At 57.6% G+C, this 55621-nt stretch carries 59 protein-coding genes, 1 tRNA gene and 3 pseudogenes (1 of these 63 cut by a window edge); 32 read left to right on the plus strand and 31 right to left on the minus strand.

Annotated features, from left to right (window positions below; all coding sequences use genetic code 11):
* Positions 1–167: 167 nt before the first annotated feature.
* The 5 genes and pseudogenes from IB250_RS28085 to IB250_RS28100 all read right to left on the minus strand — a co-directional run.
* Positions 168–593, minus strand: coding sequence for a glycine zipper domain-containing protein (locus IB250_RS28085; protein WP_123496365.1), 426 nt, complete (start codon positions 591–593; stop codon positions 168–170).
* Between the two features lie 187 nt (positions 594–780).
* A complete protein-coding gene (locus IB250_RS28090) occupies positions 781–1146 on the minus strand; it encodes a bacteriocin (RefSeq protein WP_192346936.1) in 366 nt (121 codons plus the stop codon).
* 348 nt (positions 1147–1494) lie between these two features.
* Entirely contained in the window at positions 1495–1689 is a 195-nt protein-coding gene (locus IB250_RS28780) for a hypothetical protein (protein WP_008072999.1), read from the minus strand.
* A 144-nt stretch (positions 1690–1833) separates the two neighbouring features.
* On the minus strand, positions 1834–2154 hold the full coding sequence (locus tag IB250_RS28095; protein WP_007902143.1) for a YbjQ family protein: 321 nt from the start codon (positions 2152–2154) through the stop codon (positions 1834–1836).
* A 150-nt stretch (positions 2155–2304) separates the two neighbouring features.
* Positions 2305–2714: pseudogene (locus IB250_RS28100) on the minus strand (serine hydrolase); the annotation flags it as partial.
* A gap of 51 nt (positions 2715–2765) precedes the next feature.
* Here IB250_RS28100 and IB250_RS28105 point away from each other — a divergent pair.
* Positions 2766–3021 (plus strand): annotated as a pseudogene (locus tag IB250_RS28105) (Fis family transcriptional regulator).
* On the opposite strand, the gene IB250_RS28110 reads toward IB250_RS28105, so the two are convergent.
* From IB250_RS28110 to IB250_RS28120, 4 genes are all read right to left on the minus strand, one after another.
* On the minus strand, positions 3018–3200 hold the full coding sequence (locus IB250_RS28110; RefSeq protein WP_192346939.1) for a hypothetical protein: 183 nt from the start codon (positions 3198–3200) through the stop codon (positions 3018–3020). The pseudogene IB250_RS28105 and the gene IB250_RS28110 sit on opposite strands and share 4 nt — an antisense overlap.
* A gap of 538 nt (positions 3201–3738) precedes the next feature.
* Complete coding sequence (locus IB250_RS28115; RefSeq protein WP_192346941.1) at positions 3739–5712, minus strand: NACHT domain-containing protein; 1974 nt, start codon at positions 5710–5712, stop codon at positions 3739–3741.
* A gap of 212 nt (positions 5713–5924) precedes the next feature.
* Positions 5925–6140 carry a hypothetical protein gene (locus tag IB250_RS29180; protein WP_412548360.1) on the minus strand — a complete coding sequence of 72 codons (216 nt, stop codon included), beginning with the start codon at positions 6138–6140 and terminating at the stop codon, positions 5925–5927.
* A 175-nt stretch (positions 6141–6315) separates the two neighbouring features.
* A tRNA-Ser gene (locus IB250_RS28120) sits at positions 6316–6405 on the minus strand.
* A gap of 308 nt (positions 6406–6713) precedes the next feature.
* Here IB250_RS28120 and IB250_RS28125 point away from each other — a divergent pair.
* The 3 genes from IB250_RS28125 (at position 6714) to IB250_RS28135 (ending at position 9458) form a co-directional block, all read left to right on the plus strand.
* A complete protein-coding gene (locus IB250_RS28125; RefSeq protein WP_123496361.1) occupies positions 6714–7403 on the plus strand; it encodes a crotonase/enoyl-CoA hydratase family protein in 690 nt (229 codons plus the stop codon).
* Between the two features lie 214 nt (positions 7404–7617).
* A complete protein-coding gene (locus IB250_RS28130) occupies positions 7618–8340 on the plus strand; it encodes a lysophospholipid acyltransferase family protein (RefSeq protein ID WP_192346943.1) in 723 nt (240 codons plus the stop codon).
* Between the two features lie 146 nt (positions 8341–8486).
* A complete protein-coding gene (locus IB250_RS28135) occupies positions 8487–9458 on the plus strand; it encodes a magnesium and cobalt transport protein CorA (protein WP_192346945.1) in 972 nt (323 codons plus the stop codon).
* Between the two features lie 94 nt (positions 9459–9552).
* On the opposite strand, the gene IB250_RS28140 is transcribed toward IB250_RS28135, so the two are convergent.
* The 3 genes from IB250_RS28140 to IB250_RS28150 form a co-directional block, all read right to left on the minus strand.
* On the minus strand, positions 9553–10293 hold the full coding sequence (locus IB250_RS28140) for an amidotransferase (protein ID WP_192346947.1): 741 nt from the start codon (positions 10291–10293) through the stop codon (positions 9553–9555).
* Between the two features lie 107 nt (positions 10294–10400).
* Entirely contained in the window at positions 10401–12542 is a 2142-nt protein-coding gene (locus tag IB250_RS28145; protein WP_192346949.1) for a 3-hydroxyacyl-CoA dehydrogenase NAD-binding domain-containing protein, read from the minus strand.
* 24 nt (positions 12543–12566) lie between these two features.
* Positions 12567–13772, minus strand: coding sequence for an acetyl-CoA C-acetyltransferase (locus IB250_RS28150; RefSeq protein WP_192346951.1), 1206 nt, complete (start codon positions 13770–13772; stop codon positions 12567–12569).
* A gap of 637 nt (positions 13773–14409) precedes the next feature.
* Between IB250_RS28150 and IB250_RS28155 the strand changes: the two genes are divergently transcribed.
* Positions 14410–15231 (plus strand): c-type cytochrome, encoded by an 822-nt coding sequence (locus tag IB250_RS28155; protein ID WP_192347012.1) that lies wholly within the window; start codon positions 14410–14412, stop codon positions 15229–15231.
* A 139-nt stretch (positions 15232–15370) separates the two neighbouring features.
* Here IB250_RS28155 and IB250_RS28160 read toward each other — a convergent pair whose 3' ends face one another.
* The 9 genes from IB250_RS28160 to IB250_RS28200 form a co-directional block, all read right to left on the minus strand.
* A complete protein-coding gene (locus IB250_RS28160; RefSeq protein WP_048394414.1) occupies positions 15371–16180 on the minus strand; it encodes a transglutaminase family protein in 810 nt (269 codons plus the stop codon).
* Positions 16177–17127 (minus strand): alpha-E domain-containing protein, encoded by a 951-nt coding sequence (locus IB250_RS28165; protein ID WP_010456611.1) that lies wholly within the window; start codon positions 17125–17127, stop codon positions 16177–16179. Before IB250_RS28165 ends, IB250_RS28160 begins: the two co-directional genes overlap by 4 nt.
* 12 nt (positions 17128–17139) lie before the next feature.
* A complete protein-coding gene (locus tag IB250_RS28170; RefSeq protein ID WP_007902187.1) occupies positions 17140–18549 on the minus strand; it encodes a circularly permuted type 2 ATP-grasp protein in 1410 nt (469 codons plus the stop codon).
* 475 nt (positions 18550–19024) lie between these two features.
* Complete coding sequence (locus tag IB250_RS28175; protein ID WP_007902188.1) at positions 19025–19366, minus strand: ribonuclease E inhibitor RraB; 342 nt, start codon at positions 19364–19366, stop codon at positions 19025–19027.
* 215 nt (positions 19367–19581) lie between these two features.
* The gene (locus IB250_RS28180) at positions 19582–19815 is read right to left on the minus strand and encodes a hypothetical protein (protein WP_008073014.1); all 234 of its coding nucleotides are present in this window, start codon (positions 19813–19815) and stop codon (positions 19582–19584) included.
* A gap of 226 nt (positions 19816–20041) precedes the next feature.
* Positions 20042–20233: a PLDc N-terminal domain-containing protein gene (locus tag IB250_RS28185; protein ID WP_007902193.1), complete on the minus strand. Its 192-nt coding sequence runs from the start codon at positions 20231–20233 to the stop codon at positions 20042–20044.
* 83 nt (positions 20234–20316) lie between these two features.
* The gene (locus IB250_RS28190) at positions 20317–20847 is read right to left on the minus strand and encodes a hypothetical protein (RefSeq protein WP_008076371.1); all 531 of its coding nucleotides are present in this window, start codon (positions 20845–20847) and stop codon (positions 20317–20319) included.
* Positions 20848–21000: 153 nt separating this feature from the next.
* Positions 21001–21519: an ankyrin repeat domain-containing protein gene (locus IB250_RS28195; RefSeq protein ID WP_192346953.1), complete on the minus strand. Its 519-nt coding sequence runs from the start codon at positions 21517–21519 to the stop codon at positions 21001–21003.
* A gap of 113 nt (positions 21520–21632) precedes the next feature.
* Entirely contained in the window at positions 21633–23471 is a 1839-nt protein-coding gene (locus IB250_RS28200; protein WP_192346955.1) for a long-chain-acyl-CoA synthetase, read from the minus strand.
* Positions 23472–23793: 322 nt separating this feature from the next.
* Between IB250_RS28200 and IB250_RS28205 the strand changes: the two genes are divergently transcribed.
* Complete coding sequence (locus IB250_RS28205) at positions 23794–24072, plus strand: DUF3509 domain-containing protein (RefSeq protein ID WP_007898807.1); 279 nt, start codon at positions 23794–23796, stop codon at positions 24070–24072.
* A 128-nt stretch (positions 24073–24200) separates the two neighbouring features.
* Here the strand turns inward: IB250_RS28205 and IB250_RS28210 are convergent, their stop codons facing one another.
* The 4 genes and pseudogenes from IB250_RS28210 to aroC all read right to left on the minus strand — a co-directional run bounded on the left by IB250_RS28210 (position 24201) and on the right by aroC (position 27227).
* Positions 24201–24746, minus strand: a complete 546-nt coding sequence (locus IB250_RS28210) for a 1,2-dihydroxy-3-keto-5-methylthiopentene dioxygenase (protein WP_192346957.1) — start codon at positions 24744–24746, stop codon at positions 24201–24203.
* Between the two features lie 21 nt (positions 24747–24767).
* Positions 24768–24872: pseudogene (locus tag IB250_RS28785) on the minus strand (hypothetical protein); the annotation flags it as partial.
* Positions 24873–24908: 36 nt separating this feature from the next.
* Entirely contained in the window at positions 24909–26054 is a 1146-nt protein-coding gene (locus IB250_RS28215; RefSeq protein WP_192346959.1) for an MFS transporter, read from the minus strand.
* A gap of 81 nt (positions 26055–26135) precedes the next feature.
* Entirely contained in the window at positions 26136–27227 is a 1092-nt protein-coding gene (aroC, locus tag IB250_RS28220; protein ID WP_192346961.1) for a chorismate synthase, read from the minus strand.
* A gap of 85 nt (positions 27228–27312) precedes the next feature.
* Between aroC and IB250_RS28225 the strand changes: the two genes are divergently transcribed.
* Positions 27313–28311, plus strand: coding sequence for an alpha/beta hydrolase (locus IB250_RS28225; protein ID WP_192346963.1), 999 nt, complete (start codon positions 27313–27315; stop codon positions 28309–28311).
* Between the two features lie 186 nt (positions 28312–28497).
* Complete coding sequence (locus IB250_RS28230; protein ID WP_192346965.1) at positions 28498–29289, plus strand: hypothetical protein; 792 nt, start codon at positions 28498–28500, stop codon at positions 29287–29289.
* Positions 29290–29415: 126 nt separating this feature from the next.
* Here IB250_RS28230 and prmB read toward each other — a convergent pair whose 3' ends face one another.
* Positions 29416–30324 carry a 50S ribosomal protein L3 N(5)-glutamine methyltransferase gene (gene prmB / locus IB250_RS28235; RefSeq protein ID WP_008005645.1) on the minus strand — a complete coding sequence of 303 codons (909 nt, stop codon included), beginning with the start codon at positions 30322–30324 and terminating at the stop codon, positions 29416–29418.
* Between the two features lie 238 nt (positions 30325–30562).
* Here prmB and IB250_RS28240 point away from each other — a divergent pair, with 238 nt between their 5' ends.
* The 5 genes from IB250_RS28240 (at position 30563) to IB250_RS28260 (ending at position 33337) form a co-directional block, all read left to right on the plus strand.
* Positions 30563–31153, plus strand: coding sequence for a cysteine hydrolase family protein (locus IB250_RS28240; protein WP_008005646.1), 591 nt, complete (start codon positions 30563–30565; stop codon positions 31151–31153).
* A 131-nt stretch (positions 31154–31284) separates the two neighbouring features.
* A complete protein-coding gene (locus IB250_RS28245) occupies positions 31285–31605 on the plus strand; it encodes a hypothetical protein (RefSeq protein WP_192346967.1) in 321 nt (106 codons plus the stop codon).
* Between the two features lie 75 nt (positions 31606–31680).
* Complete coding sequence (locus IB250_RS28250; RefSeq protein WP_007898817.1) at positions 31681–32238, plus strand: Smr/MutS family protein; 558 nt, start codon at positions 31681–31683, stop codon at positions 32236–32238.
* Positions 32239–32315: 77 nt separating this feature from the next.
* Positions 32316–32861: a GTP cyclohydrolase I FolE gene (folE, locus tag IB250_RS28255; RefSeq protein WP_007898818.1), complete on the plus strand. Its 546-nt coding sequence runs from the start codon at positions 32316–32318 to the stop codon at positions 32859–32861.
* A 104-nt stretch (positions 32862–32965) separates the two neighbouring features.
* Positions 32966–33337: a glutathione S-transferase N-terminal domain-containing protein gene (locus IB250_RS28260; RefSeq protein WP_123496262.1), complete on the plus strand. Its 372-nt coding sequence runs from the start codon at positions 32966–32968 to the stop codon at positions 33335–33337.
* Between the two features lie 195 nt (positions 33338–33532).
* Here IB250_RS28260 and IB250_RS28265 read toward each other — a convergent pair whose 3' ends face one another.
* On the minus strand, positions 33533–34699 hold the full coding sequence (locus tag IB250_RS28265) for a PLP-dependent aminotransferase family protein (RefSeq protein ID WP_192346969.1): 1167 nt from the start codon (positions 34697–34699) through the stop codon (positions 33533–33535).
* A gap of 81 nt (positions 34700–34780) precedes the next feature.
* On the opposite strand from IB250_RS28265, the gene IB250_RS28270 reads away from it, so the two are divergent.
* The 3 genes from IB250_RS28270 to IB250_RS28280 all read left to right on the plus strand — a co-directional run bounded on the left by IB250_RS28270 (position 34781) and on the right by IB250_RS28280 (position 37598).
* Positions 34781–35227, plus strand: a complete 447-nt coding sequence (locus IB250_RS28270; RefSeq protein WP_007898821.1) for a MarR family winged helix-turn-helix transcriptional regulator — start codon at positions 34781–34783, stop codon at positions 35225–35227.
* Between the two features lie 315 nt (positions 35228–35542).
* Positions 35543–36892 (plus strand): NCS2 family permease, encoded by a 1350-nt coding sequence (locus tag IB250_RS28275; protein WP_192346971.1) that lies wholly within the window; start codon positions 35543–35545, stop codon positions 36890–36892.
* A gap of 79 nt (positions 36893–36971) precedes the next feature.
* A complete protein-coding gene (locus tag IB250_RS28280) occupies positions 36972–37598 on the plus strand; it encodes a LysE family translocator (protein ID WP_007898823.1) in 627 nt (208 codons plus the stop codon).
* Between the two features lie 244 nt (positions 37599–37842).
* Here IB250_RS28280 and uraH read toward each other — a convergent pair whose 3' ends face one another.
* Positions 37843–38196, minus strand: coding sequence for a hydroxyisourate hydrolase (gene uraH / locus IB250_RS28285; RefSeq protein ID WP_123496254.1), 354 nt, complete (start codon positions 38194–38196; stop codon positions 37843–37845).
* Between the two features lie 435 nt (positions 38197–38631).
* Here uraH and puuE point away from each other — a divergent pair, with 435 nt between their 5' ends.
* The 7 genes from puuE to IB250_RS28320 all read left to right on the plus strand — a co-directional run bounded on the left by puuE (position 38632) and on the right by IB250_RS28320 (position 45305).
* The gene (gene puuE / locus IB250_RS28290) at positions 38632–39558 is read left to right on the plus strand and encodes an allantoinase PuuE (protein WP_192346973.1); all 927 of its coding nucleotides are present in this window, start codon (positions 38632–38634) and stop codon (positions 39556–39558) included.
* Positions 39555–40070, plus strand: a complete 516-nt coding sequence (uraD, locus tag IB250_RS28295; RefSeq protein WP_192346975.1) for a 2-oxo-4-hydroxy-4-carboxy-5-ureidoimidazoline decarboxylase — start codon at positions 39555–39557, stop codon at positions 40068–40070. Before puuE ends, uraD begins: the two co-directional genes overlap by 4 nt.
* 77 nt (positions 40071–40147) lie before the next feature.
* Complete coding sequence (gene alc, locus IB250_RS28300) at positions 40148–41143, plus strand: allantoicase (RefSeq protein ID WP_007898829.1); 996 nt, start codon at positions 40148–40150, stop codon at positions 41141–41143.
* Between the two features lie 122 nt (positions 41144–41265).
* A complete protein-coding gene (locus IB250_RS28305; RefSeq protein WP_192346977.1) occupies positions 41266–41769 on the plus strand; it encodes an ureidoglycolate lyase in 504 nt (167 codons plus the stop codon).
* Positions 41770–41819: 50 nt separating this feature from the next.
* Positions 41820–43124: a urate hydroxylase PuuD gene (locus IB250_RS28310; protein WP_192346979.1), complete on the plus strand. Its 1305-nt coding sequence runs from the start codon at positions 41820–41822 to the stop codon at positions 43122–43124.
* Between the two features lie 234 nt (positions 43125–43358).
* Positions 43359–44144 carry an outer membrane protein OmpK gene (locus IB250_RS28315; RefSeq protein WP_192346981.1) on the plus strand — a complete coding sequence of 262 codons (786 nt, stop codon included), beginning with the start codon at positions 43359–43361 and terminating at the stop codon, positions 44142–44144.
* Between the two features lie 375 nt (positions 44145–44519).
* Positions 44520–45305, plus strand: a complete 786-nt coding sequence (locus IB250_RS28320; protein WP_192346983.1) for an outer membrane protein OmpK — start codon at positions 44520–44522, stop codon at positions 45303–45305.
* Positions 45306–45446: 141 nt separating this feature from the next.
* Here IB250_RS28320 and IB250_RS28325 read toward each other — a convergent pair whose 3' ends face one another.
* Both IB250_RS28325 and IB250_RS28330 read right to left on the minus strand, forming a co-directional pair.
* On the minus strand, positions 45447–46619 hold the full coding sequence (locus IB250_RS28325; protein ID WP_192346985.1) for a patatin-like phospholipase family protein: 1173 nt from the start codon (positions 46617–46619) through the stop codon (positions 45447–45449).
* A 35-nt stretch (positions 46620–46654) separates the two neighbouring features.
* Positions 46655–47587: a lipid A biosynthesis lauroyl acyltransferase gene (locus IB250_RS28330; RefSeq protein ID WP_192346987.1), complete on the minus strand. Its 933-nt coding sequence runs from the start codon at positions 47585–47587 to the stop codon at positions 46655–46657.
* A gap of 118 nt (positions 47588–47705) precedes the next feature.
* Between IB250_RS28330 and minC the strand changes: the two genes are divergently transcribed.
* The 6 genes from minC to IB250_RS28360 all read left to right on the plus strand — a co-directional run bounded on the left by minC (position 47706) and on the right by IB250_RS28360 (position 52349).
* The gene (gene minC / locus IB250_RS28335; protein WP_032830770.1) at positions 47706–48443 is read left to right on the plus strand and encodes a septum site-determining protein MinC; all 738 of its coding nucleotides are present in this window, start codon (positions 47706–47708) and stop codon (positions 48441–48443) included.
* Between the two features lie 201 nt (positions 48444–48644).
* Entirely contained in the window at positions 48645–49457 is an 813-nt protein-coding gene (gene minD / locus IB250_RS28340; RefSeq protein ID WP_007898841.1) for a septum site-determining protein MinD, read from the plus strand.
* Positions 49457–49711 carry a cell division topological specificity factor MinE gene (gene minE, locus IB250_RS28345; RefSeq protein ID WP_007898843.1) on the plus strand — a complete coding sequence of 85 codons (255 nt, stop codon included), beginning with the start codon at positions 49457–49459 and terminating at the stop codon, positions 49709–49711. Before minD ends, minE begins: the two co-directional genes overlap by 1 nt.
* A gap of 182 nt (positions 49712–49893) precedes the next feature.
* The gene (locus IB250_RS28350; protein ID WP_030131660.1) at positions 49894–50529 is read left to right on the plus strand and encodes an RluA family pseudouridine synthase; all 636 of its coding nucleotides are present in this window, start codon (positions 49894–49896) and stop codon (positions 50527–50529) included.
* A 208-nt stretch (positions 50530–50737) separates the two neighbouring features.
* Entirely contained in the window at positions 50738–52027 is a 1290-nt protein-coding gene (locus tag IB250_RS28355; RefSeq protein WP_123496236.1) for a M18 family aminopeptidase, read from the plus strand.
* Between the two features lie 145 nt (positions 52028–52172).
* Positions 52173–52349: a hypothetical protein gene (locus IB250_RS28360; protein WP_192346989.1), complete on the plus strand. Its 177-nt coding sequence runs from the start codon at positions 52173–52175 to the stop codon at positions 52347–52349.
* A 65-nt stretch (positions 52350–52414) separates the two neighbouring features.
* On the opposite strand, the gene IB250_RS28365 is transcribed toward IB250_RS28360, so the two are convergent.
* Complete coding sequence (locus IB250_RS28365) at positions 52415–53128, minus strand: UTRA domain-containing protein (protein WP_123360108.1); 714 nt, start codon at positions 53126–53128, stop codon at positions 52415–52417.
* A 350-nt stretch (positions 53129–53478) separates the two neighbouring features.
* Here IB250_RS28365 and IB250_RS28370 point away from each other — a divergent pair, with 350 nt between their 5' ends.
* The 3 genes from IB250_RS28370 to IB250_RS28380 form a co-directional block, all read left to right on the plus strand.
* A complete protein-coding gene (locus IB250_RS28370) occupies positions 53479–54543 on the plus strand; it encodes an ABC transporter substrate-binding protein (RefSeq protein WP_192346991.1) in 1065 nt (354 codons plus the stop codon).
* Between the two features lie 180 nt (positions 54544–54723).
* On the plus strand, positions 54724–55530 hold the full coding sequence (locus tag IB250_RS28375) for an alkaline phosphatase family protein (RefSeq protein WP_192346993.1): 807 nt from the start codon (positions 54724–54726) through the stop codon (positions 55528–55530).
* A gap of 5 nt (positions 55531–55535) precedes the next feature.
* Positions 55536–55621 carry the 5' portion of an ABC transporter permease gene (locus IB250_RS28380; RefSeq protein ID WP_192347014.1) on the plus strand. The gene runs 751 nt beyond the window's last position, so the window shows 86 of its 837 coding nt (coding positions 1–86); its start codon is at positions 55536–55538; its stop codon lies off the right edge, out of view.

Here is a 55621-nt window from a genome sequence, read left to right on the forward strand (position 1 = left end):
TCTGGCTAACACTTCCCCTTGCCGGGTGTGTAGAGGACTTTCACCTCCAAGTCACCAGCGTGACCACCACAGCCAAGCTGGTTGCGCTTACGCGCAACGCGCCATGCCTGGCGCACAAACGAAAAACCCGGCACTGGGCCGGGTTTCTACTGTCACTCGATATCGAGTTAGCGATGCTTGTACTTATTTTTATGCTTGTGTTTGTGGTTGCCGCCACCGGAATGCGAGCTGCCGCTGTCATTACCCAGGTTGCTGCCCACCGCGCCACCGGCTGCACCGCCCACGCCAGCGCCAATGGTCGAACCGGTGGAGCCGCCCAGACTATTGCCGATCACCGAGCCGCCTGCCGCGCCGATACCGCCGCCAACAGCCGCTTCTGTTCGACTGCCCTTGCGCGCACCGACCGCGCTGCCCGCCGCACCACCGACGCCAGCGCCAACCGCTGCTCCTGTGCTGCCGCCTAGTTGACCGCCGACCACGTTACCCAACGCGCCGCCAAGACCACCGCCCACTGCAGCGGTGCCGTCGCCGGCAGCCATCGCACCCTGAGCAATCAAAAGTCCTAAAACCACCGTGGACAATGTCAAACGCATGATATGAACCTCTAATTTCCGCATCGGGGGAAGATCGTGCCGCGGATAGGCATCAGTCTGGCATCTGCGTCTGTTGAACAGCAAATCAGATGCCGGCTGTAAGAGATTTGAGCCACATACTGCAGAAACGTTCCAAAACGAAGAAGCCCGGCATTGAGCCGGGCTTCTTCAGCGGATCATCTTGGGATCAGTGGCCTTTTTTGGACAGATTGCTGCCCACGCCGCCGCCCAATGCACCACCCAGGCCGGCACCTATGGTGGAGCCAGTCTTGCCGCCCAGGCTGTTGCCAATCACCGAACCGCCCGCCGCGCCGACACCGCCGCCGATGGCCGCTTTGGTGCGGCTGCCTTTGCGTGCTGCAACAGCACTGCCAGCTGCGCCCGCTACGCCGGCACCAATCGCTGCACCTGTGCTGCCGCCCATTTTCTGACCGACCACATTACCCAGCGCGCCACCCAGACCACCACCGAGCGCAGCGGTGCCATCACCGGCAGCCATCGCACCTTGAGCAAACAAAAGGCCCAGAACCAGAGCAGGCAGTGTCAAACGCATAACGAGAACCTCAAAAAAGGGGGAAACCGAAAGGCCGGAGATTGAATGCTTTAGAGGAGGCAAAGTCCAGACACAAACACGGAACAACCTCGTCATTGGCGACGGTTGGACAGCATTTATGGAAAAGGTTTTATGACAGGCAAAAAAAAGCCCGCTGGGGAGACGGGCCAGGGTACTGCTTTCTAACGGATGAGCTGAGACTACGTAGGCAGGTGTGAAAAGTTTGTGAAAAAAACCACTAGTGCGCGCAATGTTGTAGGACATTTCCCCGCATTGCCTCCAAGCATGCTTTTTTCCCTTCAAAAACAAGAAACCCCGCTCAATGGCGGGGCTCGTACGAGTCACTGTTTACTTCCTGGAAGGCGCACCCAGCTTGGGCATGAATTTCGACTTCGGCCCTCGAGTTCGAGGTACCGTAGATTTGATTTTGTTGATTTTGATACGGTCTTCACCGAAGCTCGGCACATAGTCCGTCTGACCACACTGCACGCAATTATTGATTGGAAACTCCGCCCCGTCGTCTTCGATATACGGCTCAGTCATATCTTCGCTCCTCTCAACGGGTCGATACCGGCAAGCCCTATTTGCCTGAAAAATATCGACCACCCAGGATTTTGAGACTAGTCGGTCATTCCCGGACTTGTGATTCAGATTGTTACGTGCCCGACGAATGGCCAGCGCGGCGTCCTACCTCAGCTTGACCGCCGTCCCGGTCACAAACACCACCACCATTCCACCCTTGCCGGCCGGCATGCTGATCTCATAATCGAGCCCTACCACCGCATCCGCCTGAAGCGCCCGCGCCCGTTCCTTGATCTCGTCGGTCGCCTGAATCCGCGCATCTTTCAATGCTCGCTCCAACGTTTGAGAGCGCCCACCGAAAAAATCCCGCATGCCAGCGAACAGATCGCGAATCACGTTGACGCCCTGCACCGACTCGGCGCTGACGATGTCCAGGTATGCGGTAATTTGCCGGCCTTCGATGGTGTGGGTTGTGGTGGTGATCATGAGATTTCCTTTTTCATAGAGGCATGCATTATTCCCAAGTGTGGAGATGATGAAAACAAAAAGCCCAGCATCAGTCGGGGTGGGGATAACAACTCAAGGCGACCTAGACAAATACTGCGCCAACGACTCAAACGCCGGCAATGTCACTGGATCGCCAAACGCGGAAGCCGATAGTTCGGGGACGTAATCGGCGACACGATTGTTCGCATCGATCCTCCCTTCAGCCACCAACATCGCCCCCAGCGTGCCGACCACGGATTTAGTCACCGACATCGCCGCGTGCTGGCGTTTCAGCACGCCCAAGTAACGTTCGCAACCTTTCCGCGGTGCAGCACCACAATCCCATCGGTGTAAGTGGCCACGAGGGATTGGTCCCAGGTCATCGACGCCTTCGCGCCGAGCTGCACGAAATTGATCGCGTCGATGTCCTTGCGCAACGCAGACTCCAATGGAATCAGTGCGCCAAGGCCTCGTGAGACGTTGATCGTTGGCATCAATCGACGGAAGTTCGAGACACTCCAGCGCATCGCCAGAAACTGAAAATAGCAGCCATCCCGAAATAAACTCGGTAACCGCTAAGCAGCGCAAAGCAAGACTATGAGGAACAAAGGTTGAACAAGCATATTGGATCTGACTTCGATGATTTCCTTGCTGAGCAAGGTCTTACCAAAGAGGTTTCTGCCACAGATCTCCAGCGCGTCATTTCCTGGCAAACTACTGAGGCCATGAAGCTGAACCCTTGCCTAGCGGATGCATACAAGCCGCACCGCAGTGGATCGGGCATTCAATCAAAATGACTCAGGCATGACATTGGCCACTGCCCCCTCGGAAAACCAAGCCCCTAATCTCGAGTCCTGTAGGAACTAGAGAAGCTTGATCAACACCGCAGTAATAGTTGCCACCGTCACAATCAGGCCAGTCGCAACGCCTACCGGATACCAAAAAATTTCACAGGTCATCTTGTCAGCTTCGGCGTTCAGCTTGCGCTGTTCAGCCATCAGCTTGACGATTTCCACGTGAACTTTTTTCAGTTCGACCTGTTTCATGGGGAATTCCTGCATAACGTGCAAGCATCCGTTACGGATAATGGGGCGCTTCTTGTCTGCTGCCCTTTGAGTCATTTTGCACCCTGAAGCCGCAAAACCAATACTCCTCACAGTGCGACTCATATGAGTGCCAAAACCGATGAAAGCCCCCAACCATCTGGCTTTCCAGCATTGCTTCCCACACGCCTAACAATCGTCCTACATCAATTTCGGAAAGCGCCTTCGCTGATACCGCCACGCATGAAATCCAGACGCCAGAAACCACAAAACCCCTCACCTCTCTCGAAATCAGGGGTTTTGGTTACATCGAATTTGACGGTGAAGGAGAGATTCGAATGCTTTCTGAATGATGGTGCAATAAGGCCCCCGCACCTAGCTTGATGGGGGGCCTTTTTTACATAAGTGGCGTTCTATTCATTGATCGGCAAAAGCCGCATCGGCCATAAGCGGTGCCCGCACATCCGCCATACATAAACCGACAGGCGGTTATTCCAGTCGCAAAACTCCTCTTGTCGGGTTGCAACACAGCGGTAGTTTATTATAGGAAATCTTTCATTTCGATATCCAAGCTAGCTCTTGACTTTATCTTTGCGAGAAGATCATCAATTTTTTCAACATCTAACATGCGAGCCCCGGCTGTTTCGCTAATAGATTCATCATCTAGAGCCGATAAAAACAGCTCTTTTATAGCGATGTTTTCAGAGTATAGATCTTTGATTATTTTGGTTGTTGGATTAATCCACTTTCCCATTGGTATTATTTTTTCTAATCCATCAAAAATATGGTCTTCCCTATAAGACTTGAGTTGAGTGGGGAATTCTGAAGTTATAGCTTCCCAAGCCAATTGATGTAAGTTTTCATGCTTGTTAGAGTATGCAAAAGCAAGAAAACATCGAACACCATTAATCGTACCGTTTCTCCAGAGAGTAGAACCCAGCTTACCGCTATCATGTATATCGCTTGAAAGGATATCAACATAGGTTCCGTCTTCCTGCTCTAACGGTTCTGAGTTTCCTTGGGCAGCCCAAAGTCCGATTTTGAAATTATAAACAAATCGGCAAGTATTGATGGCATTGATTTGCTCGTTCTCACTGGGGCGAAAATTTTTCGCCTCCAGTGCAAATTTTTGAGTTATTACGGACTCAAAAAGTACCGGATTCATATCGTTTAAAAATTCGAATACTTTAACGAAAGATTGAGATAGTGGGCTTTCAAATATTTTTTTCAGCAAAGATAGGCTGGATTCGTTAAATATTATGTATTCCGCAGCAAAGTATTCCAATAGTGTTTTGTGGAAGAATTTATACTCAGTACCATCTCGTTGCATAAGAGGAACGGCGACAAACAAATCATCCAAGAAGTTTGATGTGGAACTAGGTTTAGCTAGGCTTATCTTGGCCGCATTATTGATGAAGCTGTCAGCCTCGCTGAGGCTTTTAAATGAGGTCTTCATCCTGAGCATCATGTAGTGACAAAGAGCTCGAAGCAGCTTTCTAAAATCCTCGAATCCAAGGCCTGATTTTTTTTGCCTGGCGTATCCGTTTTTATTAATTAAGTCATGCCCTTTATAAAGAGCGTGATATATTTCGTCGTAAAATGTCGATATTTTATCCGCGATTGAATTGTTTATTCCGTAGGTCCTATATAGTAACGATACTAAAAGTGGGCTTTCGATAAATTTGGAAGGAACGTTAGATATTTCTTTGCTGAGTTTCTCTCCGACATCTAATCCGGAGATTTTATCGTATCTGTTTAGTAAGGATAATGCTTGCTCTAGAGTAAATGGTGCAAACTTCAAGGAGGTTGCATTGATTAGGTCTGGGGTTACTTCTTGAGGGCGAGTTGTGATAAGTATTGCGTTTTCCCCACCTTTTACTGATATTTCGTGCAGTTGATTTGCCAGCAAGTGCTGGTGATCAATTGGTGTCTCGTCAAAACCGTCGAGTATTACGAAAAATTTACCTAATTTCAAAAGCCGATAAAAAAGCTTCCTGTCAAATTTTTCGTCAGGAAAGTCAAGCTCAGTCGCAACGTTATCTGTAATGTCTAGCTTCGGATCTAATTTTCTAAGATCGAATAGAATTGGGATTCGGTCGGACTTAAATAATAGTCTTGCAACGATAAATTTTGAAAATGTACTCTTTCCCATTCCAGCGCCGTCGACGATGATAATAGGTTTTGACGGGGAAGAAATGAGTTCGTCAGCGGTGATTAAATTCTTGGGTGTGTCGAAGTGGGTACTTCGTACCATGTAAAGTGGTTCGTACGCTTCATATATATTTAGTTTTAGCTGAGGAAACGTAATGGACGTTATCTCTTTTACACGTTCTGAAAGTTTTATTAGGTAGCGCTCGATTATTAGAGAAAGCGCATCGCTATCAAGTTTTCCTTTTAATTCTTTTTCTATAGCCCATTTCCTGACTTTCTCGATAGTCGGAGATAATGCTGCATTTATAAGTTCCAGCCCCGGCCTTACTGCTTCACTAACTATCTTTTGATCTATTGATGACATCGTGATCTCCTTATGCTCGATTTAAGTATTCTTTTAATTCGTATTCGCTTCGCCGGTTAAATGATGAAATCGTTGTCTACCTAGTGGTTGTCGAGCTTCTGTTTACTGCGCACGATGCATTTGTCCTTTTAACATGATTGGTATTGTGACGGAGGATTCATTTCCCAAGCTCATGTCTGCTTCTGGCCGTTTGATGCCAGTCACAGCGATTCCTAGCACAGCCGTAATCGCATGATCGCCTCTGTAATCGCTTTTGCGTTTGTATCCAGTGTTCCCAAAGCCGCAACGGCGTTATCGGCAACAATGTCTGCGCCATCCCCTGAAATCCAATGGGTGATCTCTTCGATCGCCGCACCCAGCGCATGCTGGTTGTGCAGCAGCAGCGATATTGGAATCCGAGTTACTTGGCATTTGGATCGTCCTTGAATAAAAGGTCAGGAAGGCTAATTCGTGCCTGCCAGATCAGATTAGCCCAGACATCTTTCCTTGGCGTTTTTTCGCACCAAAAAAGCGCATCTGTCCCATATGGCCATTTTTTGGACGCCAAAAACCACAAACCCCCGACTTTCTCTAGGAAAATCAGGGGTTTGTGTTTTCAAAATGTGGCGGTGAAGGAGAGATTCGAACTCTCGATACAGTTTCCTGTATACACACTTTCCAGGCGTGCTCCTTAAGCCACTCGGACACTTCACCGTATCTCGTCAAACATGTTCTGTCTGTCGAGGCGCGCTAATGTAGTCGAAAGCTTTTCTGATGGCAAACTTTTTTTGCAGAATTTTCATGCGGTTAGCGATTTAGTCGTTCCGCTGGGTGCCGTGCCATGGCAAACCCGCCAATCTCTGGCTTCGCGCCCTCTTCTATATAGAGGGGAATGCGCGGCTGGCGTGGCCGGCAACGCTTCCCGGGAGGGGAAAAGGGTGACCGGGTGGTCAGTCACGGCGCTTTACCTGGCCTACGGCGGTGGGTAACGTCTGCCCTACTTTATTAGAAGGATTGGCGTCATGAGTGAGTTGATTTCTTACCATCTCGAAGACGGTATCGCGACCCTGACCTTGAGCAATGGCAAGGTCAATGCCATCTCACCGGATGTGATTGTTGCGTTTAACGCTGCGCTGGATCGGGCAGTGGCGGATCGGGCGGTGGTGATCATTACCAGTCAGCCGGGCATTTTTTCGGGTGGTTATGACTTGAAGGTGATGACGGCCGGCCCTAAAGAGGCGATTGCACTGGTGGCTGCCGGTTCGACGCTGGCTCGTCGCCTGCTGTCGCACCCGTTCCCGGTGGTTGTGGCGTGCCCTGGGCATGCGGTGGCCAAGGGTGCGTTTATTTTGTTGTCGGCCGACTACCGCATTGGTGTCGATGGCCCGTTCAGCATTGGTCTGAATGAAGTGCAGATCGGCATGACCATGCACCATGCCGGTATCGAGCTGGCGCGTGATCGTCTGCGCAAGTCGGCGTTTCATCGCGCGGTGATTAATGCCGAGATGTTCAATCCACAGAGTGCTGTGGATGCCGGTTTCCTTGATCTGGTGGTGTCGGCCGAAGAGCTGCAAGGCGCAGCGCTGGCGGCGGCTCGTCAGTTGAAGAAGCTCAACATGACCGCCCATAAAAACACCAAGCTCAAAGTGCGCAAGGCGTTGCTGGAGACGCTGGACAACGCGATCATCCTGGATCAGGAGCATATGGGTTAAGCCCGAACGCGCTGTACCGAAAAGCCCGACCGTCGTGTCGGGCTTTTTCTTGCGTGTCTGGTTCAAAACCTTACAACCGCTCTAAACCGCATCTGACCCATAAGTCGGAAACAAGCGCTCAAACATCGGCTATCTCCCACTTCTATAGCGGCAATTGCCGAAAACAGTGCACATCCGTACACTGCGCCACCTTTTGTCCCGGTGGGCCCTTTAAATGCTGTTTGTGTTTCGTATGTTATTGATGGGCTTGCACTTTATTCTGGCCGGCATGCTTGGTGTGATTCTCGGTCTGTGCCGACCGTTCAATCCGGACAACAGCCGTTTATGCGCACGTCTGTATGCGTGGCCGGCGATGTGCATTCTGCGTTTGCGGGTGAAGACCGACGTCGGGCCGTTAATGGATAAGCCTGACAGCTGCGTGATCATTGCCAACCACCAGTCCAACTACGATCTGTTTGTGTTCGGCAACGTGGTGCCCCGCCGCACCGTGTGCATTGGCAAGAAGAGCCTGAAGTGGGTGCCTTTGTTCGGGCAGTTGTTCTGGTTGGCCGGCAATGTGTTGATTGACCGCGGCAATGCACACAAGGCACGCCAGTCGATGCTGACCACGACTCGCACCTTGCAGCATGAAGACACCTCGATCTGGGTTTTCCCCGAAGGCACGCGCAACCTCGGCGAAGAACTGCTGCCGTTCAAAAAAGGTGCGTTCCAGATGGCGATTGCCGCGGGCGTGCCGATTGTTCCGGTGTGTGTCAGCAGTTACGTCAAACACATGCGATTGAACCGCTGGCGCAGTGGGAAAATTCTGATCCGTTCGCTGCCGGCGATTCCTACGGCTGGATTGAGTCTGGATGACATGCCGATGCTGATCGCCCAGTGCCGTGAGCAGATGCGCGAGTGCATCGACTCGATGGATCGGCAACTGCAGACCGCCTGAAAGAAACCCGCCCTGTGCGGGTTTTCTTTTGCCTGCGAACTCTACAGATTTTGCTGACTCTCAAGCAGCAGACAAGGTTAAGCTGAATCCTGCTTGCCACTGCATTTTTGCTAATACAAAGCGCTAATAAGAAGTGAACCAAAATCATGGGTAGAGTCGTTGCTGCTGCGGTTTACAGTGCCGGTAAGAAGGTCACCAATATCACGCTCGACGAAGGCGCTGCCTGGGCTGCCAAGCCCGGCCACTTTGTCTGGATTGGTCTGGAAGAGCCGAACGCCGAAGAGCTGTTCAACCTGCAACGTCAGTTCAACCTGCATGAACTGGCGATCGAAGATGCCCTGGAAAAACACAGCCGACCGAAGCTGGAGACGTTCGGCGACGCGCTGTTTATCGTCACGTATTCGCCAATCCGCAATGAAGGCAAACTGCAGTTCATCGAGACTCATATCTTCGCCGGCAAGGGTTACATCATTACCGCACGCAATGGACATTCGGCGTCCTACGCGTACGTCCGACAGCGCTGTGAGGCGCGGCCGCTGTTGTTGGAGCATGGGGAGGATTTCGTACTCTATGCCATTCTCGACTTCGTGATTGAAAACTACCAGCCGATGGGCGAAGCGATTCATGCCGAGATCGATGAGCTGGAGAGCAATGTCCTCTGCGGTTCACTGAACGAGCGCGATATCCAGAAACTCCACGGCCTTCGCCGCGATGTATTGCGCTTGCGCCGGTTTGCGGCACCCATGGTGGAGATCGGTGAGGAACTGCAAAAGCTGAGCTTTCCGTTCATCGACAAGAACATGCGCCCGTATTTCCGCGACGTGCAGATTCATGTCACGCGGCAGATGGAAGACCTGACGACCCTGGCGGACATTGCCAGCCAGACCATCGAGGTCGGGGTGTTGCTGGAGGCGTCACGCCAGAGCGTGGTGCAGCGCAAGTTCGCGGCGTGGGCGGCGATTCTGGCGTTCCCGACGGCGATAGCGGGGATTTACGGGATGAACTTCGAGGACATGCCAGAGTTGAGTTGGCATTACGGGTATTTCGGGGTGTTGGGGTTTATTACTATTGGGTGTGTCGGTTTGTGGGCGAGTTTCAAGCGGTCGGGATGGTTGTAGTCAGGACTGAGGCGTCTGAACGAATTCGCGGGCAAGCCTCGCTCCTACAAGAACACCGAACCTCCTGTAGGAGCGAGGCTTGCCCGCGAAGCCTTTAAGGCTTAACCGACTCACCCTCACCCTCAGGCTTGTGCGCCACAAACCGCATCATCCACTCTGCGACGGTCGTGCCGTGATGCTCGTGTTCAAGACTGGCCATACCTTTCGAATAAATCTGCTCGCCCAGCGCTTCCTGACGAATATCCAGCAACGCCCGTGAGTAATCGTGAATGAACTCCGGATGCCCCTGGAAGCACAGCACCTGATCGTTGATGTGGTACGCAGCGAACGGGCAAAAATCACTCGAAGCAATCACCGTAGCGTTTTCCGGTAGCGCGGTGACCTGATCCTGATGGCTGATCAGCAGCGTCAGCTCTTCCCTCAGTGGGCTCATCCACGGCGCCTTGGCGGCGAGTTTGTAGCTATGGGTGCCTACGCCCCAACCCTGGGTCGCCCGCTCGCTCTTGCCGCCCAACAACAGCGCCAGCAACTGATGGCCGAAGCACACGCCCAGCAGTTTGTCGCCGCGCTGGTAGCGGTCCAGCAGGTAGGTCTTGAGGGTTTCAATCCACGGGTCGGTGCCGAAGGAATCGGCCTTGCTACCGGTGACCAGATACGCATCAAAGATCTGATCATCGCTGGGATAATCGCCCTGCATCACGTTGTACACGGTGAACTCGGCAGCGATGGGTTGCTGCGAAAACAGACGCTGGAACATCTGCCCGTAACCCTGATATTGATCGACGAGTTCCGGACGCAGGATGTCGGTTTCCAGAATGCAGATGCGTAACGACATAAAAAATACCTGACACATGAAGGGAATAATGCACACCCCAGAGCCTGCCTTGAAACACCGTGGCAAGGCAAGCCCCGGAGCGCGTCATCGGTCCCTTAGAACGTCCCTTAGAACAACGCGTCTTTGGCGGCTTTCTCCAGCAGCAGCGCAGGCGGTGTGAAGCGCTCGCCGTACTGCTCAGCCAGGTACTGGGCGCGGGCGACGAAGTCTTTCACGCCGTACTGATTGATGAACTGCAGCGCACCGCCGGTCCAGGCCGCGAAGCCGATGCCGAAGATCGAGCCAACGTTGGCATCCGCCGTCGAGGTCAGCACGCCCTCTTCCATGCAGCGCACGGTTTCGATGGCTTGGACGAACAGCAGTCGATCGCGTATGTCCTTCGGTGAAATCTGCCCATCGGCTTTCTCGAAGCGGGTTTTCAGCTCTGGCCACAAATGCTTCTGCCCTGTGGCCGGGTAATCGTAGAAACCACCTCCAGCGGCCTTGCCCGGACGCTTGTATTCCTTGAGCAGCAAGTCAATCACGGCGAACGCCGGGTGCTCAATCAGCGGTTTCCCTTCTGCTCGCAGGTCTTTGGCGGTTTGTTCGCGGATATGGCTCATGAGGCTGAGGGAAACTTCGTCGGAAATCGCCAGAGGTCCGACAGGCATACCGGCCTTGCGCGCTTCGGTCTCGATCATCGGCGCGCTCACACCTTCGCCAAGCATGGCGATGCCTTCGTTGGTGAAGGTGCCGAACACCCGCGACGTGAAGAAGCCGCGACTGTCGTTGACCACAATCGGGGTTTTCTTGATTTGCAGGACGAAATCGAAACCGCGAGCCAGGGTTTCATCGCTGGTATGGGCACCTTTGATGATTTCCACCAGCGGCATTTTCTCCACAGGACTGAAGAAATGCAGGCCGATGAATTTCGTCTGGTCCGGCACAGCGGTGGCCAGGCCGCTGATCGGCAAGGTCGAGGTGTTGGAGGCGATGACCGCATCCGACCCGACAACGGTTTGCGCGGCTGATGAGACCCTGGCCTTCAGTTCGCGATCTTCAAACACCGCTTCAATGATCAGATCGCAACCGGCCAGATCCGCATCGTTTTCGGTGGCATGGATTCGCGCCAAAATATCCTCGCGCTGCTCCCGGGTTAACTGACCACGCGCAACCTTCTTGTCCAGCAACGCCGCCGAGTGGGCCTTGCCCTTCTCTGCCGCGGCGAGGTTGATGTCTTTGAGCACCACGTCGATGCCGGCCGATGCGCTGACGAATGCGATGCCCGCGCCCATCATCCCGGCGCCGAGCACGCCGACTTTCTTCGTCACATAAGGCGCTATGCCTTGGGGCCGCGAGCCGCCGGCATTGATTTCATTGAGCTGAAACCAGAACGTGCCAATGAGGTTTTTTGACACCTGGCCGGTGGTCAGCTCGGTGAAGTAGCGGGTTTCGATCAGGTGCGCCGTATCAAAATCCACCTGGGCGCCTTCCACCGCAGCACAGAGAATTTTCTCCGGCGCGGGCAGGCAGCCCTGGGTTTTGCTGCGCAGAATCGATGGCGTGATGGCCAGCATCGGCGCGAGCTTGGGATCCGACGGCGTGCCGCCAGGAATCTGATAACCCTTCACGTCCCAGCGCTGCACAGCGACCGGGTGATCGACAATCCACGCCCGCGCCTTGGCCATCAGTTCATCGCGATCGGCGGCCAACTCGTCGATCAACCGCGCCTGCAACGCCTGTTGCGGGCGGATTTTCTTGCCTTCAAGCAAATACGGCAGAGCTTTTTCGATGCCCAGCATGCGGACCATGCGCACTACCCCGCCGCCGCCCGGCAACAGGCCAAGAGTGACTTCCGGCAGACCCAGCAGCACCGACGGGTTGTCCAGCGCGACGCGGTGATGACAGGCCAGACAGATTTCCCAACCGCCACCGAGCGCTGCGCCATTGATCGCAGCGACCACCGGTTTGCCGAGGGTTTCCAGGGTGCGCAGTTGGCCCTTGAGTGTCAGCACCATGTCGTAAAAGGCTTTGGCTTCGGGTTTGCCGACCTTGATCAGTTCATTGAGGTCGCCGCCGGCGAAGAAGGTCTTCTTGGCCGAGGTGATGATCACACCAATGGCGTCCTTGTCGGCGACCAGTCGGGCGACGCAGGTGGCCATGGCGTCGCGGTAGACCGCGTTCATGGTGTTGGCACTCTGGCCCGGCATGTCGATGGTCAGGACGACGATCTGGTCCTGGCCCTTTTCGTAACGGATGGCTTGGGTCATGGCAATGTTCCTTGAAGTCAGGGCTCAGAGGCGTTCGATGATGGTGGCAATGCCCATGCCGCCGCCGACACACAATGTCGCCAGGCCATAGCGCAGGCGCCGGGTTTCCAATTCATCGAGCAGCGTGCCGAGAATCGCGCAGCCGGTGGCGCCGAGCGGGTGGCCCATGGCGATGGAGCCGCCGTTGACGTTGACCTTGTCGGGGTCGATGGCCATGTCCTTGATGAACTTGAGCACCACCGAGGCGAACGCTTCATTGACTTCGAACAGGTCGACATCTTCGACCCGTAGCCCGGCCTTGGCCAGCGCCTTGCGGGTCGCCGGCGCGGGGCCGGTGAGCATGATGGTCGGGTCAGTGCTGGTGACCGCCGTGGCGACGATTCGCGCCCGGGGCTGCAAACCCAGCGCCCGGCCCTTCGCTTCGGAGCCGATCAGCATCAGCGCTGCGCCATCGACGATCCCGGAGCTGTTGCCCGGCGTATGAACGTGGTTAATCCGCTCCACTTGGCTGTAAACCCGCAATGCAGTGGCGTCGAAGCCCATTTGCCCGATCATTTCGAAACTCGGCTTGAGCTTGCCCAGGCCTTCCATCGTCGATTCGGCACGAATGAACTCATCGTGATCGAGCAGAATGATGCCGTTCTGGTCTTGCACCGGCACCAGCGACTTGTTGAATGAACCATTCGCCCGCGCCCGCGCTGCCTTCTGTTGAGAGTGCAACGCGAAGGCATCGACGTCCTGACGGCTGAAACCTTCAATCGTGGCGATCAGGTCCGCACCCACGCCCTGGGGCGTGAAGTGGTTGTGCAAATTGGTTTCCGGGTCCAGCGCCCAAGCCCCGCCATCGCTGCCCATGGCCACGCGGGACATCGATTCGACGCCACCGACTACCACCAGGTCTTCGAAGCCGGAACGCACTTTCATCGCGCCGAGGTTCACCGCTTCCAGACCCGACGCGCAGAAGCGATTGAGCTGCATACCGGCCACGCTGACGTCCCAATCGGCCACCTGCGTGGCGGTCTTGGCGATGTCGGAACCCTGATCGCCGATGGGCGTCACGCAGCCGAGCACCACATCATCGACCTGACTGGTGTCCAGAGACGTGCGCTGCTGCAGCGCCGTCAGCAGCCCGGCGACCAGATTCACTGGCTTGACGCTGTGCAAGGCGCCATTGGCCTTGCCTTTACCACGGGGCGTGCGTAACGCGTCGAATATCAAAGCCTGGGTCATGACGTCCTCGAACCTGGTGGTGAATGAAGATCAAAAGATCGCAGCCTTCGGCGGCTCCTACAGGAGACCGTGTGACCCTGATCTTTATGCCCTCACCTTATGCCCAGCAGCCGTGGATTCAATGACCACAGTGCTCATTGGCGTTGACGGTCACGCTCAGACGAACGGTAGTCTGCTATCGGATAAACCGATTCCCATCACCAAGCTGTCTAGCAAACGGGCGCCCAAGAAGCTGGCCATAAGCCTCATACCTTTTTAAAAGCGATAAGTGCTCAGCACATACGAAATGGATCTAAGCCAATCGTGACGCGGGCCCTAAGGTAAACCTGTACGAAGTTGTCGTCGGGTTTTGCCGAGGCACTCGTCATACAAGGAAGTGCAGCGCTCTGCCGTCATGGAGATAGGCAGGCAGGCATCAGGAAATAACAAAAAAGGCGGTCAAGCCATGTTCAAGCATTCGAAAGTTCGTCAAGCCGGGCTCATTCTATTCGCCACTACACTGTTGTTGATTTTGCCGAACCTGACCAAGGTGATTGGCTGATCGAGCATCAGGGTTTTCATTTCGCCTGATAAAAACGTGATTGGCTCGCTATCCGAGCCGGCGTGGCTGTGCCAACCTTTGCGGCACATCCACGACATGGACGGCGATCACTTGAAAGCGCTCATTGTGTTTGGGGCCTTGCTGCTCAGCATGCCTCTGTCTGCCGCACAGCTGAATCTGGAGCTGGGCGCGAGTTCTCGCACCTGGCAGACCGAGCAATTGCTCAAGCATCCTCAGGTTCAGACCATCACGATCACCAACGACGTTTCCTACAAACGGGACATGAGCTATCGCGCCGTGCCGTTGGCGGCGTTGTTGACGGGCATCAAGTCTGACGATCATCTGCAAGCCGTGGCCCTGGACGGTTTTGCCGCCGAACTGGCCGCCGCACCGTTGCTCAATACCCAAGGCGCGCGGGCCTGGCTGGCGATTGAAGACCCGGCCAAGCCGTGGCCACCGTTGTCAGAGGGCAAGCACAGTGCGGGACCGTTTTATCTGGTCTGGACCGATCCGCAAACGGGCAATATCAGCCCCGAGCAATGGCCGTTCGAAGTCGCGAGCATCAAGCGCATGGCCCCGGTGGCCGAGCGCTTCCCTGCCCTGCTGCCCGATCCTGCGCTGAAGGCGGATGATCCGGTAAACAAGGGTTTTGCGCTGTTTCAGAAGAACTGCCTGGCCTGCCATCGACTCAACGGCGCGGGGGATGCGCAGTTCGGGCCGGACCTGAATATTCCGTTCAACCCGACCGAGTATTTCGGCGCGGATTTCCTCAAGCGCTACATTCGTGATCCGCAGAGCTTGCGTCAGTGGCCACAGGCGAAGATGCCGGCGTTCGCGACGACGGTATTACCGGAGGGGGATCTGGAGTTGTTGGTGGGGTATTTGAAGCATATGGCGGGGCGCAAGGTGAAGCCCTGAAGACATCCCTCCCTGTCAGTGATCGTTCCCACGCTCCGCGTGGGAATGCGCCCGTGACGCTCTGCGTCACATCCAAAGCCGAACGCGGAGCGTCCGTGGAGGCATTCCCACGCAGAGCGTGGGAACGATCGGTGGCAGGTTACTGCTGTTGCACCGAAATCACCGGCGCTGGCGTCGGCGAGACAAACACCTTCGCATGCATCTGCTCGCACCCGCCACCACGACGCATGCCGCGTACCGGGCAGGCGTCGAGATAATCCAGGCCCACCGCCAGTTTCAGGTGACGCTCGGGCCGCGCCAGTTCATTGGTCACGTCGAAGCTGTACCAGGCGTCATCCAGCCAGGCTTCCGCCCAGGCGTGACTGGCCAGGTGTTCGCTGTTCTCGCTGTACAAATAGCCCGACACATAACGCGAAGGAATGCCCAGGCTGCGAGCGCAGGCGAGAAACGCGTGGGTGTGGTCCTGACAGACGCCCGAGCGCCCCGCGAAGGCCTGCGCGGCACTGGTGTCTACTTCCGTGGAACCCGGCGTGTAGGTCATGTGCTGGTTCAGGCCATGCATCAAATCGATCAGCGCCGTACGATCCCGGCGTTGTTTGCAGGCCTTCTCGGCGAATGCGCGCAGCGCTTCGTCGGCCTCGGTCAGGCGCGTGAAGCGCAGGAACGGCAGCGCCGACTGGCTTTCATGTTCGGCTTCGCGCAGTTCGTCGATGTCCACCTGCCCTCGGGCGCCGATGATGATCGCTTCGTGAGGTTCGTCCAGGGTCAGCACATGCAGAATGTTGCCGAACGGATCGAGTTGCGCGCGCACCGGGCGTGGCAGGTCGAGCTGCCAGCTGAGCACGTGTTGGCGCTCGCTGTCGTGAGGGGTCAGTCGCAGGTACTGGATGCTCGCCCGCACCTGATCTTCGTAGTGATAGGTGGTCTCGTGGCTAATGGAAAGTCTCATGCAGCCTCCAGGTAGGAACTGTGTATGGCGTTGCCCAACTGGCGCACCAGCGGGATGAACTCGGTCAGCCAGGCATGCAGGCCTTCGTCGAGGATTTCGTTGATACCGGTGTAGCGCAGGCGTGCGTCCATTTCTGCGGCCAGGCGTTGCGCGGGACGGCCGTTGGCTCCCGGCAATTGGGCGAGGATCTGGTCGATTTCTTCGGTGCAGGCCCGCAGCGATCGCGGCACGTCGGCGCGCAGCAGCAACAACTCGGCCACGTGCCGGGCGCCGGGGGCGTCGCGGTAAATCTCGGTGTAAGCCTCAAACGACGACAAGGCCCGCAGCAAGGCGCTCCACTGATAATAGGCGTGAGCCGTGCCGTCGCTGACCGCTTCGGCCTGATCGCCGGCCATTTCGTAACGGGCGTCGAGCAGACGCAAGGTGTTGTCAGCCCTTTCGATAAAGGTGCCCAGACGAATGAAGCGGAACGCGTCGTTACGCATGATGGTGCCGTAGGAGGCGCCGCGGAACAGGTGGGAACGTTCCTTGATCCACTCACAGAAACGGCTCATGCCGTAGCGACTCAAGCCCTGCTCGGCGATCCCGCGAATCTCCAGCCAGGTGGCGTTGATGTTTTCCCACATGTCAGCGGTGATTCGCCCACGCACCGCATGGGCGCTGGCTCGCGCGGCACCGAGGCAGCTGTAGATGCTCGCCGGGTTGGCCGCATCCAGGGCGAAAAAATGCAGCAGCCGTTCGGCATGCAGATCGCCGTGGCGCTCCAGGTAATCGTCCAGAGTGCCGGTGATCAGCAACGGCATGGCGAGTTCGTGCAAGCCGTCGCCACGACCGTCCTGAGGCATCAGTGACAGCGAATAACTGATGTCGAGCATCCGTGCGAGGTTTTCGGCCCGCTCCAGGTAACGCGACATCCAATACAGATCCGAGGCAGTTCTACTTAACATGACAGGCTTCCTTCAATCCTCGACCACCCAGGTGTCCTTGGTTCCGCCGCCCTGGGAGGAGTTCACCACCAGGGAGCCTTCGCGCAAGGCGACACGGGTCAAACCGCCGGGCACAACCCGGGTTTCGCGGCCAGACAATACAAACGGACGCAGGTCGATATGGCGTGGAGCGATGCCGTTTTCGACAAAGGTCGGACAGGTCGATAAAGACAACGTCGGTTGGGCGATGTACGCGTGGGGCTTGGCTTTGATCCGCTCACGGAAAGATTCGATTTCCGCCGCCGTCGCCGCCGGCCCCACCAGCATTCCGTAACCACCGGAGCCCTGGGTTTCCTTGACCACCAGTTCTGGAAGATTGGCCAGCACGTGGGACAGCTCAGAGGGATTACGACACTGCCATGTCGGTACGTTCTTCAGGATCGGCTCTTCATCCAGATAGAAACGAATCATGTCCGTGACGAAGGGGTACACCGACTTGTCATCCGCGACCCCGGTGCCGATGGCATTCGCCAGCACCACGTTGCCGGAACGGTAGGACGACAGCAGACCTGGAACGCCGAGCATCGAGTCCGGGTTGAACGCCAACGGATCGAGGAAGGCATCGTCGAGGCGACGATAGATCACGTCGACAGCTTTCGGCCCGTCCGTGGTGCGCATGAACACCTTGTCATCACGCACGAACAGGTCCGCGCCTTCCACCAGTTCGACACCCATTTCCCGGGCCAGAAATGCATGCTCGAAAAACGCGCTGTTGAAGCGACCCGGCGTCAGTACCACCACGCTCGGGTTGTCGATCGGGCTGGAGCTTTTCAAGGTGTCGAGCAACAGGTTCGGATAGTGGTCGATCGGCGCGATGCGCTGGGCTGCGAACAATTCGGGGAACAATCGCATCATCATCTTGCGATCTTCGAGCATGTAGCTCACGCCGCTGGGGGTACGAAGATTGTCTTCGAGCACGTAGTACGTGCCGTCGCCATCGCGCACCAGGTCGACGCCGGAAATGTGCGAATAGATATCGCGGTGCAGATCCAGCCCCTGCATCGCCAACTGGTATTGCTCGTTGGCCAGCACTTGCTCGGCCGGGATGATGCCGGCCTTGATGATGCGCTGCTCGTGATAGAGATCGGCAAGGAACATGTTCAATGCCTTGACCCGCTGAATGCAGCCGCGCTCGACGACCCGCCATTCACTGGCGGGGATACTGCGGGGAATGGTGTCGAAGGGAATCAGGCGCTCTGTCCCTTGCTCATCACCATAGAGCGTGAATGTAATCCCGGCACGATGAAATAACAGATCGGCCTCGCGTCGCCGTTGTGCCAAAAGCTCGTCAGGCGTTTCGGCCAGCCAACGGGCAAACTCCCGATAATGCGGGCGGACCTGGCCGCCGGCATCGTACATCTCATCAAAATAGGTGCGGATCATGCCGTACTCCTTGTCACCCGGACATCCAGACCTTCGCAAGGCCCGTGCCATCGGCATAAACGCTTTGATATCAATCAGTTGGATAATGACGTAACACACACCGCACCAATTCTGTGCGGTAAATGCCCCAACCTGATTGCCCCCGCTTCATGGCGAAGCAATGCTGTCGCCTATCAGCAGCATAGCCAGAGTTGATTTCACTGCCCGAGGGGCGATGCGGATAATCCGCGCATTCGCTGGAAAACCTGACCGAAACTTCCCTTTAGCCGCCTGCTCAGGCGGTTTTTTTTGTTTTTTTGAAACGTTATGAATCAAAAACCCAGATCAAAAGATCGCAGCCTCGTTTCACCTGTAGGAGCTGTGTAGGAGCTGTCGAGTGAAACGAGGCTGCGATCTTTGGCCTTTGCAAACCGCGAAAACGAAAACGGCCAACCCAAAGGTCAGCCGTTGCTGAGTGTTGTCACTGTTCATAAAGTTATGCGAGTAGCCCTCGTACCTCCTGCTTGACGCCCCATCCTTCGATGATACCGCCCAGAGGCTCGACCACCGCCTCGAAGTCCTGCTCAAAGTCGCCGATACCGTCGTAGGTGGCGTACATCACTTTGCTCAGTTCCAGATGCCACGCGCCGTCATCGCGCACGCTGATCTGGGCATTCAAGGATTCACCACAAAAATGACCTGCCGCCCTGCGTGCCCGCTCCTCGTCCGGGAAAATGGCGTAGAACTCGATGGGATGGAATCGTGAAAAGTCGAAACCGCCTTCTTTCATGCGGCGCAACACGCTGCTGCTGATGTCTTCTTGATAGGCTGTGCTCATGAAACGTCCCCCTCAGACTGATGGATAGACTTTCCGTATTCCCTGCACTTTCAACCGATTGGTGAGAGCGATACGGCAACAGAGGTTGCCGACGGGAAACAAGCATGTAGCTGACAAGACCAGACCTTAGCGAGTCATTCGCTGATCTCGCTTGCAGAGTAGCCCCAAGATAGAGCTGCTGCCAAGGTCTGGGTGTGAATGTGACAAGAGGTGTATCAGATCGGGGTAATACTGATGATTTCAATGCTGTTCTGGGATTTCAGGCTTTTGACGGTCGGATCATCGGTACGACCCTCCAGATCATTGAGATCCAGTTCGGCAGCGATCGGAAGGCGTCGGGCGCGAATGAGTTTGGCGGCTTGCTCGCTATTCGGGCATTCCTCGCACTCGAAGAGTTCGTCCACTGTTTCACCGTGATCATCCACGAAAGTGATTTTCCACTTTTGCATCGGTGCCTCCTCGATAAAACCCATGGATGGGCTTACTTCTATCTGGACTTTAGCCCTGATTGATCGTTCAACGGATTACCGCGTGTCGGCATGAATAAACACAGAACCTGAGGGAGCGGGCTTGCTCGCGAAAGCGGTTTGTCTGTTACATCGATGCTGAATGTGTCGACGTCTTCGCGAGCAAGCCCGCTCCCACAAGGGAAATGCGTTGTGCTTGAGGATGCAGTCAGATCCGCACGTTACCTCGTGGCCCGGCGATGGCCCAGATGATCAGGCCCAGGACCGGCAGCAGCAGGATCAATAGCACCCAGATGATTTTCATCCCGGTCTCGGCGCCACTTTTAAGCACGTTGATGATGGCCCAGATATCCAGGGCAAGAATAATCAGGCCAACCAGGCTGTTGAACGTGGAACCCATGGTGACGCTCCCGAAGAGTGGTATGCCCTCTTAGGATAGTCGGGCCTTGCGAGGGTTCCGTTTTATTACCGTTCTGGACAGCTTCAGACGTGGATTGCCACTTTCAGGGCTTCCAGCGATGGCGCTGCGGCGATGCCGACTTCGGCGCACAACTCCAGCACCCGTGGCACGTCGTTACCGTAGACCAGCACCACTTGCAGCTCGTCGTCGAGCAACTGGCTGAAGTTCATCAGCGTGTAACCGCCGTTTTCCTTGTTCATGCTGCTCATCTGCACCTGAATGCGATTGAGCGCCGTCAGGGCTTCGGTCTTGGCCAGTTGCTTGGGTTTGATGTTGAAATCGACGCCGGGGCCGAACGAAGCGACGATTTGCGCAAACAGGTCCATGTAGGTGTCAGCCTGGAACAGCACGGTTTCCGGCAAGCTGCCGACGACTACCCACTCACCCAACGGGATCGGGAAGGTGTCGTCGTAGTTGATGTCCGGATTGGCCGTCAGAAAAGCTTCTGGATCGGCGTAGGCCTGAGCCGCTTCGTCAGCGACTTTCAGGATTTCGTCATCGCTCATGCACCCGGAGCTGATTTTGCTGATGAGTTCGACGAGTGCGGCTTTCATGAGGTGGATCCTGTAGCGAGGGAGATTTGAGGGCGCGAAGGATAGCGCATTACATGTAGGAGCGAGGCTTGCCCGCGAAGAAGATGATGCGATTCAACTGGGAAACCGGGTTATCGTTCTTCGCAGGCAAGCCTCGCTCCTACGGATTTGAGGTCAGGACAGAAGTTTCTGCAATTGTGCGGTGGTATCCACCGCCCCCATGGTTTTGGCCGCGTCCAGCGCGGATACGCCGTTGGCATCCTTGGCCTTCGGGTCAGCGCCTTTACTGATCAGGTAGTCGATGATTTCGACGCGGTTGAACATTGCCGCCATCATCAACGCAGTGCGACCGTCGAAGGACGAACCTTCCACTTGCGCGCCACCTTCCACCAACGCCTTGACCACCGCCAGATCACCTTTGAATGCCGCGCCGGCAATCGGGCTCTGGCCGTTGTCGTTGCGGATTTCAGGATCAGCCTTGTGCTCGAGCAGGACCTTTACCGTTTCGACATGGCCGTGGTACGCGGCGAGCATCAGCAAGGTATCGCCCTTGTGGTTGCGCAGGTTCGGCGGCAAGCCCTTGGTCAGCAGCGCAGCCATCATGGCCGCATCGCCCTCGCGCGCTTTGTTGAACACCTGTTCGGCAAATTCAGCAGCCTCTTCAGGCGTCATCTGGCGGCTTTTGTCTGACATTGGGGACTCCACATTCGGTCAATCGGAAAAGCCGATAGTTTCCCGAGCAGTCTGGAACCTGTCACTTCTTTTTTCTCATGAATGGCCATAGCTACATTTAATAAGAGCCGCATTCAATAACGGTGCTTGCCGTCCTGGATATCCGCCAGCACCTGCTCGGTGACTTGCACGTAAGTCTGGGTACCCGGCAACCAGGCGTAAATGGGGTCATCGCCGGTTTTGTTCGGGTCGAAGGCTTCGTTCTTGAGCCGGGTTTTCTGGTATTTGAAGGTCCCGGTGGTTTCCATTTTCACTTTCACCCGTAGGAAAAGTGGCACCGCATAGGCAGGCATTTGCTGCCTGGCGAAAGCCAGTAACTCGCTGAAATCCAGGGTCGCCAGGGATTCAGCCGGCGTGATTGCTGCCATCCCGGCACGCCCGTTGGTGTTGTGGATTTCCACGCCATAAGCCACGGCTTCGGCGATCTGCGGATGTTGCAACAGGATGTTTTCGACCTCGGTGGTCGAGACGTTTTCGCCCTTCCAGCGGTAGGTGTCGCCCAAACGGTCGACAAACTGCGCATGGCCAAAACCGATGTTGCGCAGCAGATCACCGGTATTGAAGTAGCGGTCGCCCTTCTTGAACACGTCGTGGAGCACGACTTTTGCGGTCTTCTGCGGATCGGTGTAGCCGTCCAGCGGCGCCTTGTCGTCGATCCTCGCCAGCAGCAAACCCTGCTCGCCCTTGGCCACTTTGCGCATGAAACCCTTGGTATCTCGCGTGGGGGCACCGCTGTCGTGGTCGTACGCCACCAGTTCCCAGGCCATCAGGGAAAAACCGATGGTGTTGTCGAAGTTGAGGATGTTGGTGAAGCCGATATTGCCATCGCTGGCGGCGTACAGCTCGCAGATATGGTCAACGGCAAAACGCGTCTTGAACTCGCTCCACGCGCCGGGGCGCAGGCCATTGCCGATCATCTTCGTCACGCTGTGGCGACTGTCGTCGACGCTGTGCGGTTGATCCACCAGGTAGCGGCACAATTCGCCGACATAACCGAGGGTGGTCGCCCGGTATTTGCGCACGTCACTCCAGAACTGGCTGGCGCTGAACTTGCGGCGGATGGCAAACCCCGACGCCCCGCTGATTGCCGAGCCCCAGCACACGCAGAGCCCGGTGGCGTGGTACAGCGGCAAGGTGCAATAGACGACGTCCTGCGGCTGCATGTCCAGGGCAATCAGCCCGAAGCTGGCGGAGCTGCGCATCCAACGGCCATGTTTGAACACCCCGGCTTTGGGCAACCCGGTGGTGCCCGAGGTATAAATGTAGAAACAAGGATCGTCGAGAAAAACCTGCTGGCTGCTGACGGGGTTATCGCTGCACGCTTGGGCGCTAGCCGTCATCAGGTTGATGAAGCCATCGGGCGAATTGCCCGGATCACGATAAGTGTCTTGATCAGCGACAAACCAGGTGCGCGCCGCGTCGATGGACACCCGCTCGCGAACCGCATTGAAGACCGCAACCAGCTCTTCTCCGACCACGATCGCTACCGGCGCCACCAGGTTCAGGCTATGGGCCAGGGTATCGCGGGTCTGGGAGGTATTGAGCAAGGCGCTGATCGCGCCGACCTTGGCCACCGCCAATATTGTCACCAACAGTTCCGGACGGTTTTCGATAAAAATCGCCACCACATCGCCCTTGCCGATGCCTTGGGCAATCAGGTGATGGGCGATGCGATTGGCCCACTGATTGACCTGTGCATAAGTGAGCGCCACCTCGCCCTGCAGCAAGGCCGGGCCCTCGGGGTTGCGCAACGTCGCCTGCTCGAAGCTCCAGCCGAGGCCACACGGTTGGGTCGGGTCCTTGACGTTGGCGGCTTTCATGCCCTTCACCACGCGAGGAATGGCTTTGGCAATGGAAGGCAGCTTGCGGAGCATCATGCCCCAGGTAATCGTGTCGTTCAGCGTGCGGCTCATTGATGCTCCCGTTCGAGTTTCTTATTGTCGGGTGGCGTTGTTTGAGGCCGAAAATACGTCAGCGGTTCTTGAGCTGTACACGCGGTTTTTGCAATGTTTTGTATCCGGAACCCTGGCGTATCGATTGGTTCCATCGAATTCGCGACCGACCACGCAAAATGCAGGATGCACGATGGCCATTCATGCAGATTGCACGAAAGCATAGAAACACAATTTTTATAACTTATTGATTTATAAGAATTTTTAAAAAATCAGGTGCTGGCACAATCACTGCAACTACCTCTCCATGTAGCCCTTCAAAGCACTCACGGAGCTGATAGACATGAGCCTGATCCAGGAAAAATTTTCGTCGCTATTCTCCAACTTCGAAGTGACCACCCAGCCACGGCCTGACGGCGGCATTCTGCTGACCCTGCGCAGTACGGACGGCAAAGTCTTCAAACGTTCGATTTCCTACCAGCAACTGCATGCCGGCGATCAGCTGTCGTGGGTGATCAGCGCGATACGTCGTGACGTCGCCGAACAGGCCAGCGAACTGCCGCAGATCTCCATGCTGCAAAGCCAGCAACGGTTCGCCTTGCCGACCTATCACTCGGTTTAAACGTTACATCGCTACAAACAAACAGGCCGTGAGCGCTTCTGCGTCACGGCCTGAGTTGTTTCTGGCTTTGCACAACCCAGGTTACGTGGTTTACAGGGCAGAAGGCGGGAGCAACGATTGGCCTCTACTCAGTCCTCGAGACGCGGGAAGCGGCTGGCGATATCGTCGCCGGTGAAATCGGCCACCCTGCCTTCGGGGTTGTTGAACAGACGGATGGCGACGAAATGCGGGTGCTCGCCCATGTCGAACCAATGCAGCGTACCGGCAGGCACCAGGATCAGGTCATTTTTCTCGCAGAGCACGGCGTAGACGTAATCGCCGATGTGCAGGGAGAACAAACCACGGCCAGCGACGAAAAATCGTACTTCGTCTTCAGCGTAACGGTGTTCATCGAGGAACTTGGCGCGCAGTTCGGCTTTTTGCGGCTGATCGCTGTTCAAACTGACGACGTCGACAGTGAGGTAACCGCGCTCGGTCATCAATTTATCGATTTGCTCCTGATACGCGGCGATCAATTCTTCCTGGCTGGCGCCGGGCTGGATTTTCGCCGTGGCTTTCCAACGGTCGAAGCGCACGCCCTGCTCGGCCAGGGTCGAGGCGATGTCCTCGAGGTGGGTCAGGACTTTGTTTGGTATTTCAGGGCTGGAGACGTGATAAACGGACAGGCTGCTCATTCTGGGCAACTCCTTAACGGTTCATGCTTCATGGTTCGAGAGCGAGCGCGTCTTCAACTCGCACTCGAACAAAAATTCAAAGGCCTCGATCGGTCGCAGTGCGTCGCTCATGCGCCCGCCCCACGTCGATGATTTCCCGGGCGAGATAATCGCAGGCCAGGCTCATGGCCTGTCCTCTTGCATACGTGTGGCAATGATAACGGCAGCGGCGAAGGCTGCGAGACTGGCAATACTAAAGGTCAATGTGGCACCGAGGGCATTCCAGCTGTAACCGGAATACAACGCGCCCAATGCGCCGCCGGTGCCGGCCAGCGCGGCATACAACGCCTGGCCCTGGCCTTGCTGACGCGCGCCGAAGCTACGTTGCACGAACTGGATAGCAGCCGCGTGAAAGCTGCCAAAGGTGGCGGCGTGCAGCACTTGGGCGAACAGCAACACCCAGAGGAATTCAGCAAACGAACCGAGCAACAACCAACGCAACGCCGCCAGCAGGAAACTCGCCAGCAGCACCCGGCGCACCGAGAAGCGCGCAAGGATCTTGCTCATGGCCAGAAACATCAAGACTTCGGCAACCACACCGACCGCCCAGAGCATGCCGATCAGCCCACGACTGTAACCAAGTTGCTCAAGGTGCAGGGTCACAAAGGTGTAATACGGCCCGTGACTCATCTGCATCAGCGCCACGCAAGCGTAGAACGCCAACACCCCGGGGTTACGCAATTGCTGGAGGAATCCCTCCCCCGCCAACCGTTCACTCTGAACCGGTTGCGCGTTGGGTACCCACAAACTGCTGACGACGATCCCGGCCATGATCAGCACCAGCGCCACCGGATAGATGTCCAGGCTAAGCCACTCGAACAACCGGCCGAGGGCGACCACGGTGATGATGAAACCGATGGAACCCCACAAGCGAATCTGACTGTAGCGAGATGTCTGCCCCTGCAAATGCGCCAGGGTGATGACTTCGAACTGCGGCAACACCGCGTGCCAGAAGAACGCGTGCAAGGCCATGACCATTGCCAGCCACGCGTAGCTTTTGCTGACGAAAATCAGTGAGAAGGTCAGCAGCGTACAGACCGCGCCGAACCGCACGATGGCCAGCCGTCGCCCGGTGTAGTCACCGAGCCAGCCCCAGATGTTCGGCGCCACGCAGCGCATCAACATCGGGATCGCCACCAGTTCGCCAATGCGCGCACTGGAAAAGCCCAGGTGATCGAAGTACAGCGCCAGGAATGGCGCTGTCGAACCGAGCAAGGCGAAATAGAACAGGTAGAAACTGGAAAGCCGCCAATACGGAAGCGCCGTCACGTCGTCAGGCCCCGGCGGCTATGAGGCTCTGCACAAAAACTGCCTGCGCGACGAGTTTTCGTACAGACCCTGCCTCAGCCATTAAAGCTGACCCAGCACCGGAGTGCTCACGCGCACATCGACGTTCTGCCCGCGGTGACGCAGCAGGTGATCCATCAATACGATAGCCATCATCGCTTCGGCAATCGGCGTGGCGCGGATGCCGACGCACGGGTCGTGACGGCCCTTGGTGACGACCTCAACCGGGTTGCCATGGATGTCGATCGAACGGCCCGGTGTGGTGATGCTCGATGTCGGCTTAAGCGCCAGGTGCGCCACGATCGGCTGACCGGACGAGATGCCACCGAGAATGCCGCCGGCGTTGTTGCTGAGGAAACCTTCCGGGGTCATTTCATCACGGTGTTCGGTGCCGCGCTGGGCGATGCTGGCAAAACCGGCGCCGATCTCAACGCCTTTGACCGCGTTGATGCTCATCAGCGCGTGGGCCAGTTCGGCGTCGAGGCGGTCGAAGATCGGCTCACCGAGGCCCGGCATCACGCCTTCGGCAACCACGGTGATTTTCGCGCCGACCGAATCCTGGTCGCGACGCAACTGGTCCATATAGGCTTCCAGCTCCGGCACTTTGTCCGGGTCGGGGCTGAAGAAGGCGTTTTCTTCCACCGAATCCCAGGTCTTGAACGGGATTTCGATCGGGCCGAGCTGGCTCATGTAGCCACGAATGACGATGCCTTGGGTGGCCAGGTACTTTTTCGCAATTGCCCCTGCCGCCACGCGCATGGCGGTTTCACGGGCCGAACTGCGACCGCCGCCGCGATAATCGCGCTCGCCGTATTTGTGGTGGTAGGTGTAGTCGGCGTGGGCCGGGCGGAACAGATCCTTGATTGCCGAATAGTCCTTGGACTTCTGGTCAGTGTTGCGGATCAACAGGCCGATGGCGCAACCGGTGGTGCGGCCTTCGAACACGCCAGAGAGGATTTCGACTTCGTCGGCTTCCTGGCGCTGGGTGGTGTGGCGGCTGGTGCCGGGCTTGCGGCGGTCCAGATCGCGCTGCAGATCCTCAAGGGAAATCCCCAGGCCCGGCGGGCAGCCATCGACAATGGCGACCAACGCCGGGCCATGGCTTTCGCCCGCAGTGGTGACAGTGAACAGCTTGCCGTAGGTATTGCCGGACATGCGGGACGCTCCGTGAAATCGAAACTGAAATACGTAATGCGCGCCAGTATACGCAGGCTACCCGACTAGTTCATCCTCGAACCTTATGGGTGCTTGCGAGTCCAACCGGCACCTTGTTGATGATGGCGTGATGATGCTGCGAGTTCTAGCCTTGAGCCTTACCTTGTTTACCGGCTTTGCACAGGCCACTGTCCTACAACGTCCCATCACATTGGACACGGGCAGCGGTGAGCTTTTCGGCTCGCTGTTGCTGCCCAAGTCCGACACGCCAGTGCCGGTTGTCCTGATCATTTCCGGCTCCGGTCCTACGGATCGTGACGGAAACAACCCCGACGGCGGACGCAATGACAGCCTCAAACGGCTGGCCTGGGTGCTGGCCAAACACAACATCGCCAGCGTGCGCTACGACAAACGCGGCGTGGCGGCGAGCCTGGCTGCGACTCCAGACGAACGTAATCTGTCGGTGGAGGCCTATGTGGCCGACGCCGAAGCCTGGGGCCACAAGCTCAAAACCGATCCTCGTTTTGGCAAACTGATTTTGCTCGGCCACAGCGAAGGTGCGTTGATCGCTAGCCTGGCGGCGCCGAATGTCGATGCCGCAGCGGTAATTTCCATGTCCGGCAGCGCCCGGCCGATCGATCAGGTACTGCGCCAGCAATTGAGCAATCGCCTGCCGCCACCGTTGATGCTGCGCAGCAATGAACTGCTCGACAGCCTCAAGGCCGGCCACACCGACGACAACGTACCACCGCAATTGCAGGTGATTTTCCGCCCCAGCGTGCAGCCGTATCTGATCTCACTATTCCGCCAAGACCCGGCGGCGGCCTTCGGCAAATTGAAAATGCCGGCGCTGATCATCCAGGGCAGCAACGACATTCAGGTCGGCGTGGGTGACGCCAGAGCACTCAAGGCCGCAAAACCGGACGCCGAACTGGCGCTGATCGAAGGGATGAACCACGTGATGCGCATCGTGCCCAACGATGTGAAGCGGCAATTGGCCTCCTATAAAGATCCGCAATTACCACTGGCGGCCGAACTCGGCGCGCGAGTCCTCGAGTTTATTGACGGACTTCGCGCCAGTTAACCGAGGTCAGGGGACGTTCTCAACTAGTTTTCACGCCGCGCCGGGCCCGCTTTAAGGCGACAACGCGGCGTGAAAACTAGTTGAGAACTCCCCCTAGCCCTCCAGTCCTGAAAAAAACGGCCGATAAGCCTTTGTCGCCAGCGCACTGGCTGGCGGCAAGCAGGGCTTGGACAGGATCTCGCCGTTATGACTGATACCCAGACTTCACCCGACACCACCGCTGAAAAAGACGCACCGCCAGCGGTCGAGCTGCCGTGGGCGGACGTCCACGTCGAGCACCATAAAATGCTCCGCCTGGCGCCGCTGCAAACCGACCGCAACACCGGTGGGCGGCCGTTGCGCTTTGTCGAATTCGGTTACGCCGAACGCAATAGCAAGGAACACAGCCTGCTGCGCATGACCATCAAGCTGCCGGGCCAGCGGGTGCGCAAAGAACAGAATCATCTGGATGTCTGGGTTGATCACGCTGCCAAACGCGTGCATTTCGGCCCGGAAAGTGGCTTGCAGATCGAGCCGATGAACCGTGGCATCGGGCGTTATATGGCCGCTCAGGGCATTACGTGGGCGAAGAAAAGATGGCCCGCCTACACCGTCGACGGCACTGACCTGAACAACAAGGATGCGCTGAACGAAGACACTCGCCTACGCCGCGATCACTTTCTGCGGGTGCACGGTTTTGACGTGGTCTACGCCGACGCCCAGCATTTGAAGGGCAGCGTTAAAGAGGTGTCGGTCGGTGATTTGCTCGGCGACTGGAACAGCGAAAAGTTGCAGCAGGTAGAAATCCTCGAAGCTGCGCAGATGCTCCAGCAAGCCGAGCAGAACCTGGCGGAACAGGAAGTCAAACTGAAGAAGCACGAAGAAAAAGTCAGCAAGTACAAACGCGAAGACGCCGGGCTGCGTTTTACCATTACCTGTCTGGTGGCGTTTGCGGTGTTTCAGGCGGGGTTGTTGATCTGGATTGCTACGCACCGCTGAAGGTTTTAGACCGCGGCGCGGCCATCGCGGGCAAGCCTCGCTCCCACAGGTTTTGTGTTGTGCCCAATTGATCTGGCACACACAAAACCTGTAGGAGCGAGGCTTGCCCGCGAAGGCTTTCTCAGGTCAGACGCGAGAAGCGAACAACGCCTGATGATCGCGGCACTGCTCCGCCGTCAGCATGAACACCCCATGCCCACCGCGCTCGAACTCCAGCCAGGCGAAGTCGACTTCCGGGTACAGCGCCTCGACGTGAACCTGGCTGTTACCCACCTCGACAATCAGCAAACCTTTCTCGGTCAGATGATCCGCCGCTTCGGCGAGCATGCGGCGCACCAGGTTCAAACCGTCGTCGCCACAGGCCAGGCCCAGCTCCGGTTCGTGCTGATATTCGTCCGGCATGTCGGCGAAATCTTCCGCATCGACGTAGGGCGGGTTCGACACAATCAGGTCGAAACGTTGACCCGGCAAGCCATCAAAACCATCGCCCTGAACGGTGAACACCCGCTCATCGACACCGTGGCGCTCGATGTTCTGGTTCGCCACTTCCAGCGCTTCGAACGACAGGTCGGCCAGCACCACTTCGGCGTTCTGAAACTCGTAAGCACAGGCGATGCCGATGCAACCGGAACCGGTGCACAGGTCGAGAATGCGCGCAGGTTCGGCGCCGAGCCACGGTTCAAAACGCTTTTCGATCAGCTCGCCAATGGGCGAACGCGGGATTAGTACGCGCTCGTCGACAATGAACGACATGCCACAGAACCAGGCTTCGCCCAGCAGGTAAGCGGTCGGAATGCGCTCTTCGATGCGACGTTTGAGCAGGCGCTGCAAGTTGACCAGTTCGTCCTCTTCCAGATTGCAGTCGAGGTAGCTATCAGCGATTTCCCACGGCAAGTGCAGCGCACCCAACACCAGTTGACGGGCTTCGTCCCAGGCGTTGTCGGTCCCATGGCCGAAAAACAGATCCTCCCCATGGAAGCGGCTGACGGCCCAACGGATATGGTCACGCAGGGTACGAAGTCGGGAAGTGATCACGGGGCAAACTCCAGAAAAAACGACTGACGATTCTAACAGCCAAAAGACGCCACGACGACGCAGGAAAAACACCGGACCAGATGTAGGACTCTTCTATTTTTTCAGCAAGCTATTGAACAGAACGAGTATCTTGACAAGGCTGCGACCCAACAACGGCGGTGCCTACGATGGTAGCGATTCACAGAAGCGCTCAGCCAGAGGACAATGTCGCAAAAGCCCCACCCGAAGGAGCCCCAGAATGTCCGTTCCAAAAACGATGTTTCAACTCAGCGGCCGTGGTTATGCAGCGGCCAATCTGGGTCATGCGACCCTCGTCATCATCGATGCCCAGAAAGAATACCTCAGCGGCCCCTTGGCCCTGAGCGGCATGGATGCTGCCGTCGCGAACATCAAGCAACTGGTGGCCGCTGCCCGTGCAGCCGGTCGGCCGATCGTGCACGTGCGCCACCTCGGCACCGTCGGTGGGCTGTTCGACCCGCAAGGCGAGCGCGGTGAGTTCATCCCGGGCCTGGAGCCACAGGGCGATGAAACCATCATCGGCAAATTGCTGCCGAGTGCGTTCCATGGCACCGAACTGCTGGAGCGCCTGCAGAATCTCGGCTCGTTGGACCTTATCGTCTGCGGCTTCATGAGCCATTCCAGCGTCAGCACTACCGTGCGCGCCGCGAAGAACCTGGGCTTTCGTTGCACATTGGTTGAAGACGCCTGTGCGACTCGCGACCTGCCCTACAAGGGTGGCGTCCTGAGCGCCGAGCACGTTCAGCACACCGAGATGGCGATCATGGCGGACAATTTCGCCACCCTCGCCCAGACCCGCGAACTGATCTGATCGACCGTCGATGAGCGGTCCATGCCGCCGCTCATCCGCAAAAGCCTCTCATTTGCTGTAATTGCCCTAGCCTCAGGAACATCCCGGTCAACTCCCGGTCGAAGGGCCGATACCCATTGAGGAAGGTCGGAATGAAGTTATCCGATGGTTTTGATGCACGCCGCTTGCGGCCCAAAGGCCAAAGCAACTGGCGTTTTCGCTTCGGCGCAGCCATTGCCGCTCTGCTGGCGATGTGCGGCGTGCTGCTGGTGATGGCAGGTGCCGCCAGCCTGCTCGGCCAAGCGCCCGCCCTGGGCGAGTTGAATACCAACCGGGTCGGTTCAGCAGTGATTTTGGCGATTGGCCTGTTTGTGCTGTACATCGGGGTGTGGCTGTGGCGCCGCTGCCGCCGCCGTTCGCGTCAATCGCAAGAGCTGAACATATCCCCGCATTTGATGAAAAAACACGACTGAGCCGAACGCCACGCGTTTTGTCGCGCCCCATTCGCTTCGACTTGGGTAAACTGGCCGCCCTTCGCGGAGGCTGACATGCAAGACGACGATTTTTCCCTGTTCAAAAGCGCGATCCAAGGCGTCAAGCCGATCAAGCACGATCGCGCCGAAACCGGCAAACCCAAGGCCGACCGCGCGCAAATCGCCAAGCTGCGCCAGGCCGCCACCGTGCGCACCGATGCCACCACCGTTGATGGGCTGTCCGATCAGTTCGTCATTGATGTCGGCCCCGAAGATGAGCTGATGTGGGCCCGCGACGGTGTCCAGGAAAGCCAGATGCGCAAGCTCAAGATCGGACAGATTCCGTTCGAAGGCAGCCTCGACCTGCATGGCATGAACGTGGAAAAGGCCCGTGAGACCCTATGGGCCTTTCTGGCCGAAGCGACCAAATTCGAAATCCGCTGCGTACGTGTCACCCACGGCAAAGCGGTGCGCCTGGACGGCAAGCGGCCGATGATCAAAAGCCACGTCAACACCTGGCTGCGCCAACATTCACAGGTGCTTGGCTTCACCTCGTGCCAACCGAAACACGGCGGCGCCGGAGCGGTTTATGTGATGCTCAAACGCACCATGATGGAAGGTCGCGACGAGTGATGCCGTCGCTTCACGCTTGCAGCGCCGTGTCCGTCACCGTACCCTTGCCCTTTGCGTAAAATCCCACAGGTAGTTTCATGTCCCTGGAACAGAATTACACCGAGATTCTCGGCCAATTGGGCGAGGACGCCTCCCGCGAGGGCCTGCTCGACACGCCAAAACGTGCCGCCAAAGCCATGCAGTACCTTTGCCGCGGTTATGAACAGACACTGGAAGAGGTCACCAACGGTGCCTTGTTCAGCTCCGACAACAGCGAGATGGTGCTGGTCAAGGACATCGAGCTCTACTCGTTGTGCGAGCACCACATGCTGCCGTTCATCGGCAAGGCCCATGTTGCCTACATCCCGAGCGGCAAGGTCCTGGGGCTGTCGAAAGTCGCGCGGATCGTCGATATGTATGCCCGCCGCCTGCAGATCCAGGAAAACCTCAGCCGCCAGATCGCCGATGCGGTCCAGCAGGTCACCGGCGCCCTGGGCGTTGCGGTGGTGATTGAGGCCAAGCACATGTGCATGATGATGCGCGGTGTGGAGAAACAGAACTCGACGATGATCACCTCGGTGATGCTCGGCGAGTTCCGCGAAAACGCGGCCACCCGCAGCGAGTTTCTCAGCCTGATCAAGTAACTTGCAGCACGAAGAAAACCGGCACTGATCGCCGGTTTTTTTTCGCCTGCGAAAAATCAGGTAAGCTGCGCGCCTTCCTACATTCGCCCCGTGAGGCTTACAACGTGTTCGTCAAAGCGCTTCGTGTCGGCCTCGGCCAACTGATCATCTTCATCGACTTCATCACCCGTCCGGGCAAAAAACAACGCCCTGCCGAAGCTCAGGCTCAGGTCAACACGGCCGCCAAGGACCTGACCCTGTATCAGTTCCACGCCTGCCCGTTCTGCGTGAAAACCCGCCGCACCCTGCGTCGCCTGAACGTTCCTGTGGCCTTGCGCGATGCCAAGAACAACGAACAGGATCGCCAGGCTCTGCTGGAGCAAGGTGGCAAGATCAAGGTGCCGTGCCTGCGCATCGAAGAGAATGGCCAGACCACCTGGATGTATGAATCCAAGGTGATCATTGATTATCTGGATAAGCGGTTTGCTGCGGTCTGAGGTTTTGTGGTGTTTCGACCGGCGCCATCGCGGGCAAGCCCGCTCCCACAAGGATTTGTAGAGTAAATGGGATCTGTGTTTAAAACAGATCCACTGTGGGAGCGGGCTTGCCCGCGATGACGCCAGACCAGCCACCACAAACTTCAGACAAAAATAAACCGGCCCATGGGCCGGTTTATTTTTTTCTGCATCCTCTCAAGCCGCTTCTGCCGCCTGGGCCTCGCGCACCACCGTCGCCAATCGCTTAAGCCCTTCGTCCAGTCGCACCGGGTCGATGTGGCTGAAGTTCAGGCGCAAATGCCCCGGATTGCTGTCCGGTTCGGGGAAAAACGGTTCGCCCGGCATAAACGCCACATCCGCCGCCAGCGCAGCCTTGAGCAGCGTGCGCGTATCCAGCGGCTGCTTGAGCGTCAGCCAGAAAAACAACCCGCCCTGCGGCACGTTCCACTGCGCCAGATCGGAAAAGTGCGTTTCCAATGCCGACTGAAACGCATCCCGACGAACCCGATAGAAGTCGCGCAACTCACCCAGATGCTGTTGGTATTTCTCAGTGCCGATCCATTGCAACGCTTGCCATTGTCCGATGCGGTTGGTGTGCAGATCGGCCGATTGCTTGAGCCGCAGCAAGTGCGGAAACAGGTCTGGGCTGGCGATCAGGTAACCGACCCGCAAGCCCGGCAACAGGGTTTTCGACACGGTGCCGGTGTAGATCCAGCTGGCTTTGTTCAAGCGGCTGACGATCGGCGTGGCACTGCCGCCGTCGAAGGTCAGTTCGCGGTAGGGTTCGTCTTCGATCAGGGTTACGCCGAACTCGTCGAGCAACGCCGCCACTGCATCGCGCTTAGCCTCGCTGTAGCGCACTGCCGACGGGTTCTGAAACGTCGGAATCAGGTAGATGAACGCTGGCTTGTGTTTTTCCAGACGGTTACGCAGTTGTGCCAGGTTCGGGCCATCGGCTTCCAATGGGACGGTGATGCAGTCGGCGCCAAACAGCTGAAAAATCTGCAACGCCGCCAGGTAGGTCGGTGCTTCGAGCAGAATCTCGGTGCCTTTGTCGATGTAGAGCTTGGCCGCCAGATCGAGGGTTTGCTGGGAGCCGCTGACCACCAGCACCTGACTCGCCTCGCACGGCACACCCAACGCTCGGGCTTCGGCCGCCAGCGCCTCACGCAGCGCCGGCTCGCCTTCGCTCATGCCGTATTGCCCCATGGACAGCGGCATGTCCGCCCACTCGACTTTCGGCAACATGGCTTCGGCCGGCAAGCCGCCGGCGAACGACATCACTTCCGGACGCTGGGCGGCGGCGAGGATTTCACGGATCAAAGAACTTTTAAGGCGCGAGACACGTTCGGAAAAAGCCATGGGGTCACCGGTAGCGAGGCCTGAGGAAAATGAGTCAAACTGGTTGACCGAAATTACGACAGACCGAACGGATACGTCAACATGCTTGACCTTAAAAACCCCAGCACTCAGCAACAAGCCATGGAAGCGTTTTTCTTCGGTTACCAGGCGTTCACCGCCAAAGCCGACGAAATGCTCGAGCGTCGCGGCTTGAGCCGGGTGCATCAACGCATCGTGTTTTTCATTGCCCGCTACCCTGCCCTCAGCGTCAAGGAGTTGCTGGCGTTGCTCGGCGTGAGCAAGCAGGCGCTGAACATTCCGCTGCGTCAGTTGGTGGAAATGCATTTGGTGAACAGCGTCGCGTCCGAGACCGACAAGCGTAAGCGGCTGCTGGAACTGACTGCGGAAGGCGCGCGGTTCGAGCAGTCGTTGCGGCGTGAGCAGGTGAAATTGCTCGAGCGGGTGTTTGCCGAGGCCGGGGAGACGGCGGTGAATGGGTGGTTGGCGGTGAATCTCGCGTTGGGTAAAGCCCAGGTCTTTCCAAGCTGATCGTTCCCACGCTCTGCGTGGGAATGCATCCCGTGACGCTTTGCGTCACATCAACGGCGGACGCAGAGCGTCCATGGCGGCATTCCCACGCAGAGCGTGGGAACGATCGTCTATAGCCGATATATCCCGATCAACAAACTTTTCGTCTACAAAATCAAAAACATTATTTGCTTTATTTGTATACAAAAGCATAATTCGCTTCGTGCGAGTTCCTGACCATCAGGTCAACAAATTCGCAAGTACCTCAAAGGGTCGCTGCCGCCCTCATGGGTCCGGCCCTGGAAATAACAATAAAACTCTTGAGGAGTACTCGCTGTGGAAAGCCGCAAATCCGAAGCCCCGACGCTGGAACTCTCGCCGCCATTACACAATGGCTGGCTGGAGCGCATCTTCAAACTCAGCTTGCACGGCACCACGGTGAAGACCGAGCTGATCGCCGGTCTGACAACCTTCATCACCATGGCTTACATCATCTTCGTCAACCCGAACATCATGGCCGATGCCGGCATCGACCACGGTGCGGCGTTCGTCGCCACCTGCATCGCCGCCGCGCTGGGTTGCCTGCTGATGGGCCTGTACGCCAACTGGCCGGTCGGCCTGGCACCGGGCATGGGCCTGAACGCGTTCTTCACTTACACCGTGGTCGGCACCATGGGCTACAACTGGGAAACCGCCCTCGGTGCGGTGTTCGTCTCCGGTGTGTTGTTCATGTTCCTGACCTTTTCCCGGATTCGCGAATGGTTGCTCAACAGCATTCCAGTGAGTTTGCGCTTTGCCATGGGCGCCGGCGTGGGCCTGTTTCTGGGGCTGATCGGTTTGAAAACCGCTGGCATCGTTGTCGATAGCCCGGCCACTCTGATCAAGCTTGGTTCCCTGCGCGAACCTGGCCCGTTGCTGGCGGCCATCTGCTTTCTGATGATTGCCGTGCTCAGCTACCACAAAGTGTTCGGCGCGATCCTCATCAGCATCATCACCGTGACCCTGGCCGGTTGGGGCCTGGGCCTGGTGCACTACGAGGGCATCATGTCTGCCCCGCCGAGCCTGGCACCGACCTGGATGGCCATGAATGTCGCCGGCGTATTCAACGTCAGCATGATCAGCGTGGTACTCGCTTTCCTCTTCGTACACATGTTCGACACCGCCGGCACCCTGATGGGCGTCGCCCAGCGCGCCAACCTGGTGAACGCTGACGGCCGGATCGAAAACCTTTCCCGCGCCATGAAAGCCGACAGTGCTTCCAGCGTATTTGGTGCGGTGGTCGGTGTTCCGCCAGTCACCAGCTATGTGGAAAGTGCCGCTGGCGTAGCAGCGGGTGGTCGGACTGGTCTTACCGCTGTGACCGTAGGTGTGCTATTTATTGCCGCAATGTTTTTTGCACCGCTGGCTGGCATGATCCCCGCTTATGCAACCGCCGGTGCGCTGATTTATGTGGCGATGCTGATGATGGGCGGCATGGCGCATATCGAATGGGACGAAGCCACCGACAGCATTCCGGCGATCGTTACCGCGATCATGATGCCGCTGACCTTCTCGGTCGCCGACGGAATCGCGCTGGGCTTTATCACTTACGTGGTGCTGAAGGCTTTCACCGGTAAACACAAGGAAATTTCCGTCAGTTTGTGGGTGCTCTGCGCGATCTTCATCGCCAAGTTCATTTTCTTGTAAGCCGTCTACGTTTCAAAAACAGTGCTTCAAAACAGCCTCACCCCATCGGGTGAGGCTTTTGCATATAGGGAGGAAAGTGATGAGTCTGGAAACCTGGCTGCTGTTCAGCGGCGCTGCGCTGGTGGTGATCCTGATCCCGGGACCACTGTCGTTGCTGATGATCAGCAACAGTCTGAATTACGGTTTGCGCCGCTCTTACCCGGCGTTTCTGGGCGGCGTGATTGCGTCGATCTGTCTGCTCAGTGCTTCGGCGCTTGGCTTGGGTGCATTGTTGCTGGCGTCGGAACAGCTGTTCAGCGCCCTGAAAATCGTCGGTGCGTTGTACCTGTTCTATCTCGCCTGGCAGAGCTGGCAGCAATCGCGTCAGCCCTCCCAAGGCGCCGAAGTGCCCCAGGCTGCGCCGGTGCCGCGCTTTCGTGCACTGTTCGGGCGCGCGTTCATGCTCGGCGCGAGCAATCCGAAAGACATTTTGTTCTTCGCCGCTTTTCTGCCGCAGTTTTTGAGTGCTGAGCAACCGTTCCTGCCGCAGTTGCTGGTGATGATTGCCACCTGGACCGTGCTGGATTTGCTGTGCAAGTTGGCTTATGGGCTGGGGGCTCACGGCGCGGCGCGGTATTTGCGCAGCGGCAATGGGCAGAGCTGGTTTAACCGGGTGAGTGCGGGGTTGTTCAGTGGTGCGGGTGCCGCTTCATTGTTAAGCCGCTAAAGTCAAAGACATCGCTAGCAGGCTAGCTCCCACATTGTGATCTGCACCCAATAAGTTGGATATCAATCCTGATTTTTGGGATTTGCGGCGTTCACAAATCCCTGTAGGAGCTAGCCTGCTAGCGATGGCGTCAACCCAGTCACCACTTTCCCACAGGCAAAAAAAAGCCCGCAGTGTGAGCGGGCGAAAGACCAAAGAAGCTATATGCGCAGTCGCTTCTCGGAGGAGGCAGCTGCTTGGGGGATCAACTGCCTCGGTATGTGGAATAGCTATACGGCGAAATCAACAACGGCACGTGGTAGTGATCCTGTTCCGCAGAGATGCCGAAACGCAGCACCACCACATCCAGAAACGCAGGCTCGGGCAGCTGAACCCCACGGGTGCGGTAGTAATCACCCGCATGAAACTGAAGCTGATAAACCCCGGACCGATAGTCATCACCTTGCAGCAGCGGCGAATCGACACGGCCATCGCTGTTGGTAATCGCAGTGGCGACCAATTCCAGCTGCGAACCTTCAACGCGGTACAACTCGACCTTGATCGAGCTGCCCGGGCAACCGTGTGCAGCGTCCAAAACGTGTGTAGTCAAACGTCCCATTGATTCTGCGCGCCTGCCTGCGTGGAGCAGTCAGACCTCGCGCCTCCCGAAGTCAGTTGAAAAGGAGACCGCACCGTTTCGGAGCACGAAAAGCTGCGGCGAGCGACTGATTAAGACACTTTTCATAAAAATTGTACACAATAAAAACGACATTTTTACCACTACCACCGCCATTCAGGGTTTGTCAGCGAATCTTGCGCCGAACCATAAGATCAGAGGACCTCCTATCCATTAGCTGACCAGTCAGGCAGGTTTCTTGCAGTACCTTTCAAAGTGGATAGCCTATGAAAAATGCAAAAAAACAGGCTTACAAAGTGAATATAAAGTTGTATACAATCAACCCATCGCTGTGACGCCAGCCTGCCCTCTCATCGCCAGGCCGCCACACACACCCTGACTTTGAACAAGTCGACACGAACAAGAAGGAAGACTGCAGTGAGCGCTGACTATCCACGCGACCTGATCGGTTACGGCAGTAACCCTCCTCACCCACACTGGCCGGGCAATGCCCGCATCGCGCTGTCCTTCGTGCTCAACTACGAGGAAGGTGGCGAGCGCAATATCCTGCACGGCGATAAAGAGTCCGAAGCGTTCCTCTCGGAAATGGTCTCGGCGCAGCCGCTGCAAGGCGAGCGCAACATGAGCATGGAATCCCTTTACGAGTATGGCAGCCGTGCCGGCGTCTGGCGGATTCTGAAATTGTTCAAGGAATTCGACATCCCGCTGACCATCTTCGCCGTGGCCATGGCCGCCCAGCGCCACCCGGACGTGATCCGCGCCATGGTCGATGCCGGCCATGAAATCTGCAGTCACGGCTACCGCTGGATCGACTACCAGTACATGGACGAAGCGCAGGAACGCGAGCACATGCTCGAAGCGATCCGCATCCTCACCGAAATCACCGGCGAGCGCCCTCTGGGCTGGTACACCGGTCGCACCGGCCCGAACACCCGTCGACTGGTGATGGAAGAAGGCGGTTTCCTTTACGACTGCGACACCTACGACGACGACCTGCCCTACTGGGAACCGAACAACCCGACCGGCAAGGCGCATCTGGTGATCCCCTACACCCTGGACACCAATGACATGCGCTTCACCCAGGTCCAGGGCTTCAACAAGGGCGACGACTTTTTCGAATACCTCAAAGACGCGTTCGACGTGCTGTATGCCGAAGGCGCCGAGGCACCGAAGATGTTGTCGATCGGTCTGCACTGCCGGTTGATCGGCCGTCCGGCGCGTCTGGCCTCGCTCAAACGCTTTATCGAATACGCTAAAAGTCATGAACAGGTGTGGTTCAGCCGCCGCGTCGACATCGCTCGCCACTGGCACAAAACCCACCCGTTCCAAGGGGCCGCGAAATGAGCACCTTTCAAACCATCAAACCGTCGAGCCTGAGCCGCGACGCGTTTGTCGCCGCCTTCGCCGACATCTACGAACACTCGCCATGGGTGGCCGAAAAGGCCTTCGACCTGGGCCAGGACGCTTCGATCGACGAGATCGAAACCCTGCACCAGCGCATGAGCGACATCTTGTTGAGCGCTGATCACACAAGCCAACTGGCCCTGATCAACGCTCACCCGGACCTGGCCGGCAAAGCCGCCGTCCAGGGCCAGCTTACCGCTGCCAGCACTGAAGAACAGTCTGGCGCGGGTATTCACCAATGCTCGAGCGATGAGTTCCAGCGCTTCACCGAGCTGAACGACGCCTACAAGGCCAAGTTCAAGTTTCCCTTCATCATGGCGGTAAAAGGCAGCAACCGGCATCAGATCCTCGCAGCGTTCGAAACGCGCATTCACAACTCGGTCGACACCGAATTCAAATGCGCGCTAGCGGAGATCAACAAGATCGCGTTGTTCCGATTACTGACCCTTTAGCGAGCAGCCCTTGTGAAAAAAGCACCCAGGGCTCCTGCAAGCATCCCAAGCCAACTAATTAAAGGCAGACAAGAAGAATGAAAGCTTACGCCGTACCTTTCGAGAAGTTCGTCAACCTGGCCGACGCCCGCCTGGGCACCAAGATCATCTCGGTCACCGATGACTGGTTCGCCGACGCCAACCGTCTGTTCCAACCGACCCCGGCGGTGTGGAAAGAGGGCGTGTTCGACGACAACGGCAAGTGGATGGACGGCTGGGAGTCGCGCCGCAAGCGCTTCGAAGGCTACGACAGTGCGGTGATCCGCCTGGGCGTACCGGGCTCGATCAAGGGCGTGGACATCGACACTTCATTCTTCACCGGCAACTACCCGCCATCTGCTTCGCTGGAAGCCTGCTTCCTGGCCTCGGGCGAGCCCGACGAAAACACCCAGTGGACTGAAGTGCTGTCAGCCGTCGAGCTGCAAGGCAACAGCCACCACTACCACGAAATCAACAACGACCAGGCCTTCAGCCACCTGCGCTTCAACATCTACCCGGATGGTGGCGTGGCCCGTCTGCGTGTGTACGGCATTCCGTTCCGCGACTGGTCCGCTGTGGGCGACAACGAACAAGTCGACCTGGCAGCAGCCCTGAACGGCGGCCGGGCGCTGGCCTGCTCCGATGAACACTTCGGCCGCATGAGCAACATCCTCAACCCGGGCCGTGGCATCAACATGGGCGACGGCTGGGAAACCGCACGTCGTCGCACGCCGGGCAATGACTGGGTGATCGTCGCGCTGGGCCATGCCGGCGAGATCGAAAAAGTCATCGTCGACACCCTGCACTTCAAGGGCAACTACCCGGACACTTGCTCGATCCAGGGTGCATTCGTGAAAGGCGGCACCGACAGCCAGATCGAAACCCAATCGCTGTTCTGGCGCGAACTGTTGCCAAGCCAGAAGCTGGAAATGCACGCCGAACACACCTTCGCCGAGCAGATCAAGGCGCTGGGCCCGATCACCCACATCCGCCTGAATGTGTTCCCGGATGGTGGTGTGAGCCGCCTGCGGGTATTGGGCAAGGTCGCTAAATAAGCGGTGAGGCCATTCGCGAGCAAGCCCGCTCCCACATTTGAAATGCATTCCCCTGTGGGAGCGGGCTTGCTCGCGAAGACGCCAGAACAGACAACACAGAACTTAACGAAAAGAAGACCAGCATGCGCACACTGATGATTGAACCGCTGACCAAAGAAGCCTTCGCCCCTTTCGGTGACGTGATCGAAACCGACGGCAGCGATCACTTCATGATCAACAACGGTTCGACCATGCGCTTTCACAAACTGGCGACGGTGGAAACCGCCACGCCAGAGGACAAGGCGATCATCAGCATTTTCCGCGCCGATGCGCAGGACATGCCGCTGACCGTCTGCATGCTGGAGCGTCATCCGCTAGGCAGCCAGGCCTTCATTCCGCTGCTCGGCAACCCCTTTCTGATCGTGGTCGCGCCACTTGGCGATGAACCTGTATCAGGCTTGGTCCGCGCCTTCGTCACCAACGGCAGGCAGGGCATTAATTACCATCGCGGCGTTTGGCACCATCCGGTGCTGACGATCGAAAAGCGGGATGACTTCCTGGTGGTTGATCGCAGTGGCACAGGCAATAACTGCGATGAGCATTTTTTCAAAGAGGATGAGCGTTTGATCCTCGCCCCCCACCAATAAGAGAAGGTCTGATCACTCGACGACAGAGTGACAGGCGAGAGGTAAAGACTGTGGAAGCACATCTGTTGGAATGGCTGAACCTGAGCGTGCGCTGGGTTCACATGATTACTGGCGTGGCCTGGATCGGCGCGTCGTTCTATTTCGTCTGGCTGGAAAACAACCTCAATCGGGTCAACCCGAAAAACGGGCTGGCGGGCGATTTGTGGGCGATCCATGGCGGCGGTATCTACCACCTGGAAAAATACAAACTGGCTCCACCGACCATGCCGGACAACCTGCACTGGTTCAAATGGGAAGCCTACTTCACCTGGCTGTCGGGGGTCGCGCTGCTGTGCGTGGTGTTCTACTCCAACCCGACGCTCTACCTGCTCGCTCCGGGCAGCAGCCTGACCGGCCCTGAAGGTGTTCTGCTGGGCATCGGTTCGCTGTTCGTCGGCTGGTTCGTCTACTCCTTCCTCTGCGACTCGGCCCTGGGCAAACGCCCTGCCCTGCTCGGTGTCATCCTGTTCGTGCTGATCATTGGCGCCGCTTACGGCTTCAGCAAAGTGTTCAGCGGTCGTGGTGCGTACCTGCACGTCGGCGCGATCATCGGCACCATCATGGTTGGCAACGTGTTCCGCATCATCATGCCGGCCCAACGCGCATTGGTGGCGGCGATTGCCGAGAACCGCACGCCCGATCCGGCGCTGCCGGCCAAAGGCTTGCTGCGTTCGCGGCACAACAACTATTTCACCTTGCCGGTGCTGTTCATCATGATCAGCAACCACTTCCCGAGCACTTACGGCAGCCAATACAACTGGCTGATCCTGGCCGGGATCGCGGTGCTGGCGGTGTTGGTGCGTCACTACTTCAACACCCGTCATGACAGCCACAAGTTTGCCTGGACCCTGCCCGCTGCGGCGGTCGGCATGATCTGCCTGGCCTACGTGACCGGGCCGGCGCCGATGTCCAGCGCACCTGAAGTGGCCAAGGCGCCCGGCACCATCGAGTATCAGCCGCTGCCGGAAACCGCCCTCGGCGGTGGCAAGAAACCGGCTGAAGCTGCACCGGCGGCAGCCCCTGAAACTGCACCCGCCCAGGCATCCAATGCCGGTCCTGCCTTCGACAAGGTGCATGACGTAATCCAGGAACGCTGCACGGTCTGCCATTCGGCCAAACCCACCAGCCCGCTGTTCAGCGCGGCACCGGCGGGCGTGATGTTCGATACCCCCGAGCAGATCAAGCTTCAGGCCCCGCGCATCCAGGCCCAGGCGGTTGCCAGCCAGATCATGCCATTGGGCAACATCACCCAGATGACCCAGCAAGAGCGCGACCTGATCGGTGCGTGGATTGTTCAGGGAGCTCAAACCCAATAAGCAACACCCCGTTGTGGCGAGGGGGCTTTTGTGGCCACAGCAAGCCCCCCGCCACAGGTCCACTTGAAACAAAAATCACAAGAATAAAAAAGATCCGAGGTGTTGCATTCCGAACTGCCACACCCACCCGCACTGACCCACTAAAAGACACACACCCTTGTGGGAGCGAGCCTGCTCGCTCCCACAAGGGTGGCTGCCTGCGCCTCAAACAATAAAAACAAAAGAGAGCAACAGATGATTCGGATAAAAACCAGCGCGCTGTTGGGCTCTGGCCTGTTGGCCGCGAGCCACGCCATGGCCGAGGACTTACTGCTGTGGCAAACCAACAGCCTGAGCTACCTGTACGGCAAGAATTTCGTGGTCAACCCGTCGATCCAGCAGACGGTGACGTTCGAACACGCCGACAGATGGAAGTACGGCGACAACTTCCTGTTCATCGACAAGATCTTCTACAACGGCGAAGAAGACCGCAATAAAGGGCCCCACGCCTTCTATGGCGAATTCAGTCCGCGCCTGTCCTTTGGCAAGATACTCGACCGTCGTTTCGAGTTTGGCCCGATCAAAGACGTATTGCTGGCCCTGACGTACGAGTACGGCGAAGGCGACAGCGAGGCATATCTGATCGGCCCGGGGTTGGATCTGGCAGCACCGGGTTTCAACTATTTCACCTTGAACTTCTATCGTCGCCAGACCGAAGGCCCACGCCCCGGTGATGGTGTCTGGCAGATCACTCCCACCTGGTCCTACAGCGTTGCGCTAGGCAATTCGAACCTGTTGATCGATGGCTATCTGGACTGGGTGGTGGACAACGATCACAACGCACGCGGCACTTATCACGCCAACTTGCACATCAATCCGCAGATCAAATACGACTTGGGCAAAGCGCTGGGCTGGGGCGAGAAATTCGTCTACGTCGGCACCGAATACAGCTATTGGAAAAACAAGTACGGAATCGAAAACAGCGCCAACTTTGACACTCACCAAAACACCGCCAGCCTGCTGGTAAAGGTGCACTTTTAAGATGGCCCGCAACCGTGCCCGATACCTGTCAGCGGTGCTCTGTTGCGGGGCACTTGAGACCTGGCCAAGGAGTCAGTATTCTCCGCGCCCGCCCGAATCCGCTCTAAAAAAAAGCGCGGATTTAATTCCTGACCAGAAAGCCAACTTATCCCGGCTCTGGACAGCACCAAGGCCTCTCGAATTGACGCTCAATCGACTGTTTTCAAACAGCCGAACGGGCGTTTTTTGGCTTTTCGAAAGCCTTGGCTCAGCTCTTGCTAACAGCACTAAAGCTGACCGACTGGATTGTTTTTTACAGCAAAGAAAAAGGCGCCACACCAGAGTGCCGACCTTAGAAAAAAAACGTGGAACCACCTACTTTTTTGGAGCAACCGAATGAAACGTACGTGCACCAGCCTGATGCTCGCGGGATCCTTGCTGGCCGGGGGCCAGGCAATGGCCGGCGACTTGCTGCAATGGCAGAACAACAGCCTGACTTACCTCTATGGCAAGGACTTCCAGGTCAACCCGCGCATTCAGCAAACTGTCACCTTCGAGCATGCCGATGCCTGGAAATACGGGGACAACTTCGTGTTCGTCGACAAGATTTTCTACAACGGCGAGAAGGACTTCAACGCCGGCCCGAACACCTATTACGGCGAAATCAGCCCGCGCTTGTCGTTTGGCAAAATCTTCGACCAGAAACTGGCGTTCGGCCCGATCAAAGACGTGCTGCTGGCCATGACGTATGAGTTCGGTGAGGGCGATACCGAGTCCTACCTGATCGGTCCGGGTTTCGACCTGGCGATTCCCGGGTTCGACTACTTCCAGCTGAACTTCTACCAGCGTCACACTGAAGGCAGCCGTGCGGGTGACAACGTCTGGCAGATCACCCCGGTTTGGTCCTATACCATTCCCGTGGGCGATTCGAACATCCTGATCGATGGTTTCATGGACTGGGTGGTCGACAACGACCAGAACAGCAAAGGCACCTACCACGCCAACCTGCACTTCAACCCACAGATCAAATACGACTTGGGCAAAGCCCTGAACATAGGCGAGAAGCAGTTGTACGTCGGTGTCGAGTACGACTACTGGTCAGACAAGTACGGGATCAAGGACAGCCAGTACTTCAAGACCGATCAGAGCAACACGAGCTTCCTGGTGAAGTTCCACTTCTAATCTTCACTTTGTGTGGCGTATGAAACGACGCCTTCGCGAGCAAGCCCGCTCCCACAATGGATTTGTGTCGATCACAGAATCTGCGATCATCACCGATCAAATGTGGGAGCGGGCTTGCTCGCGAAAGCCGCACCACAAATCTCAAGCCGGAACCGCAGGCTCCACCAACCCCAGAAACCGACACAACTCATCGCGCTTGGCCAACGCATCGCGTCGCCCCAGATCGATCAACTCGCTGCAATATCCCGCCTCGAACAGCAGATAACTCAATACCCCTGCCCCACTGGTCTTGGTCGCCCCCGGCCCGCGCAAAAACAGACGCAAGGCCGCCGGCAATTCCTGGCGATGCCGCGCCGCAATTTCATCGATCGGCTGACTCGGTGAAATCACCAGCACCTCCACCGGCGCTGCTCCCAATGCCCGACTCGGCGCGCCGTCGGGCAGCAGATGGCTGAACTGATTCAGACGCTGCAGCAACTCGATGTCACTTTCCAGGCTGTCAATGAACGTACTGTTGAGCATGTGCCCGCCGATTTGGGCCAGGGTCGGCTGCTGACCTGTGTAGGCACGTTGCAGCGGCTGTTGCGGGTCGACCCCGCGCGGGTTGCCGCTGACACCCACCACCAGCACGCGACTGGCCCCCAGGTGCAGGGCCGGGCTGATCGGTGCCGATTGACGCACCGCGCCATCGCCGAAATACTCTTCGCCGATTTTCACCGGCGCAAACAACAACGGAATCGCCGAACTGGCCAGTAAATGTTCGACGCTCAATTGGGTCGGCACGCCGATTCGCCGATGGCGCAACCAGGATTCTATGGTGCCGCCACCCTGATAAAACGTGACGGCCTGACCGGACTCATAGCCAAACGCCGTGACCGCCACCGCCTTCAATTGCTTTTGCGCAATGGCCTCGGCAATTCCGGGCATGTGCAGTTTTTCGTTGAGTAAACCGCGCAGCGGCGAGCTGTTGAGCAGGGCCACTGGCACCGGGGCGCCAATGCCCATCAAATTGTGACTGACAAAACGGGTGGCTTGATGGATCACCCCCGGCCAGTCGCTGCGCAATACCAGATGGCTGCGGAAACCTTGCCAGAAGGCAGTCAGACGCTGAATCGCGCCGCGAAAGTCCATTGCCCCACTGGCCAGGCTGACCGCGTTGATCGCGCCAGCCGAAGTACCGACGATCACCGGAAACGGATTCGCCGCGCCTACCGGTAGCAGCTCGGCAATCGCCGCCAGCACGCCCACCTGATAAGCCGCCCGAGCCCCGCCGCCGGAAAGTATCAACCCTGTAACCGGTTCAGCAGAACTCATCGCAACACTCCATGGTGCTTAAAGGGATCGGTGACTCAACCGCGTTTGGCGTACAGCTTCGCCTCACCCGGTGGACGGGTCTTGAAGCGGCGATGCGCCCAGAGGTATTGCTCCGGACACTCACGCAAAGCACTTTCGACCCACTGGTTGATCCGAATGCAGTCAGCTTCTTCCGTCTCGCCGGGAAAGCCCTCGAGCGGTGCATGGATCACTAACCGATAACCGCTGCCATCCGCCAGGCGTTCCTGGGTGAACGGCACCACCAGCGCTTTGCCCAGCCGGGCGAATTTGCTGGTGGCGGTAACGGTCGCCGCCTGAATCCCGAACAGCGGCACAAAGATACTTTGCTTGGCGCCGTAGTCCTGATCCGGTGCGTACCAGATCGCTCTGCCGGCCCGCAGCAGTTTGAGCATGCCGCGCACGTCGTCGCGCTCCACCGCCAGCGAGTCGAGGTTGTGCCGCTCGCGGCCACGACGCTGGATGTAGTCGAACAGTGGATTCTTGTGTTCGCGGTACATGCCATCGATGGTGTGCTGCTGACCGAGCAACGCCGCGCCGATCTCCAGCGTGGTGAAATGCACAGCCATCAGAATCACGCCCTTGCCGTCGCGCTGGGCCTGCTTCAAATGCTCCAGGCCTTCGACATGGGCCAGTTTCGCCAGACGCTTGCGCGACCACCACCAGCTCATGGCCATCTCGAAGAAGGCGATGCCGGTGGAGGCGAAGTTTTCCTTGAGCAGACGCTTGCGCTCGGCAGCGGACTTTTCAGGGAAGCACAGCTCAAGATTGCGCTTGGCAATGCGCCGTCGGTCGCCGGCCACTCGATACATCAAGGCACCCAAGACGCGACCGACCGACAGCAACGCCGGATATGGCAACTGCACAATCAGCCACAACAGCCCCAAGCCACACCACAGCGGCCAGAAACGTGGAGAAAGAAATGCTGTTCGAAAACGCGGGCGATCCATTAAAGGTTCCGTCAAGACAGTGGCCGCGCATTCTACATCGTTCGACCCGGCTTGCGGCCTGCGGGCGTTCTCGTTATAAGTCTCGGCACTTTTAGTGACAAGCCGTTGTATGCCGACCATGAGCCAAACCGAACCGCTAGACCAAGATCCCGTGTTCCAGTTGAAGGGCAGCATGCTTGCCATTACGGTGCTGGAACTGGCCCGTAACGACCTTGAGAACCTTGATCGGCAACTGGCCGCCAAGGTCGCCCAGGCGCCCAACTTCTTCAGCAATGCGCCGTTGGTCCTGGCCCTGGACAAACTTCCGGCCAGCGAAGCCTCGGTCGATCTGCCGGGGCTGATGCGCATCTGCCGCCAGCATGGCCTGCGCACCCTGGCGATCCGTGCCAGCCGCATTGAAGACATTGCCGCCGCCATCGCCGTCGATCTGCCGGTGCTGCCGCCGTCCGGCGCCCGTGAGCGCCCGCTCGACCCGCACGAAGGCACTGTTGCGAAAAAACCGGAAAAACCACCGGAACCGACCATTAAACCGACCAAAATCATCACGTCGCCCGTACGCGGTGGCCAGCAGATTTATGCCCAGGGTTGCGATTTGGTGGTGATTTCGTCGGTCAGCCCGGGGGCGGAACTTCTCGCCGATGGGAACATCCATGTATACGGCGCGATGCGCGGTCGTGTCTTGGCCGGCGTCAAAGGTGACACGAAAGCCAGGATTTTCTGTCAGCAAATGACCGCTGAACTGGTCTCCATCGCTGGCCACTACAAGGTTTCCGAGGATCTGCGTCGTGATCCATTGTGGGGCGCGGGCGTACAAGTCAGCCTGTCGGGCGACGTGTTGAACATCATTCGGCTTTAACGGATACTGCCGCATTTTCCAAGCATCTCTAAAACGTAGCGAAAACGGCTCAAACGAAGTAGGAAAAAGGCCAAAAGCAGTGTTTACCGGGGGTAAACGCCGCTCAGAACCGGATTCCAGCCAAGGCTGTCCGACTGCAGTAGTTTTTCAAGAGATGTTTTTCAGGGGCTAAACGTCCTTTTTCCTTAGGGGTAAAACACCTTGGCCAAGATTCTCGTGGTTACATCCGGCAAGGGTGGTGTGGGTAAGACCACCACCAGCGCCGCTATCGGTACCGGCCTCGCTCTGCGCGGTCACAAAACAGTTATCGTCGACTTCGACGTCGGCTTGCGTAACCTCGACCTGATCATGGGTTGCGAGCGCCGCGTGGTGTATGACTTCGTCAACGTGGTAAACGGCGAAGCCAACCTGCAACAGGCTCTGATCAAAGACAAGCGTCTGGAAAACCTCTACGTACTGGCCGCCAGTCAGACTCGCGATAAAGACGCGCTGACTGTCGAAGGCGTCGAAAAGGTCCTGATGCAGCTCAAGGAAGACTTCGAATTCGTGGTCTGCGACTCTCCGGCGGGCATCGAGAAAGGCGCCCACCTGGCCATGTACTTCGCTGATGAAGCGATTGTAGTGACCAACCCGGAAGTCTCCTCCGTACGTGACTCGGACCGCATGCTGGGCCTGCTGGCCAGCAAGTCCCGTCGTGCCGAAAACGGCGAAGACCCGATCAAGGAACACTTGTTGCTGACCCGCTACAACCCGACACGCGTGAGTAACGGTGAAATGCTCGGCGTCGAAGACGTCAAGGAAATCCTCGCAGTAACCCTGCTAGGCGTGATTCCGGAGTCGCAAGCCGTCCTCAAGGCCTCCAACCAGGGCGTACCTGTGATTCTCGACGATCAGAGCGACGCCGGTCAGGCGTACAGCGATGCCGTTGATCGCCTGCTGGGTAAAACCGTGGACCATCGTTTCCTCGATGTCGAGAAGAAGGGATTCTTCGAGCGACTTTTTGGAGGTAGGTAATGAACCTTTTTGACTTCTTTCGTGCCAGTAAAAAGGTCAGCACCGCGTCGGTAGCGAAAGAGCGTCTACAGATCATCGTGGCGCATGAACGCGGCCAGCGCAGTACGCCGGATTACCTGCCAGCCTTGCAGAAGGAACTGGTGGAAGTGATCCGCAAGTACGTCAATATCGGGTCCGATGACGTGCACGTCGCTCTGGAAAACCAGGGCAGTTGCTCGATCCTGGAACTCAATATCACCCTGCCAGATCGCTGAGTCGATCCGGCGGGAGCCACGGCGGCTCAGGCTCTTACGCACTCCGTAGGAGCGAAGCTTGCTCGCGAACACAGGCAACTCGGTCTATCTGACAGACCGAGTTGACGCATTCGCGAGCAAGCTTCGCTCCTACAGGACGCGGGGCCTGAGCCGCCGTTGGCGTTTGTTACGAGGCTGTTTTAATGCCGTTGTCCAACATCCGCATCATCCATCAGGACGCCGCCGTACTGGTGGTCGACAAGCCGACCCTGTTGCTCTCCGTCCCCGGCCGGGCCGATGACAACAAGGACTGCCTGATCACGCGCCTGCAAGAAAACGGCTACCCGGAAGCGCGAATCGTCCATCGGCTGGACTGGGAAACGTCCGGTATCATTCTGTTGGCCCGTGACCCGGACACTCATCGCGAGCTGTCTCGGCAATTTCACGACCGCGAAACCGAAAAAGCCTACACCGCCCTGTGTTGGGGACAACCGGAACTGGACAGTGGCAGCATCGACCTGCCCCTGCGCTACGACCCGCCGACCAAGCCACGCCATGTGGTGGACCACGAATTTGGCAAGCACGCCTTGACCTTCTGGCGTGTGCTGGAGCGTTGTGGCGACTGGTGCCGCGTCGAACTGACGCCGATCACCGGCCGCTCTCACCAGTTGCGCGTGCATATGCTCTCCATCGGCCACCCACTGTTGGGTGACGGGCTCTACGCCCATGAGCAAGCCTTGGCTGCCTGGCCACGACTTTGTTTGCACGCCAGCATGCTCAGCTTCACTCATCCCCAGACGGGCGAACGCCTGCGCTTCGAGTGTCCTGCACCGTTTTAACGGTCAATGAGCAACCTGTGGGAGCGGGCTTGCTCGCGAAGAGGGAGTGCCAATCGACATCTATGTCGACTGATACACCGCTTTCGCGAGCAAGCCCCACACAAGGAGATCTCTGGCAGGCACAGATTCGAGTGCACCCCAGCAGCAGTCCACCGCCAATTCTGTGACCAATACGTTAAACTGGCGCCACTGCTGTCTGGAGTTTCTTATGCGCGAAGAGTTGAACCAAGGCCTGATCGACTTCCTCAAGGCCTCCCCTACCCCGTTCCATGCCACTGCCAGTCTTGTCCAGCGCCTGGAAGCGGCCGGTTTCATGCGCCTCGACGAACGTGAGCCATGGACCACTGAAGCCCATGGTCGTTACTACGTCACCCGTAATGACTCTTCGATCGTCGCGTTCAAAATGGGCCGTCATTCGCCCCTGCATGGCGGCATCCGTCTGGTCGGCGCGCACACCGATAGCCCATGCCTGCGGGTCAAACCCCAGCCGGAACTGCAACGCCAGGGCTTCTGGCAACTGGGTGTCGAAGTCTATGGCGGTGCACTGCTGGCACCGTGGTTCGACCGTGATTTGTCTCTGGCCGGTCGCGTAACCTTCCGCCGCGACGGCAAGGTCGAGAGCCAGTTGATCGACTTCAAGGCACCGATCGCGATCATCCCGAACCTGGCCATTCACCTCAACCGTGAAGCCAATATGGGCTGGGCGATCAATGCCCAGACCGAATTGCCGCCGATCCTCGCGCAATTCGCCGGTGACGAGCGCGTGGACTTCCGCGCCGTGCTCACCGATCAACTGGCCCGCGAACACGGCCTGAACGCTGACGTAGTGCTCGATTACGAGCTGAGCTTCTACGACACCCAAAGCGCAGCGGTCATTGGCCTGCATGGCGATTTCATTGCGGGTGCGCGCCTCGATAACTTGCTGTCGTGCTACGCCGGCCTGCAAGCTTTGCTGACGACCGAAACCGACGAAACCTGCGTACTGGTCTGCAACGATCACGAAGAAGTCGGTTCCTGTTCGGCCTGTGGCGCCGACGGCCCGATGCTTGAGCAAACCCTGCGTCGTCTGTTGCCCGAAGGGGACGAATTCGTACGGACCATTCAGAAATCCCTGCTGGTTTCGGCCGACAACGCCCACGGCATGCACCCGAACTATGCGGACAAGCACGATGCCAACCACGGCCCGAAACTCAACGCCGGCCCGGTGATCAAGGTCAACAGCAACCAGCGCTATGCCACCAACAGCGAAACCGCCGGGTTCTTCCGCCATTTGTGCATGGCCGAAGAAGTGCCGGTGCAGAGCTTCGTGGTACGCAGCGACATGGGCTGCGGCTCGACCATCGGCCCGATCACCGCCAGCCACCTGGGCGTGCGCACTGTGGACATCGGTTTGCCGACGTTCGCCATGCACTCGATCCGTGAGTTGTGCGGCAGCCATGACCTGGCACATCTGGTCAAAGTGCTGAGCGCGTTTTACGCCTGCCGCGAATTGCCGTAGTCCGAGCGAATCGCAATCTGTGGGAGCGGGCTTGCTCGCTCCCACACGGATTGCGCTGCTTCTGACTCACTTCTGACTCACATCACCACCGCTCATCCGAAAGCCGCCTAGACTTGCAGTACCCCTCTCCGACAAGGCTGTCACCATGATCTCGTTGTCTTCGTTCCACGCCATGCTGATCCCGATTCTTTCCGGGATGATCATGCTGGCCATCGGCTTCAACTTTCGCGACAAGAATGCCGGTGTGTTCGCGATATGGGTTGGCATGCTGATGATCCTCGCCACTGTGATCTACAAGATCCTCGCCAAACTCAACGAATAAATCCTCGCGCCTGGCTCGCATTGATTTGACGGGCTCGCCAAGTGATGTGCAGGTGAATGTGTGTCCTACACCACATCCACCCCGACATGAATCGCATCATGGCGCCAGAACTCCAGGTCACAATCGATCAGTCGTTGATGCTGATCGTAATTGACCCGGGCAATCCGCAACCCCGGGCTGCCCACCGACACCCGTAAAGCCGCCGCGGCGTCCACCGACAACGCCGTCGGCACAATCTCGAAGCGCACCCGCCCGTAATGCAAGTCGTAATGCCGTGCATACAGTTCGGTCATCGACTGATTCAGGTCGAAGTCCAGAATCCCCGGGAAAAACTGCGGGTTCAGGTAGTGCTCCACATACAACACCAATCGCCCGTCAATCCGTCGCGAACGGCAGATCTGAATCACGCTCGACAGCGCCGGCAACTGCAACCAGGCACACACCGCCGCCGATGCCGGTTGCAAACGGGCCGAGATCACCTCGGTGGACGGCACTCGCCCCTGCGCACTGACCATCGCGTGAAAGTGGCTGCGCTGCATCAGGTTGTAAGCCAGCCTTGGTGGCGACACAAACCAGCCGCGCCGCTCCTCGCGATAAATCTGGCCCTGGGCCTCCAGCTGCAATAAAGCCTCACGCACGGTGATCCGCGTGGTACCGAACAACTCACTGAGCTTGCGCTCTGCCGGCAACTTGCTCCCCGGCGCCAACAGACCATGGTCGAGCTGTTCTTGCAGAACCTGCCCGATGGCTGTCACCGCTTTGGTGGTCTCGATGCGCATCAACGTTACCTATCTGGACTAGACCAGCACTGATTCAGGGCAGAACCGTGATTCAAATCGGTTCCTTCAACTGCCTGCAAGCCTAGGCACTGCATATGACTGACAGATGACAAAGCCGCCGAACGGTTGCGCCAGACACCTGCAATTTTATGGCCAAGTCCCTTTCATATCAGCTCTTTAGCCATGGTCTACGCTTATCTCGCACCCCGCGTATCCGAGCGCAGAAAATTCAGGCCGACCGGTCGTCGACATCAAAATGTCATCCAACCCGCCTAAATTGGCTCAGGTATTGCTGACCTAGACCAACACAACCGCAATCGCAGCGTTGAAAACGCCCAAAGGAGCTTCGGATGAAACAGTTTTTCCTGGCATCACTGTTAGGCTCGACCATTGCCCTGTGCACCACCGCCATGGCGGCGGATGATCTGAAAACCCTGGAAGCCGCTGCGAAAGCGGAAGGCGCAGTCAACAGCGTCGGCATGCCCGATGACTGGGCCAACTGGAAAGGCACCTGGGAAGACCTGGCCAAGAAATATGGCCTGAAACACATCGACACCGACATGAGCTCGGCCCAGGAAATCGCCAAGTTCGCCGCCGAAAAAGACAACGCCACGGCCGACATCGGCGACGTCGGTGCCGCGTTCGGCCCGATCGCGGTCAAGCAAGGTGTCGTGCAACCTTACAAACCCACCACCTGGGAACAGATTCCGGACTGGGCCAAGGACAAGGACGGTAACTGGGCGCTGGCCTACACCGGCAGCATCGCATTCATCATCAACAAAAAACTGCTGCACGGTTCTGAAGCGCCGACCAAATGGGCCGACCTCAAGACCGGCAAGTACAAAGTCTCTATCGGTGACGTGAGTACTGCAGCCCAGGCGGCCAACGGTGTACTGGCCGCCGCCCTCGCCAACGGTGGTGACGAGAAAAACATTCAGCCAGCCCTGTTGCTGTTCGCTGACATCGCCAAGCAAGGGCGCCTGTCCATGGCCAACCCGACGATCGCCACTATGGAAAAGGGTGAAATCGAAGTCGGCGTGGTCTGGGACTTCAACGGTCTGAGCTACAAGGCCAAGATGGCGAACCCGGATGACTACATCGTGCTGATTCCGTCCGACGGCTCGGTGATTTCCGGTTACACCACCATCATCAACAAATACGCGAAGCACCCGAACGCCGCCAAGCTGACCCGCGAATACATCTTCAGCGATGCCGGCCAAATCAACCTGGCCAAAGGCAACGCCCGTCCGATCCGCGCCGAACACCTGAAGCTGCCGGAAGAGGTCAAGGCCAAACTGCTGCCTAACGAGCAGTACAAAAAGGTCACGCCGATCAAAGATGCCGATGCATGGGAAAAGACCTCCAAGTCGCTGCCGCAGAAGTGGCAGGAAGAAGTCATTATCAATATGCCGTAACACGGTAGATCCCCATTCGGGGATCTGATGGAGATCCAATGTGGGAGCGAGCCTGCTCGCGATGAGGGACTGTCAGCCAACATCAATGTTGAATGTCAGACCGCTATCGCGAGCAGGCTCGCTCCCACAAAGGATTGGTTGCGTACTTGAATCATCTGTTTTTGCGGAGTCCCAGCCCCTATGAAGCACAACGTCATCCTTGTCGTGCTCGACGGCCTCAATTACGAAGTCGCGCGCCACGCCATGGGGCATCTGCAGGCTTACGTTGGCGCAGGACGCGCGGCACTCTACAAGCTGGAGTGCGAACTGCCGGCCCTGTCCCGACCACTTTATGAATGCATCCTGACCGGCGTTACGCCAATCGTCAGCGGTATCGTTCACAACAACGTCTCACGCCTGTCCAACCAGCGCAGCATCTATCACTACGCCACCGACGCCGGCCTGAAAACCGCCGCCGCGGCCTATCACTGGGTCAGCGAGTTGTATAACCGTTCGCCGTTCGTGGCCGCGCGGGATCGGCACACCGACGACCCCGAACTGCCGATCCAGCACGGTCACTTCTACTGGAACGACCACTACCCGGACTCGCACCTGTTCGCCGACGCGGAAAACCTGCGCCTGCGCCATGCGCCGAACTTTCTATTGGTCCACCCCATGAACATCGACGACGCCGGGCACAAGCACGGCCTCGATACCCCGCAGTATCGCAACAGCGCTCGCTCGGCCGACATCATCCTTGCCGATTACCTGCAAGGCTGGCTCGACGCCGGTTACCAGGTGCTGGTGACGGCTGACCACGGCATGAACAACGACCGCTCGCACAACGGCCTGCTGCCCGAAGAACGCGAAGTGCCGCTGTTCGTCCTCGGCGATGCCTTCAGCTTCAATCAAAACGCCGCGCCGAAACAGACCGAAATCTGCGGCACCGTCTGCGAACTGCTGGGCGTGCCCCACGACAAACCTGTGTGCCAGGAGCTGCTCAAGTGAATGCCATGACCCGCGGTAAATGGCTGGCCGCTTTGTGCCTGGTGCCCTTCGCGATTTTCTTCTTCGTGTTCCAGATCGCCCCGCTGCTCTG

The sequence above is a fragment of the Pseudomonas sp. PDM09 genome, from assembly GCF_014852305.1.
Lineage (GTDB): Bacteria > Pseudomonadota > Gammaproteobacteria > Pseudomonadales > Pseudomonadaceae > Aquipseudomonas.

Excerpts from the sequence above, each read along its gene's own strand:
- IB250_RS28085 (WP_123496365.1), bottom strand. The coding sequence starts at position 593 with ATGCGTTTGACATTGTCCACGGTGGTTTTAGGACTTTTGATTGCTCAG.
- IB250_RS28090 (WP_192346936.1), bottom strand. The coding sequence starts at position 1,146 with ATGCGTTTGACACTGCCTGCTCTGGTTCTGGGCCTTTTGTTTGCTCAA.
- IB250_RS28780 (WP_008072999.1), bottom strand. The coding sequence starts at position 1,689 with ATGACTGAGCCGTATATCGAAGACGACGGGGCGGAGTTTCCAATCAAT.
- IB250_RS28095 (WP_007902143.1), bottom strand. The coding sequence starts at position 2,154 with ATGATCACCACCACAACCCACACCATCGAAGGCCGGCAAATTACCGCA.
- IB250_RS28110 (WP_192346939.1), bottom strand. The coding sequence starts at position 3,200 with ATGAAACAGGTCGAACTGAAAAAAGTTCACGTGGAAATCGTCAAGCTG.
- IB250_RS28115 (WP_192346941.1), bottom strand. The coding sequence starts at position 5,712 with ATGTCATCAATAGATCAAAAGATAGTTAGTGAAGCAGTAAGGCCGGGG.
- IB250_RS28125 (WP_123496361.1), top strand. The coding sequence starts at position 6,714 with ATGAGTGAGTTGATTTCTTACCATCTCGAAGACGGTATCGCGACCCTG.
- IB250_RS28130 (WP_192346943.1), top strand. The coding sequence starts at position 7,618 with ATGCTGTTTGTGTTTCGTATGTTATTGATGGGCTTGCACTTTATTCTG.
- IB250_RS28135 (WP_192346945.1), top strand. The coding sequence starts at position 8,487 with ATGGGTAGAGTCGTTGCTGCTGCGGTTTACAGTGCCGGTAAGAAGGTC.
- IB250_RS28140 (WP_192346947.1), bottom strand. The coding sequence starts at position 10,293 with ATGTCGTTACGCATCTGCATTCTGGAAACCGACATCCTGCGTCCGGAA.
- IB250_RS28145 (WP_192346949.1), bottom strand. The coding sequence starts at position 12,542 with ATGACCCAAGCCATCCGTTACGAAAAGGGCCAGGACCAGATCGTCGTC.
- IB250_RS28150 (WP_192346951.1), bottom strand. The coding sequence starts at position 13,772 with ATGACCCAGGCTTTGATATTCGACGCGTTACGCACGCCCCGTGGTAAA.
- IB250_RS28155 (WP_192347012.1), top strand. The coding sequence starts at position 14,410 with ATGGACGGCGATCACTTGAAAGCGCTCATTGTGTTTGGGGCCTTGCTG.
- IB250_RS28160 (WP_048394414.1), bottom strand. The coding sequence starts at position 16,180 with ATGAGACTTTCCATTAGCCACGAGACCACCTATCACTACGAAGATCAG.
- IB250_RS28165 (WP_010456611.1), bottom strand. The coding sequence starts at position 17,127 with ATGTTAAGTAGAACTGCCTCGGATCTGTATTGGATGTCGCGTTACCTG.
- IB250_RS28170 (WP_007902187.1), bottom strand. The coding sequence starts at position 18,549 with ATGATCCGCACCTATTTTGATGAGATGTACGATGCCGGCGGCCAGGTC.
- IB250_RS28175 (WP_007902188.1), bottom strand. The coding sequence starts at position 19,366 with ATGAGCACAGCCTATCAAGAAGACATCAGCAGCAGCGTGTTGCGCCGC.
- IB250_RS28180 (WP_008073014.1), bottom strand. The coding sequence starts at position 19,815 with ATGCAAAAGTGGAAAATCACTTTCGTGGATGATCACGGTGAAACAGTG.
- IB250_RS28185 (WP_007902193.1), bottom strand. The coding sequence starts at position 20,233 with ATGGGTTCCACGTTCAACAGCCTGGTTGGCCTGATTATTCTTGCCCTG.
- IB250_RS28190 (WP_008076371.1), bottom strand. The coding sequence starts at position 20,847 with ATGAAAGCCGCACTCGTCGAACTCATCAGCAAAATCAGCTCCGGGTGC.
- IB250_RS28195 (WP_192346953.1), bottom strand. The coding sequence starts at position 21,519 with ATGTCAGACAAAAGCCGCCAGATGACGCCTGAAGAGGCTGCTGAATTT.
- IB250_RS28200 (WP_192346955.1), bottom strand. The coding sequence starts at position 23,471 with ATGAGCCGCACGCTGAACGACACGATTACCTGGGGCATGATGCTCCGC.
- IB250_RS28205 (WP_007898807.1), top strand. The coding sequence starts at position 23,794 with ATGAGCCTGATCCAGGAAAAATTTTCGTCGCTATTCTCCAACTTCGAA.
- IB250_RS28210 (WP_192346957.1), bottom strand. The coding sequence starts at position 24,746 with ATGAGCAGCCTGTCCGTTTATCACGTCTCCAGCCCTGAAATACCAAAC.
- aroC (WP_192346961.1), bottom strand. The coding sequence starts at position 27,227 with ATGTCCGGCAATACCTACGGCAAGCTGTTCACTGTCACCACTGCGGGC.
- IB250_RS28225 (WP_192346963.1), top strand. The coding sequence starts at position 27,313 with ATGGGTGCTTGCGAGTCCAACCGGCACCTTGTTGATGATGGCGTGATG.
- IB250_RS28230 (WP_192346965.1), top strand. The coding sequence starts at position 28,498 with ATGACTGATACCCAGACTTCACCCGACACCACCGCTGAAAAAGACGCA.
- IB250_RS28240 (WP_008005646.1), top strand. The coding sequence starts at position 30,563 with ATGTCCGTTCCAAAAACGATGTTTCAACTCAGCGGCCGTGGTTATGCA.
- IB250_RS28245 (WP_192346967.1), top strand. The coding sequence starts at position 31,285 with ATGAAGTTATCCGATGGTTTTGATGCACGCCGCTTGCGGCCCAAAGGC.
- IB250_RS28250 (WP_007898817.1), top strand. The coding sequence starts at position 31,681 with ATGCAAGACGACGATTTTTCCCTGTTCAAAAGCGCGATCCAAGGCGTC.
- folE (WP_007898818.1), top strand. The coding sequence starts at position 32,316 with ATGTCCCTGGAACAGAATTACACCGAGATTCTCGGCCAATTGGGCGAG.
- IB250_RS28265 (WP_192346969.1), bottom strand. The coding sequence starts at position 34,699 with ATGGCTTTTTCCGAACGTGTCTCGCGCCTTAAAAGTTCTTTGATCCGT.
- IB250_RS28270 (WP_007898821.1), top strand. The coding sequence starts at position 34,781 with ATGCTTGACCTTAAAAACCCCAGCACTCAGCAACAAGCCATGGAAGCG.
- IB250_RS28280 (WP_007898823.1), top strand. The coding sequence starts at position 36,972 with ATGAGTCTGGAAACCTGGCTGCTGTTCAGCGGCGCTGCGCTGGTGGTG.
- uraH (WP_123496254.1), bottom strand. The coding sequence starts at position 38,196 with ATGGGACGTTTGACTACACACGTTTTGGACGCTGCACACGGTTGCCCG.
- uraD (WP_192346975.1), top strand. The coding sequence starts at position 39,555 with ATGAGCACCTTTCAAACCATCAAACCGTCGAGCCTGAGCCGCGACGCG.
- alc (WP_007898829.1), top strand. The coding sequence starts at position 40,148 with ATGAAAGCTTACGCCGTACCTTTCGAGAAGTTCGTCAACCTGGCCGAC.
- IB250_RS28305 (WP_192346977.1), top strand. The coding sequence starts at position 41,266 with ATGCGCACACTGATGATTGAACCGCTGACCAAAGAAGCCTTCGCCCCT.
- IB250_RS28315 (WP_192346981.1), top strand. The coding sequence starts at position 43,359 with ATGATTCGGATAAAAACCAGCGCGCTGTTGGGCTCTGGCCTGTTGGCC.
- IB250_RS28320 (WP_192346983.1), top strand. The coding sequence starts at position 44,520 with ATGAAACGTACGTGCACCAGCCTGATGCTCGCGGGATCCTTGCTGGCC.
- IB250_RS28325 (WP_192346985.1), bottom strand. The coding sequence starts at position 46,619 with ATGAGTTCTGCTGAACCGGTTACAGGGTTGATACTTTCCGGCGGCGGG.
- IB250_RS28330 (WP_192346987.1), bottom strand. The coding sequence starts at position 47,587 with ATGGATCGCCCGCGTTTTCGAACAGCATTTCTTTCTCCACGTTTCTGG.
- minC (WP_032830770.1), top strand. The coding sequence starts at position 47,706 with ATGAGCCAAACCGAACCGCTAGACCAAGATCCCGTGTTCCAGTTGAAG.
- minE (WP_007898843.1), top strand. The coding sequence starts at position 49,457 with ATGAACCTTTTTGACTTCTTTCGTGCCAGTAAAAAGGTCAGCACCGCG.
- IB250_RS28350 (WP_030131660.1), top strand. The coding sequence starts at position 49,894 with ATGCCGTTGTCCAACATCCGCATCATCCATCAGGACGCCGCCGTACTG.
- IB250_RS28355 (WP_123496236.1), top strand. The coding sequence starts at position 50,738 with ATGCGCGAAGAGTTGAACCAAGGCCTGATCGACTTCCTCAAGGCCTCC.
- IB250_RS28360 (WP_192346989.1), top strand. The coding sequence starts at position 52,173 with ATGATCTCGTTGTCTTCGTTCCACGCCATGCTGATCCCGATTCTTTCC.
- IB250_RS28365 (WP_123360108.1), bottom strand. The coding sequence starts at position 53,128 with ATGCGCATCGAGACCACCAAAGCGGTGACAGCCATCGGGCAGGTTCTG.
- IB250_RS28370 (WP_192346991.1), top strand. The coding sequence starts at position 53,479 with ATGAAACAGTTTTTCCTGGCATCACTGTTAGGCTCGACCATTGCCCTG.
- IB250_RS28375 (WP_192346993.1), top strand. The coding sequence starts at position 54,724 with ATGAAGCACAACGTCATCCTTGTCGTGCTCGACGGCCTCAATTACGAA.